At 62.6% G+C, this 56177-nt stretch carries 55 protein-coding genes and 1 tRNA gene (1 of these 56 running past the window's edge); 18 read left to right on the forward strand and 38 right to left on the reverse strand.

Annotation, left to right across the window (positions count from 1 at the left end; genetic code table 11):
• Positions 1 to 439: 439 nt before the first annotated feature.
• The gene (locus tag NCT03_RS02120) at positions 440 to 1453 is read left to right on the forward strand and encodes a DedA family protein/thiosulfate sulfurtransferase GlpE (protein ID WP_244827051.1); all 1014 of its coding nucleotides are present in this window, start codon (positions 440 to 442) and stop codon (positions 1451 to 1453) included.
• Between the two features lie 86 nt (positions 1454 to 1539).
• On the opposite strand, the gene NCT03_RS02125 is transcribed toward NCT03_RS02120, so the two are convergent.
• From NCT03_RS02125 to NCT03_RS02190, 14 genes are all read right to left on the reverse strand, one after another.
• Positions 1540 to 2469 (reverse strand): DMT family transporter, encoded by a 930-nt coding sequence (locus tag NCT03_RS02125; protein ID WP_250491808.1) that lies wholly within the window; start codon positions 2467 to 2469, stop codon positions 1540 to 1542.
• A 336-nt stretch (positions 2470 to 2805) separates the two neighbouring features.
• Complete coding sequence (gene gloA / locus NCT03_RS02130) at positions 2806 to 3192, reverse strand: lactoylglutathione lyase (protein ID WP_244827053.1); 387 nt, start codon at positions 3190 to 3192, stop codon at positions 2806 to 2808.
• Between the two features lie 124 nt (positions 3193 to 3316).
• Positions 3317 to 4198: a M48 family metallopeptidase gene (locus NCT03_RS02135; protein ID WP_244827054.1), complete on the reverse strand. Its 882-nt coding sequence runs from the start codon at positions 4196 to 4198 to the stop codon at positions 3317 to 3319.
• 91 nt (positions 4199 to 4289) lie between these two features.
• A complete protein-coding gene (locus NCT03_RS02140; RefSeq protein ID WP_250491809.1) occupies positions 4290 to 5063 on the reverse strand; it encodes a lysophospholipid acyltransferase family protein in 774 nt (257 codons plus the stop codon).
• Between the two features lie 25 nt (positions 5064 to 5088).
• Positions 5089 to 5649, reverse strand: a complete 561-nt coding sequence (gmhB, locus tag NCT03_RS02145) for a D-glycero-beta-D-manno-heptose 1,7-bisphosphate 7-phosphatase (RefSeq protein WP_250463113.1) — start codon at positions 5647 to 5649, stop codon at positions 5089 to 5091.
• Positions 5646 to 7745 (reverse strand): glycine--tRNA ligase subunit beta, encoded by a 2100-nt coding sequence (gene glyS / locus NCT03_RS02150; RefSeq protein WP_250491810.1) that lies wholly within the window; start codon positions 7743 to 7745, stop codon positions 5646 to 5648. The genes gmhB and glyS overlap by 4 nt, the downstream gene beginning before the upstream one ends.
• Before the next feature lie 17 nt (positions 7746 to 7762).
• Positions 7763 to 8779, reverse strand: a complete 1017-nt coding sequence (glyQ, locus tag NCT03_RS02155; RefSeq protein WP_244827058.1) for a glycine--tRNA ligase subunit alpha — start codon at positions 8777 to 8779, stop codon at positions 7763 to 7765.
• A 252-nt stretch (positions 8780 to 9031) separates the two neighbouring features.
• Positions 9032 to 10696, reverse strand: a complete 1665-nt coding sequence (lnt, locus tag NCT03_RS02160) for an apolipoprotein N-acyltransferase (RefSeq protein ID WP_250491811.1) — start codon at positions 10694 to 10696, stop codon at positions 9032 to 9034.
• 84 nt (positions 10697 to 10780) lie between these two features.
• Positions 10781 to 11686: a CorC family transporter gene (locus NCT03_RS02165; RefSeq protein ID WP_244827060.1), complete on the reverse strand. Its 906-nt coding sequence runs from the start codon at positions 11684 to 11686 to the stop codon at positions 10781 to 10783.
• Positions 11687 to 11881: 195 nt separating this feature from the next.
• Positions 11882 to 12559, reverse strand: a complete 678-nt coding sequence (locus NCT03_RS02170) for a gamma-glutamylcyclotransferase (RefSeq protein WP_244827959.1) — start codon at positions 12557 to 12559, stop codon at positions 11882 to 11884.
• A gap of 35 nt (positions 12560 to 12594) precedes the next feature.
• The gene (ybeY, locus tag NCT03_RS02175) at positions 12595 to 13056 is read right to left on the reverse strand and encodes an rRNA maturation RNase YbeY (protein ID WP_244827061.1); all 462 of its coding nucleotides are present in this window, start codon (positions 13054 to 13056) and stop codon (positions 12595 to 12597) included.
• Between the two features lie 4 nt (positions 13057 to 13060).
• On the reverse strand, positions 13061 to 14146 hold the full coding sequence (locus NCT03_RS02180; RefSeq protein ID WP_250463127.1) for a PhoH family protein: 1086 nt from the start codon (positions 14144 to 14146) through the stop codon (positions 13061 to 13063).
• A 21-nt stretch (positions 14147 to 14167) separates the two neighbouring features.
• Positions 14168 to 15547, reverse strand: coding sequence for a tRNA (N6-isopentenyl adenosine(37)-C2)-methylthiotransferase MiaB (miaB, locus tag NCT03_RS02185; protein WP_250491812.1), 1380 nt, complete (start codon positions 15545 to 15547; stop codon positions 14168 to 14170).
• Positions 15548 to 15667: 120 nt separating this feature from the next.
• Positions 15668 to 16639, reverse strand: a complete 972-nt coding sequence (locus NCT03_RS02190; protein WP_502800341.1) for a LysR family transcriptional regulator — start codon at positions 16637 to 16639, stop codon at positions 15668 to 15670.
• 103 nt (positions 16640 to 16742) lie between these two features.
• Here NCT03_RS02190 and NCT03_RS02195 point away from each other — a divergent pair, with 103 nt between their 5' ends.
• Together NCT03_RS02195 and NCT03_RS02200 are read left to right on the forward strand one after the other, a co-directional pair.
• Positions 16743 to 17120, forward strand: coding sequence for a VOC family protein (locus NCT03_RS02195; protein WP_250491814.1), 378 nt, complete (start codon positions 16743 to 16745; stop codon positions 17118 to 17120).
• 19 nt (positions 17121 to 17139) lie between these two features.
• Entirely contained in the window at positions 17140 to 18321 is a 1182-nt protein-coding gene (locus NCT03_RS02200) for an MFS transporter (RefSeq protein WP_250491815.1), read from the forward strand.
• Here the strand turns inward: NCT03_RS02200 and glpK are convergent.
• Positions 18318 to 19814: a glycerol kinase GlpK gene (glpK, locus tag NCT03_RS02205; RefSeq protein WP_250491816.1), complete on the reverse strand. Its 1497-nt coding sequence runs from the start codon at positions 19812 to 19814 to the stop codon at positions 18318 to 18320. The genes NCT03_RS02200 and glpK overlap by 4 nt on opposite strands.
• A 255-nt stretch (positions 19815 to 20069) precedes the next feature.
• On the opposite strand from glpK, the gene NCT03_RS02210 reads away from it, so the two are divergent.
• The gene (locus NCT03_RS02210) at positions 20070 to 20450 is read left to right on the forward strand and encodes a hypothetical protein (RefSeq protein ID WP_250491817.1); all 381 of its coding nucleotides are present in this window, start codon (positions 20070 to 20072) and stop codon (positions 20448 to 20450) included.
• A gap of 48 nt (positions 20451 to 20498) precedes the next feature.
• On the opposite strand, the gene NCT03_RS02215 is transcribed toward NCT03_RS02210, so the two are convergent.
• Positions 20499 to 20696 (reverse strand): hypothetical protein, encoded by a 198-nt coding sequence (locus tag NCT03_RS02215; RefSeq protein WP_244827069.1) that lies wholly within the window; start codon positions 20694 to 20696, stop codon positions 20499 to 20501.
• 443 nt (positions 20697 to 21139) lie between these two features.
• On the opposite strand from NCT03_RS02215, the gene ggt reads away from it, so the two are divergent.
• The 3 genes from ggt (at position 21140) to NCT03_RS02230 (ending at position 24512) form a co-directional block, all read left to right on the forward strand.
• Complete coding sequence (gene ggt, locus NCT03_RS02220) at positions 21140 to 22777, forward strand: gamma-glutamyltransferase (RefSeq protein ID WP_250491818.1); 1638 nt, start codon at positions 21140 to 21142, stop codon at positions 22775 to 22777.
• A 331-nt stretch (positions 22778 to 23108) separates the two neighbouring features.
• The gene (locus tag NCT03_RS02225) at positions 23109 to 23933 is read left to right on the forward strand and encodes a ferritin-like domain-containing protein (RefSeq protein ID WP_244827071.1); all 825 of its coding nucleotides are present in this window, start codon (positions 23109 to 23111) and stop codon (positions 23931 to 23933) included.
• 66 nt (positions 23934 to 23999) lie between these two features.
• The gene (locus NCT03_RS02230) at positions 24000 to 24512 is read left to right on the forward strand and encodes a hypothetical protein (RefSeq protein ID WP_244827072.1); all 513 of its coding nucleotides are present in this window, start codon (positions 24000 to 24002) and stop codon (positions 24510 to 24512) included.
• 17 nt (positions 24513 to 24529) lie between these two features.
• Here the strand turns inward: NCT03_RS02230 and NCT03_RS02235 are convergent, their stop codons facing one another.
• The 4 genes from NCT03_RS02235 to NCT03_RS02250 all read right to left on the reverse strand — a co-directional run bounded on the left by NCT03_RS02235 (position 24530) and on the right by NCT03_RS02250 (position 29168).
• Positions 24530 to 26122, reverse strand: coding sequence for a DEAD/DEAH box helicase (locus NCT03_RS02235; RefSeq protein ID WP_250491819.1), 1593 nt, complete (start codon positions 26120 to 26122; stop codon positions 24530 to 24532).
• 251 nt (positions 26123 to 26373) lie between these two features.
• Positions 26374 to 26994 (reverse strand): PAQR family membrane homeostasis protein TrhA, encoded by a 621-nt coding sequence (gene trhA, locus NCT03_RS02240; RefSeq protein ID WP_250463154.1) that lies wholly within the window; start codon positions 26992 to 26994, stop codon positions 26374 to 26376.
• Positions 26995 to 27104: 110 nt separating this feature from the next.
• Positions 27105 to 28403, reverse strand: a complete 1299-nt coding sequence (locus NCT03_RS02245; RefSeq protein WP_250463157.1) for a cytochrome c — start codon at positions 28401 to 28403, stop codon at positions 27105 to 27107.
• A gap of 21 nt (positions 28404 to 28424) precedes the next feature.
• On the reverse strand, positions 28425 to 29168 hold the full coding sequence (locus NCT03_RS02250) for a c-type cytochrome (protein ID WP_244827960.1): 744 nt from the start codon (positions 29166 to 29168) through the stop codon (positions 28425 to 28427).
• A 469-nt stretch (positions 29169 to 29637) separates the two neighbouring features.
• Here NCT03_RS02250 and NCT03_RS02255 point away from each other — a divergent pair, with 469 nt between their 5' ends.
• Positions 29638 to 30579: a CopD family protein gene (locus NCT03_RS02255; protein ID WP_250491820.1), complete on the forward strand. Its 942-nt coding sequence runs from the start codon at positions 29638 to 29640 to the stop codon at positions 30577 to 30579.
• A 15-nt stretch (positions 30580 to 30594) separates the two neighbouring features.
• Here NCT03_RS02255 and NCT03_RS02260 read toward each other — a convergent pair whose 3' ends face one another.
• From NCT03_RS02260 to hda, 7 genes are all read right to left on the reverse strand, one after another.
• Complete coding sequence (locus NCT03_RS02260) at positions 30595 to 30894, reverse strand: hypothetical protein (RefSeq protein ID WP_250491821.1); 300 nt, start codon at positions 30892 to 30894, stop codon at positions 30595 to 30597.
• A gap of 88 nt (positions 30895 to 30982) precedes the next feature.
• The gene (panB, locus tag NCT03_RS02265; RefSeq protein ID WP_244827078.1) at positions 30983 to 31798 is read right to left on the reverse strand and encodes a 3-methyl-2-oxobutanoate hydroxymethyltransferase; all 816 of its coding nucleotides are present in this window, start codon (positions 31796 to 31798) and stop codon (positions 30983 to 30985) included.
• 47 nt (positions 31799 to 31845) lie between these two features.
• The gene (locus NCT03_RS02270; RefSeq protein WP_244827079.1) at positions 31846 to 32526 is read right to left on the reverse strand and encodes a deoxynucleoside kinase; all 681 of its coding nucleotides are present in this window, start codon (positions 32524 to 32526) and stop codon (positions 31846 to 31848) included.
• A complete protein-coding gene (folK, locus tag NCT03_RS02275) occupies positions 32523 to 33083 on the reverse strand; it encodes a 2-amino-4-hydroxy-6-hydroxymethyldihydropteridine diphosphokinase (protein ID WP_250463170.1) in 561 nt (186 codons plus the stop codon). The genes NCT03_RS02270 and folK overlap by 4 nt, the downstream gene beginning before the upstream one ends.
• 98 nt (positions 33084 to 33181) lie before the next feature.
• Positions 33182 to 34744, reverse strand: coding sequence for a polynucleotide adenylyltransferase PcnB (gene pcnB / locus NCT03_RS02280; protein WP_250491822.1), 1563 nt, complete (start codon positions 34742 to 34744; stop codon positions 33182 to 33184).
• Positions 34737 to 35423: a histidinol-phosphatase gene (locus tag NCT03_RS02285; protein WP_250491823.1), complete on the reverse strand. Its 687-nt coding sequence runs from the start codon at positions 35421 to 35423 to the stop codon at positions 34737 to 34739. Before NCT03_RS02285 ends, pcnB begins: the two co-directional genes overlap by 8 nt.
• Before the next feature lie 11 nt (positions 35424 to 35434).
• On the reverse strand, positions 35435 to 36238 hold the full coding sequence (hda, locus tag NCT03_RS02290; protein ID WP_250491824.1) for a DnaA regulatory inactivator Hda: 804 nt from the start codon (positions 36236 to 36238) through the stop codon (positions 35435 to 35437).
• 267 nt (positions 36239 to 36505) lie between these two features.
• Between hda and purM the strand changes: the two genes are divergently transcribed.
• A complete protein-coding gene (gene purM, locus NCT03_RS02295) occupies positions 36506 to 37561 on the forward strand; it encodes a phosphoribosylformylglycinamidine cyclo-ligase (RefSeq protein ID WP_250491825.1) in 1056 nt (351 codons plus the stop codon).
• Between the two features lie 79 nt (positions 37562 to 37640).
• Here purM and NCT03_RS02300 read toward each other — a convergent pair whose 3' ends face one another.
• The 4 genes from NCT03_RS02300 to mutL all read right to left on the reverse strand — a co-directional run bounded on the left by NCT03_RS02300 (position 37641) and on the right by mutL (position 41264).
• On the reverse strand, positions 37641 to 37997 hold the full coding sequence (locus NCT03_RS02300; protein WP_250491826.1) for a HepT-like ribonuclease domain-containing protein: 357 nt from the start codon (positions 37995 to 37997) through the stop codon (positions 37641 to 37643).
• The gene (locus tag NCT03_RS02305) at positions 37994 to 38287 is read right to left on the reverse strand and encodes a nucleotidyltransferase family protein (RefSeq protein ID WP_250463250.1); all 294 of its coding nucleotides are present in this window, start codon (positions 38285 to 38287) and stop codon (positions 37994 to 37996) included. Before NCT03_RS02305 ends, NCT03_RS02300 begins: the two co-directional genes overlap by 4 nt.
• 101 nt (positions 38288 to 38388) lie before the next feature.
• The gene (gene miaA / locus NCT03_RS02310; RefSeq protein ID WP_250491827.1) at positions 38389 to 39333 is read right to left on the reverse strand and encodes a tRNA (adenosine(37)-N6)-dimethylallyltransferase MiaA; all 945 of its coding nucleotides are present in this window, start codon (positions 39331 to 39333) and stop codon (positions 38389 to 38391) included.
• On the reverse strand, positions 39330 to 41264 hold the full coding sequence (gene mutL, locus NCT03_RS02315; protein WP_250491828.1) for a DNA mismatch repair endonuclease MutL: 1935 nt from the start codon (positions 41262 to 41264) through the stop codon (positions 39330 to 39332). The genes miaA and mutL overlap by 4 nt, the downstream gene beginning before the upstream one ends.
• 193 nt (positions 41265 to 41457) lie before the next feature.
• Between mutL and NCT03_RS02320 the strand changes: the two genes are divergently transcribed.
• Positions 41458 to 42117 (forward strand): VTT domain-containing protein, encoded by a 660-nt coding sequence (locus NCT03_RS02320; RefSeq protein WP_244827087.1) that lies wholly within the window; start codon positions 41458 to 41460, stop codon positions 42115 to 42117.
• Positions 42118 to 42194: 77 nt separating this feature from the next.
• Here the strand turns inward: NCT03_RS02320 and NCT03_RS02325 are convergent, their stop codons facing one another.
• Positions 42195 to 42446 (reverse strand): GlsB/YeaQ/YmgE family stress response membrane protein, encoded by a 252-nt coding sequence (locus NCT03_RS02325; RefSeq protein WP_244827961.1) that lies wholly within the window; start codon positions 42444 to 42446, stop codon positions 42195 to 42197.
• Positions 42447 to 42828: 382 nt separating this feature from the next.
• Here NCT03_RS02325 and NCT03_RS02330 point away from each other — a divergent pair, with 382 nt between their 5' ends.
• The 3 genes from NCT03_RS02330 to NCT03_RS02340 are packed head-to-tail and all read left to right on the forward strand — an operon-like array spanning position 42829 to position 44713.
• A complete protein-coding gene (locus NCT03_RS02330; protein WP_250491829.1) occupies positions 42829 to 43719 on the forward strand; it encodes a peptidoglycan DD-metalloendopeptidase family protein in 891 nt (296 codons plus the stop codon).
• A gap of 37 nt (positions 43720 to 43756) precedes the next feature.
• A complete protein-coding gene (bamE, locus tag NCT03_RS02335) occupies positions 43757 to 44311 on the forward strand; it encodes an outer membrane protein assembly factor BamE domain-containing protein (protein WP_244827089.1) in 555 nt (184 codons plus the stop codon).
• 54 nt (positions 44312 to 44365) lie between these two features.
• Positions 44366 to 44713, forward strand: a complete 348-nt coding sequence (locus tag NCT03_RS02340; RefSeq protein ID WP_250491830.1) for a hypothetical protein — start codon at positions 44366 to 44368, stop codon at positions 44711 to 44713.
• 320 nt (positions 44714 to 45033) lie between these two features.
• Here NCT03_RS02340 and NCT03_RS02345 read toward each other — a convergent pair whose 3' ends face one another.
• From NCT03_RS02345 to NCT03_RS02370, 6 genes are all read right to left on the reverse strand, one after another.
• The gene (locus NCT03_RS02345) at positions 45034 to 45513 is read right to left on the reverse strand and encodes a hypothetical protein (protein WP_250491831.1); all 480 of its coding nucleotides are present in this window, start codon (positions 45511 to 45513) and stop codon (positions 45034 to 45036) included.
• A 141-nt stretch (positions 45514 to 45654) separates the two neighbouring features.
• Positions 45655 to 46323, reverse strand: coding sequence for a glycine zipper 2TM domain-containing protein (locus tag NCT03_RS02350; RefSeq protein ID WP_250491832.1), 669 nt, complete (start codon positions 46321 to 46323; stop codon positions 45655 to 45657).
• 321 nt (positions 46324 to 46644) lie between these two features.
• A tRNA-Met gene (locus NCT03_RS02355) sits at positions 46645 to 46721 on the reverse strand.
• 98 nt (positions 46722 to 46819) lie between these two features.
• A complete protein-coding gene (locus NCT03_RS02360) occupies positions 46820 to 48478 on the reverse strand; it encodes an MFS transporter (RefSeq protein ID WP_244827131.1) in 1659 nt (552 codons plus the stop codon).
• Positions 48479 to 48708: 230 nt separating this feature from the next.
• Complete coding sequence (locus NCT03_RS02365) at positions 48709 to 50298, reverse strand: sensor histidine kinase (protein WP_250463298.1); 1590 nt, start codon at positions 50296 to 50298, stop codon at positions 48709 to 48711.
• A 6-nt stretch (positions 50299 to 50304) separates the two neighbouring features.
• Positions 50305 to 51045 carry a response regulator transcription factor gene (locus NCT03_RS02370; protein ID WP_250491833.1) on the reverse strand — a complete coding sequence of 247 codons (741 nt, stop codon included), beginning with the start codon at positions 51043 to 51045 and terminating at the stop codon, positions 50305 to 50307.
• A 258-nt stretch (positions 51046 to 51303) separates the two neighbouring features.
• Here NCT03_RS02370 and recA point away from each other — a divergent pair, with 258 nt between their 5' ends.
• From recA to sucD, 5 genes are all read left to right on the forward strand, one after another.
• The gene (gene recA / locus NCT03_RS02375; RefSeq protein ID WP_284502972.1) at positions 51304 to 52371 is read left to right on the forward strand and encodes a recombinase RecA; all 1068 of its coding nucleotides are present in this window, start codon (positions 51304 to 51306) and stop codon (positions 52369 to 52371) included.
• A gap of 453 nt (positions 52372 to 52824) precedes the next feature.
• Complete coding sequence (gene recX, locus NCT03_RS02380) at positions 52825 to 53526, forward strand: recombination regulator RecX (RefSeq protein WP_250491834.1); 702 nt, start codon at positions 52825 to 52827, stop codon at positions 53524 to 53526.
• A 491-nt stretch (positions 53527 to 54017) separates the two neighbouring features.
• Positions 54018 to 54623, forward strand: coding sequence for a DUF2889 domain-containing protein (locus NCT03_RS02385; protein ID WP_250491835.1), 606 nt, complete (start codon positions 54018 to 54020; stop codon positions 54621 to 54623).
• Between the two features lie 96 nt (positions 54624 to 54719).
• Complete coding sequence (sucC, locus tag NCT03_RS02390; RefSeq protein WP_250491836.1) at positions 54720 to 55886, forward strand: ADP-forming succinate--CoA ligase subunit beta; 1167 nt, start codon at positions 54720 to 54722, stop codon at positions 55884 to 55886.
• A 107-nt stretch (positions 55887 to 55993) separates the two neighbouring features.
• A protein-coding gene (sucD, locus tag NCT03_RS02395) for a succinate--CoA ligase subunit alpha (RefSeq protein WP_159835338.1) crosses the window boundary here: on the forward strand, positions 55994 to 56177 show its beginning. The gene runs 698 nt beyond the window's last position; 184 of the gene's 882 nt are visible here — the first part of the coding sequence; it begins with the start codon at positions 55994 to 55996; the stop codon falls past the right edge of the window.

Genomic DNA, 56177 nt, shown 5'->3' on the forward strand with positions numbered 1-56177 from the left:
GCGCACGACGCACGGCGCACGGCGCACGGCGCACGGCGCACGAAGCACGACGCACGGCGCACGGCGCACGGCGCACGGCGCACGACGCACGACGCACGGCGCACGACGCGCGCCGGCCAATCGGCTTTGGCGTGACGCAATCGCAGATAGCAGACAGCAGATTGAGGCGTACATCGGAGGCATGAACCATCTGTCCTGCGACCTCGGCATGTGTCGTCACTGAACCGGCTGGCGTTCATCAGCAAGAAGGCAATGCGCGCCTTCTTCCCCGCACATCACACCGCAGTGACAGCGCCACGCACGCACGACCCAAACGCCCCGCTGACACCGCTACATTCAGGCAAACCATTCACGATCGCGATAAAGTGGAGCCCTTGCGCACCGCACTGAAAGCACGCCCGCATCGAAGAACCGTGCGCTAGCTCGTGAAGGAGTTTGAATGCCGCACGTCCCGACTTCGCTTGCGTCGTCGTGGGGCGCGTGGGCCGTGTTCGTCAGCGTCCTCGCGACGCAACTTGGCGTGCCGGTCCCCGCCGCGCCGATGCTGATTCTCGCCGGCTCGCTCGTCGCGTCCGGCGAGTCGTCCTTTTGGCCGATGCTCGGCGCGGCCGTGCTCGCGGTGCTCATCGCCGATTCGCTCTGGTTCGCGGCAGGCCGTCTCTACGGCCGACGCTTCCTCAACTCGCTGGTGCGCTTCTCCCTCTCGATCGACTCCACGCTGCGCACCGCGCGTCGCTGGTTCGAACGCTTCGGCGTGCCGCTGCTCGCGTTGTCCAAGTTCGTTCCCGGACTCGGGCTCGTGTCGGCGCCGCTGCTAGGCACCACGCAGATCGACGTGCGCGTGTTCGTGTTGTGGGACTTGATCGGCGCGACCGCCTGGGCCAGTTTCTGGATTCTGGGCGGCGCGGCGCTGCAGGAGCAGATCGCGCGCCTCGTCGTGCTGGTTCGCGCGAACGGCGCGACCGTGATCGATATTCTCGTGCTCGCGGGCGTCGGTTTCATTCTGTATCGATGGGTGCGGCGCGTGCAGTTTCACCAGTGGCTGGAGAAGTATCACATCACGCCCGACCAGCTCGACGCCATGATGCAAAGCGATACGCCGCCCGTCATCTACGATGCACGGCCAATCGACATACGTCGCAAGGAGCCGTATCGCATTCCGGGCGCGGTCGCGCTGGATCTCGATTCCCCCGGCCGCGTCGATCAGTTGCTGTCGGAGCACGAAGTCGTCGTGTATTGCGTCTGCCCGAACGAAGCGACGGCCAAGTCTATCTCGCGTCGGCTGCGCGCCAAGGGTTTCACCAACGTGCGTCCGCTCAAGGGCGGCCTGGACGCGTGGGAGAAGCACGGCTATCCGATCGAATCCATTCCGCCGGAAAAGCCGCACGTCGATACGCACGAAGACAGCGACATGGACGACATGGTCACGATCCGCGCGACGGCGCCCGAGTAATCGAAACTCGGGCGGTCCTGCCGCGCCGGCTTACTCGGGTGATAGCCGCAAGCGCCCATGCTCCAGGTCGGCGCTCGAATAAAAATTCAAGCGTTCCCGCCGCGCCGGTTGACGAGCGCGATGCCCGCAAGCACCATCGCCGCGGCGACCATGAAGCGCGCGGTGAAGTGCTCGCCGAGCAGCAACACGCCGAAGGTCACACCGAAGATCGGCGTCAGAAACGAAAATACGGAGAGCCGCGACGCCATATAGCGCGTGAGCAGCCAGAACCAGGTCAGATAGCTCACGAACGCCACCACCACGGCCTGATAAACGAGACTTGCGATAGCGAGCGGCGGCAGCGCGTCGACATGGGTTTGTCCAGTGACGGCCGCGAGCGCGAGCAGCATGACCGCCGATACCGCGAGCTGATAGAAGAGCGTCTTGCTCGCACTCGTTCGCGAGAGTGACGAGGCGCGCACGACCACCGTCGTCGCGGCCCAGAAGAGGCCCGCCATGACGCCGAGCGCATCGCCTGCGATGCCGCGCAAGGTCGATGCGCTTTGCGGCGCGCCGTGCAGAAAACCATCCGCAAAGGCAAGCGCCATGCCGCAAAACGCGAGCATGATGCCGCACCACTGCGTGCGCGCAAGCCGCTCGCCGGCGACGAACCAATGCAGGCCAAGTGCGGTGAAACAGGGCGCGGTATAGAGAAAGACGGCCATGCGCGAGGCTGTCGTGAGACTCAGGCCGAAGAAAATGCAGACGAATTCACCGCCGAACAATATGCCGGCAAGGATTCCGGCGGGCAGGGTATCGTCGCGCTGAAAGAGCGGCACGCCGCGCGTGCGCGTCCAGATCAACACCAGAAAAGTGGCGATGAGCGAGCGTACGCCCGCTTGCAGCATCGGCGGAATGAAGCTGTTCGCTTCCTTGATGGCGACTTGCTGAAAGCCCCACACGCCGCACAGCGCAATCATCACGGCGACGGCCGTGAGGTCGGGCGCGCGGCGCAGGGCGAAAGAGGATGTGCTCATGTTCACGCATCGACGTCGCACTGTTTTGGAGCGTCGATTGTGCCAGCGAAGTGGTGACGCTGCGCGTGAAAAACCAGAAGTAGCACGACGGTGATGCGAAAGCGTGACCGGCCTTACGTTCGAGCGCGATGATTACGGCCGGCTTAGCCGTGGTCGGTCGTGCGCCCACAGCCTGACGTTCGAACACGCCGAGTTCGGCTTGACGACAAGCGCCGTCGTGCGCAAGCGCACGTCGTTTGGAAGCGGTAAGCACGGTCTGCTTGAGCAAACGGCATCACTTCGCCGCTTCCGATTGCCGCAATTGCCCTAAATCGAACGTCCAACGTCGGACGTCGATCAAGAATGTTTTTCGATCAACTCGACCTTGTACCCGTCCGGGTCTTCGACGAACGCGATCACCGTCGTGCCGCCCTTCACCGGGCCGGCTTCGCGCGTGACCTTGCCGCCGGCTTCGCGGATACGGTTGCACGCGTCGGCGGCGCTGTCCACTTCCAGCGCGATATGACCATATGCCGTGCCCATCTCGTACTTCTCGACGCCCCAGTTGTAGGTCAGCTCGAGCACGCTGGTCTCGCTCTCATCGCCGTAACCGACGAACGCGAGCGTGTACTTGTACTCGGTGTTCTCGCTTTGACGCAGCACTTTCATGCCGAGAATGCGCGTATAGAAATCGATGGAACGTTGCAGATCGCCGACGCGCAGCATCGTGTGAAGGAGTCGCATGGTGGGGTTCCTGTTGTTTGATTGCGAAAAGACGACGCGCCCGGTTCGTTTTTATCGATTGGTCGGGCGGCGCGGTTCTCGTCTCGAATTGTACCGGGCACCCGCGGCGCGCGCTGACGGGCGCTCAAAGCGCGGGCAGCAGATCCGGCGGATGATGCTTGAGCGTATGCCGGGCTTCGCGGAACTCGGGAAAGATGGATTCGACGGTCTGCCAGAAACGCGGACTGTGGTTCATCTCGCGCAGATGCGCAAGCTCGTGCGCGACCACATAGTCGATGATCGACATCGGAAAATGAATGAGCCGCCAGTTCAGGCGAATCTTGCCATCGCTCGAACAACTGCCCCAGCGCGTCGCCGCCGACGAAAGCGCATACGCCCGGTATTCCACGCCGAGCTTTCGTGCATAGACCGCGAGCTGCTCGCCGAAGATGCGCTTCGCTTCGCTTTGCAGCCAGCCTTGCACGCGGTCCTTGATCTGCTGCGCATCCGCGAGTGCGGGAAGCGGCACACGCAGCACGCCGGTCTCGTCATCGAACGAAAGCGATCCCGCGCCCGCGTTCAGCGCCACGCGTATGGTCTTGCCGAGATACGGAAACTGCGCGCCGTCTTTCCAGTCGATGCGCGGCAACGCGCGCTCTTCCACACGCGTCTGCCATTCGGTCAGCTTCTTGAAGATCCAGCTTTGCTTGCCGCCGATCGCGCTTTCGATATCGGCGATCGTCACCCAGCGCGGCGCGGTAATGGTGAGTCCGGTGCCATCGATGCAAAAGCCGATGGTGCGCCGCGCCGACCGCTTCAGCCTATAGTCGAGCGCGCGCGCACCCAGGACGATGCGGCGCTGACGCACGCCTTCCGGCAGTGGTGCGCTTGAAGGAGGAACTTCGCCGCGCAGAGGCGCGGGCGCCGTGGATGGCGCACAGAACTCGGGCGCATGCTCGAACGGTAGATCGAGTTGCAGGGTATCGAGCGCGACGGCGGGGCGCTGTCGCGAAGGTTGCTTCTGCATCGGCTCGGCTTTGCGCTCCCGGCGCAGGAATGACGAGAAGAACGAGAAAGGCACGCCGCGGCTCGATCGGATGCGAATGCGAACGACCGCGTCAGCGGCCAGCGCCCGCCGCGCCAGGTTCACCCGGTCGCACGTCGGGCGTCGCATACGCGAGCGGATCGATGCGGCGCATCTCCATTTCGATCCAGCTCTCGACTCGCGTGTTCACTTCCTCGGGCGTGAGTCCGGCAGTGTCGATCGGCTGGCCAATCGACACCGTGACTATACCCGGATATTTGATGAACGAATTACGCGGCCAGAGCCGCCCCGCGTTATGCGCGATAGGCACGACCGGCGCGCCCGTCGCCACCGCGAAGCGCGCGCCGCCCGTCTTGTACTTGCCCTGCGTGCCGGTGCGTGTGCGCGTGCCTTCCGGAAACATGATGACCCACGCGCCTTCGTCCATGCGCGCACGGCCTTGCCGCGCGACGGAAACGAACGCATCGCGGCCTTGCTTGCGGTCGATATGCACCATCTTCAGGAGTCCGAGCGCCCAGCCGAAGAATGGCACATAGAGCAGCTCGCGCTTGAACACATAGCAGAGCGGACGCGGCATGAGCGCCGGAAACGCGAGCGTCTCCCAAGCCGATTGATGCTTCGACAACAGCACCGCCGGACCATGCGGCAGATTCTCCATGCCGACGATCTCGTAGCGAATGCCGACCAGATAGCGCAACACGACGATGGTCGACTTGCACCAGCCGGCCGCCATCCAGTAACGCTTGTCGGCCCGCATGAAGGGGAACGCGATGAAGCACGCGGTCGCGTACGGCACGGTGTACGCGACGAAGTAGAGCGTCAACAGCAACGAACGGATGAAGCGCATGGAAGGTCAGTGATGCGGCGGCCGGTCAGTCACGATGCCGCGCGAGATAGTCGAGCGCAAAGGCGCGCAGATCCTTGTGAACGCTTAAGCCTTCGGGCAGATTGCCTTCCGCGAGCGTAATCGGTCCCTTGCCGGTCAGAACGAGATGCACGGGAAAGCCGAGCGCCGCGCCGGCTTGCAGGTCGCGCAGCGAGTCGCCGACGACCGGCGTGTCTTCCGGGTCGATCTCGAAGCGCTCGATGATCTGCTGCAACATGCCAGGCTTCGGCTTCCTGCAATCGCACTGGTCTTCGGCCGTATGCGGACAAAAGAAGATGGCGTCGATACGCCCGCCGACTGCCGCCGCCGCGCGATTCATCTTCTGATGCATGGCGTTGAGCGCGGCCATGTCGAACAGGCCGCGCCCGATCCCCGACTGATTCGATGCGATCGCCACGCGAAAACCGGCCTGATTCAGCCGCGCGATGGCTTCGAGACTGCCGGGAATGGCGACCCATTCGTCCGGCGACTTGATGAAGGCATCGGAGTCGACGTTGATGACGCCGTCGCGATCGAGAATGACCAGTTTGCGATTCATCGTCGTCATGCGGCCAGTTTGGAGATGTCCGCGACGCAGTTCATCTGCTGATGCAATGCGTTGAGGAGCGCGAGGCGGTTGTTACGCAACGCCGCGTCTTCCGCGTTCACCATCACGTCGTTGAAGAATGTGTCGACGGGAGCGCGAAGGGCGGCGAGCGCGGTCAGCGCTTCGGTGTAGTTGCGTGCGGCGAGCTGGCTCTGCACGCGCGGCGTGACACTTTCGATTTGCGCGTAAAGGTCTTTCTCCGCAGCCTCGACGAGCAGTTCCGGATTGACCGCCGTCGGCACGCCTTGCTCGGACTTCCTGAGAATGTTCGAGATGCGCTTGTTGGCCGCCGCGAGCGATGCCGCCTCCGGCAACGAGGCGAATTCGCGCACGGCATCCAGGCGCGCGACGATGTCGTCGAGACGCGTAGGATTCAGGCTCAGCACGGCGTCGATTTCGCTCGCGTTGAAGCCGCGTTCGCGCAGAAGACCACGCAGACGATCGAGGAAGAACGCGTAGATTGCTTCGGTCGAATCCGCGACTTGCGGCATGCCGGCGAATTGGCGCTGGGCCGCGTTGACGAGCTCGCGCAGGTCGATCGGCATCTTCTTTTCGAGCAGGATGCGCAGCACGCCGAGCGCATGACGGCGCAGCGCGAACGGATCTTTCTCGCCCGTCGGCGCAAGGCCGATGCCCCAGATGCCGACGATGGTTTCCAGCTTGTCCGCGAGCGCCACCGCGCAACCGACGCCGGTGGACGGCGTGTCGTCGCCCGAGAAACGCGGCTGATAGTGCTCCGAGCATGCGAGCGCCACTTCCTCCGGTTCGCCGTCGTGGCGTGCGTAGTACGTGCCCATCGTGCCCTGCAATTCGGGAAATTCGCCGACCATGTCGGTGAGCAAGTCCGCCTTCGCAAGACGCGCGGCGCGGCGCGTGAGCGCGGCATCGACACCGACGAGCGGCGCGATCTCGCCCGCGAGCGCTTCGAGACGCTCCACGCGCTGCAAGGCCGAGCCGAGCTTGTTGTGATAGACGACGTTCGCAAGTTGCGGCACGCGGTCTTCGAGGCGCTTCTTCTTGTCCTGCGTGAAGAAGAACTTGGCATCGGCGAGACGCGGACGCACCACGCGCTCGTTGCCTTCGATGATCTCGCCGGGCGTCTTCGTATCGATATTGGAGACGATCAGAAAGCGCGAGCGCAGCTTGCCGTCCTGGTTCGTGAGCGCGAAATATTTCTGGTTGGTCTGCATCGTGAGGATGAGACATTCCTGCGGCACTTGCAGGAACTCATCGTCGAAACGGCACTGATACACGACCGGCCATTCGACCAGCGCGTTCACTTCGTCGAGCAGCGCTTCGGGCATCACGACGCGATCTTCACCCGCGAACGCCTGCAATTGCGTGCGAATGGATTCGCGGCGGTCGTCGAAATTGGCGACGACATGGCCCTTGGTGCGCAGCGTTTCGGCATAGTCGTCCGCGCGAGCGATCGCAACGAAGCCTTCCGACATGAAGCGATGACCGATGGTCGTGTCGCCCGCATCGACGCCGAGCGCGCTGACCGGCACGATATCGCGGCCATGCAACGCGACCAGACGCTGCACCGGACGCACGAACTGCACGCTCGCGCCGTCCGGACGCTGATACGTCATGACCTTTGGAATCGGCAACTTGGCCAAGGTTTCGTCGAGCGCGGCTTGCAAGCCTTCGGTGAGCGTTGCGCCCGGCGCCGCGTAGCGCAGGAAGAACGCTTCGGCCTTGCCGTCCTGCGCGCGTTCGAGTTCGCCAATGGGGAAGTCGGGAAAGCCGAGCGCCGCGAGCTTCTTGGCGAGCGGCGGCGTGGGATTGCCGCTCGCGTCGAGCGCGACGGTCACGGGCAGCACCTTCTCGCGCACCTGCTTTTCCGGGGCGACGTTGCGCACGTTTTCGATCAGCACGGCGAGCCGGCGCGGCGTGGCGTATTTTTCGAACGAAGCCGCGCCTTCGATCAGATCGCGCGCGGCCAGACGCTCGACGATGCCTTCGGCGAAAGCGGTGCCGAGACGCGCGAGCGCCTTCGGTGGCAGTTCTTCGGTCAACAGCTCGACGAGCAGAGAAGCGGAAGTGGATTGCGTCATTGTTCTGTCGTCTCTCGTCAAGCTTGTTCGGTGTTGCCGGGATTGCTTTCGACTTTCAACGCGGGCGCCCAGGCGGGACGTGCCGCTTCCTCGCTGTCGGTGATGAGCCCGGCTGCGGCGTGCACCGGATTGCCGAGCATCGGGAAGCCGAGCGCTTCGCGCGAATCGTAATACGCCTGCGCGACGAGTCGTGACAACGCGCGGATGCGGCCGATATACGCCGCGCGCTCCGTCACGGAAATGGCGCCGCGCGCATCGAGCAGATTGAATGTGTGGCCGGCCTTGAGCACGAGTTCGTAGGCGGGCAGCGCGAGCTTCGCTTCGATCATCTTTTTCGCTTCGGCTTCGTAGCTATTGAAGAAGGTGAAAAGCAGATCGACGTTCGCGTGTTCGAAGTTATACGTGGACTGTTCGACTTCGTTCTGGTGATAGACATCGCCATACGTAAGGCGCCGCAGTTCGCGGCCATTCGGGCCGTCTTCCTGCCATTCGGTCCAGATGAGGTCATAGACGTTATCGACCTTTTGCAGATACATCGCGAGACGTTCCAGACCGTAGGTGATTTCGCCGAGCACCGGCTTGCAGTCGAGACCGCCTGCTTGCTGGAAGTACGTGAACTGCGTGACTTCCATGCCGTTCAGCCAGACTTCCCAGCCGAGACCCCAAGCGCCGAGCGTGGGATTTTCCCAGTCGTCTTCGACGAAGCGCACGTCGTTCTGCTTCAGATCGAAGCCGAGCGCTTCGAGCGAGCCGAGGTAGAGATCGAGGATATTTTCCGGCGCGGGCTTGAGCACCACTTGATACTGATAGTAGTGCTGCAGGCGGTTCGGGTTCTCGCCATAGCGGCCGTCCTTGGGGCGGCGCGACGGCTGCACGTAGGCGGCACGCCACGGTTCCGGGCCGATGGCGCGCAAAAACGTATGAACGTGCGAGGTGCCGGCGCCGACTTCCATGTCGATCGGCTGAAGAAGCGCGCAGCCCTTGTCGTTCCAGTAGGACTGCAGCGTCAGGATGATTTGCTGAAAGGTGAGCATGATTGCCTTTGATGCGGACCGGACGCGGCCGTGGACGCAGACGTCATGGTGCTCGTGACGGCACGGACCCGAGGCTCGGCGGAATACCGAAACTCTCGATTCTAGCGTATGGCGGGGTGGGGGAGCTCGCGTATGGGTTCCGAGCGCGGATAGGGTGTTGGACCGATCCCATGCGCGGTGAGCCTTCGCATTACGCGGCAGCTTGGATCGATGCGGCGCGCGCACCGGCATGAGCGCACGCCGCAGTCGCATTTACGAGCGTTTTCTCCCCGGCGCAAACGCAAATGCCAACGCCAGCAACAACAGCGAAACGGCAATCACGGTGACGTTCCCGCTCGTCACATAAGGCGTGCGCCCCGACATTCCCTGCACCGTCGCCTCCAGCACGCCTGTCGTGAACGTCGGCAGACGCGAGACGATATCGCCGTTCGCCGCGATCACCGCGGTCATTCCCGTGTTGGTCGCGCGCAGCATTGGCCGGCCGGTTTCGATCGAACGCATGCGTGCGATCTGCAAGTGCTGGTCGAGCGCGATCGTATTGCCGAACCACGCGAGATTGGTCGAGTTCACCAGCACGCCCGCAGGCGCTTCCTGCTCGCGGATCGTATGCGCGATCTCTTCGCCGAAAATGTCCTCGTAGCAGATATCGACGGCTACGGGCTGGTTATGCACGAAAAACGCCTTCTGCGCGATCGGCCCGCGCGCGAGATCGCCGAGCGGAATGCCCATCAGTTGCACGAACCAATGAAACCCGAGCGGCACGAATTCGCCGAACGGCACGAGATGATGCTTGTCGTAGCGATAGACATCGAGCGTTCCCGGCGTGATGCCGAAAAGACTGTTCGTGAAGTCGGTCACGCGGCCATCGGGCAGAACCGTTACGCCAATTGCACCGAACAGGATCGATGACTTCGTATTGTCGGCGAAGCTGCGAATCTTGGCGGCGAAATCATGCGGCACCTGAACAGCCAGCACCGGCAGCGCGGTTTCGGGTGTCACGATGAGATCGGCGGATTTCTCCGTGATGAGCCGCTCATAAAGCGCGAGCGATGCATCCACGCCCGCCTGTTCGAACTTCATCTCCTGTTTGACATTGCCTTGCAGGAGCCGCACGGTGAGCGGCGCGTTGGCGGGCGTCGTCCATTGCACGAGCGAGAGCAGCATGCCGGCGACGATCAGAGCGAGCGCAACCGCGCCCGGTACAAAACGCGCAGCGCGCGCTCGGCTGACTTGATAGACCGTTTGAACGATCAGCGCGGCGACGAGCGCCAGCACCCATGCGACGCCATATACACCGACGACCGAACCGAAGCCCGCGAGCGGTCCATCGACTTGCGCATAGCCGCTTGCGAGCCACGGAAAGCCCGTGAACACGAGCCCGCGCAACCACTCGCCGATAGCCCACGCGCTCGCGAAGGCGAACGCGCCGTGCCAGGTGGGCACATAGCGCGACGCGGTTTCGATATCTTGCACGGTGGCCGCGTCTTCATCGCCGAAACGCGCGCGCCCTGCGACGAGCGCCCAGAGCGCGCTCGATAACGCCGGATACATCGCGAGATACAGGCAAAAGAGCGCGACTGCGGCCGCCGCGAGCGGCGCGGCCATGCCGCCGTACACATGCATGCTGACATAGAGCCACCACACGCCCGTGACGAAATTGCCGAAACCGAACGCCCAGCCGGTTGCCGCCGCGCTCTTCCAACTGGTCGTGCGTGAGAGCCACGCGAAGAACAGCGTGAAGAGCAGGAGCTCGATCCAGCCGCCATGCGGCGTCGGCGCGAACGAAAGCGTGTTGGCCGCGCCGAGCACGGCGGCCACGAGGTAATGCCAGAAGGGAAGAGCGCGGGGCGTATTGCCGGTTGCGGATTCAGATGCCGCGCGTCGGCGCGAGAGAAGACGGAACGATGAGTCGGTCATGGAATACGTGATTGACGGCGGAGCCGTGCGGGAGCGGAGGCGTGGTTGTGGTTTGCGATCGAGACTTTATCAATCGCGCACCCCTCAATCCCGCAGCTCATCCTCGTCATCGGCATCATGCCGGCGATGCTGCGCCACGCTCGGCACGCGCCTCACGAGCAGCACGTGAATCTGCCGCGCATCGCCACGCAGTATCTCGAACACGAAGTCGTCGATGCGCACCTTCTCGCCGCGATGCGGCACGCGCCCGAAACGATGCGTGACGAGCCCGCCGATGGTGTCCACTTCCTCGTCGGAAAAGTCGCTGCCGAATTGCTCGTTGAATTGTTCGATGCCCGTCAGCGCGCGCACCCGATACTTTCCGTCCGGCGACGCGATGATATTGCCCGCTTCCTCGTCGAAATCGTATTCGTCCTCGATATCGCCGACGATCTGCTCCAGCACGTCTTCGATGGTGATGAGGCCCGCGACGCCGCCGTATTCATCGACGACGATGGCAATGTGATTGCGGTTCACACGAAAGTCGTGCAGCAGCACGTTCAGACGTTTCGATTCCGGAATGAATACGGCGGGGCGCAGCATGCCGCGCACATCGAACTCTTCTTCCGCGTAATAACGCAGCAAATCCTTCGCGAGCAGGACGCCGATGATGTTGTCGCGATTGCCCTCGAACACCGGATAGCGCGAGTGTGCTTTTTCCAGCACGAACGGGATGAATTCCGCGGGCGTTTCGGCGATGTTGATGGCGTCCATCTGGGCGCGCGGCACCATGATGTCGCGCGCGCAGAGATCGGACACCTGAAAGACGCCTTCGATCATCGAAAGCGAATCGGCGTCGAGCAGGTTGCGTTCGTGCGCGTCCTGCAGCACTTCGAGAAGCTCGTCGCGCGACTCGGGTTCGTGCGAGATGAAGTCGGTCAGGCGTTCGAGCAACGAGCGCTTTTCCGGCGGTTTTTCGGAGTGTCGTCGACTGGGATAGGGTTCGTTCATAGCGGAGCGCCCGGGAATGCCCGGGCGCGTTTTAGCGGAAAGTTAAGCATACACCAAGGAAAATAGCGGCCGGGGTGAAGCGGCGCGCGCGCTTCTCCTGCGAAGGAGATGCTAGCCGAGAATTATGCGAGATGTGTGTCTCGTGCGCGGATTGGCCATCCGGACGATCTTCGTACGATGCCCGAGCGCGCGCCTTCACTCCGCGTTTTGCCCCTTGCAGCGCCGCAACAGCGCTTCCAGCGCGCGGTCCGGCATGCCGCTTTCGCGCAGCGCCACGACCGTGCGGCTCACGTAATCGAGCGTCGTGCCATAACGGCCGCTCGCGCAGCCGAGCACGGTCCGAACGATCGGGTCCGCGAGCTTGCCCGTGTACGACACCACGTCGCGACGCATCACGAAGGCAAGCGCATCGACGCGCCGGCCGTCGATCAGCGTGCACGGCAGCCACGCGGGACGGTATGAGCCCATTGCCATTTCGCGTCGCCAGAGCACTTCGAGATGTTCGTGCGCCTCGGTTCCGGACAGGCGAAACGCCATGCCGGTGCACGAGCCGCCGCGATCGAGCGCGAGCACGAGGCCCGGCTGTTCCGGCGTGCCGCGATTCACACGCGACCACAAATAGAGCCCGCGATGATACCCATGCACCTTGCCGCGCACGGCTTCGAGCGTCGGCAAGCCGGGGTTCCAGATGAGCGATCCATAGCCGAAAAGCCAGATGTCGGATTTGCCGTCCCAATCGGCGAAAGTCACCGCGCGCGAGGCGGCGAGCTCCTCGTCGGTGAGAAGCGCGGAGTTGCCCAGCACCGGCGGATAGTCGGGGCACGGCGTGGCGGGTTCGTAAAAGGGCGTGGGTTCAGGCGTCTTGTCGTTCACGGCGCGTGGCAAGGCATCTCGATGAAGACCGGGGATCAGACGAGCGGCACGTAGGGATCGGTGAAACCCAGAGACTGCATGATATCCGTCTCGATCGATTCCATCTCTTCCGCCTCGCTTTCGACCTCGTGGTCATAGCCTTGCGCATGCAGCGTGCCATGCACGATGAGATGCGCGTAATGCGCGGCGAGCGGCTTGCCTTGCTCGGCGGCCTCGCGCTCGACGACCGGGCAGCAAAGAATGAGATCGCCGGCGACCGGATCTTCTTCCGACTCGGCATAGGCAAAGGTCAGCACATTGGTCGCGTAATCCTTTTGCCGATACGTCCGGTTCAGCATGCGGCCTTCTGCTTCATCGACGAAACGCACGGTCAATTCGGCGTCAGCGAAGAGCGAAGCCTTGATCCAGCGCGCAACCGTCGCACGCGGCAACAGCGCCTTGTGCGACGGATACGCTTTCGCGGCAGGAAACTGCAGCGTCAAAGTGAGGCGAGGCATGACTTCACTCGGACCTTTGCCGCGCTTCCGCGATTGCCGCATCTTTTTGCGATTGCGCGTCGTAAGCCTCGACGATACGCGCGACCAGCGGATGGCGCACCACGTCCGCCGACGTGAAGTGCGTGATCGCGATGCCGCGCACTTCCGCCAGCACATGCTGCGCTTCGATCAGGCCGCTCTTGTGTCCGCGCGGCAAATCGACCTGCGTGGTGTCGCCGGTTACGACCGCCTTCGAGCCGAAGCCGATACGCGTGAGGAACATCTTCATCTGTTCGGGCGTGGTGTTTTGCGCCTCGTCGAGAATGATGAACGCGTGGTTCAGCGTGCGCCCGCGCATGTAGGCGAGCGGCGCGATTTCGATCATCTGGCGCTCGAACATCTTGGCGGTCTTGTCGAAGCCGAGCAGGTCGTAGAGCGCGTCATAGAGCGGGCGCAGATACGGATCGACCTTTTGCGCGAGGTCGCCCGGCAGGAAGCCGAGCCGCTCGCCCGCTTCCACGGCGGGTCGCGTAAGCACGATGCGCTTGACCTGATCGCGTTCGAGCGCGTCCACCGCGCAGGCAACCGCGAGATAAGTCTTGCCCGTGCCCGCCGGCCCGATGCCGAAGGTCACGTCGTGCGCGATGATCTGCTTCAGATAATCGCGTTGCGCGGGCGTGCGGCCGCGCAAATCGGCGCGGCGCGTGTAGAGCTTGGGACCGTGGTCTTCTTCGTCGCCCAGGTCGATGGTGGCGCTGGGTTCGTCGAAGGGGTGGTCCGGATCGCCGCGAAAACGCGGATCGATCGGCGCTTCTTCTTCCTTCGCCTTCGCGCGGCGCGTTGCGTGGCGCGCTTCGACCAGCGCGAGCTGGATGTCGTCCACCGAGAGCGGATCGCGCGCGCGGTTGTAGAAGTTTTCGAGCGCGGTAAGCGCGACCTTTGCGCCACGGCCGCGAATGGCGATCTTGTGGCCGCGCCGCGAAAGCGTCACGTCGAGCGCCTGCTCGATTTGCCGCAGGTTCTCGTCGAGCGGACCGCAGAGGTTGGCGAGCCGCGCGTTGTCATCGCGCGGAGCGGTGAATTCCAGATGCTGCTGAGGAGCGTTCTTCAAGGCGAAGGGGGTGTCCTTAACTTAGTTGGCCAACTCGGGCGTCGCCGCCGTATCCGGCGCGAGCACCAGTGCGCCGCGCAACGAGTGCGGGTACGCGTGATTGATCTCGACGTCGATCATTTGGCCGATCAGGCGCTTGTGAGCCGAAAGCGGCGCCGGGAAATTGACCACGCGATTGTTCTGCGTGCGCCCGGCGAGCTCGCTCGGGTCCTTGCGCGACGGGCCTTCCACGAGAATACGCTGCACCGAGCCGAGCATGGAATTGCTGATCTTGACGACGTTTTCCTCGATAGTCGCCTGCAAATGTTGCAAGCGCTTGAGTTTGACTTCGCGCGGCGTGTCGTCGTGCAGATTCGCGGCGGGCGTGCCGGGACGCGGGCTGTAGATGAACGAGAAACTCGTGTCGTAGCTCATCTCGTGAATGAGCGCCATCATCTTGTTGAAATCGTCTTCGGTTTCGCCGGGGAAGCCGACGATGAAATCCGTCGACAGCGAAAGGTCCGGGCGAATGGCGCGCAGCTTGCGGATCACCGATTTGTACTCGAGCACGGTATAGCCGCGCTTCATCGCCATGAGAATGCGGTCGGAACCATGCTGCACCGGCAAATGCAAATGGCTCACGAGCTTCGGCACCTTGGCGTAGGTATCGATGAGGCGCTGCGTGAATTCCTTCGGATGCGACGTCGTATAGCGAATGCGCTCGATGCCCGGCACTTCCGCGACATACTCGATGAGCGTGGCGAAGTCGGCGATTTCCTGCGAACCGAGCGTCAGCGCGCCGCGATAAGCGTTCACGTTCTGGCCGAGCAGCGTGACTTCGCGCACGCCCTGGTCTGCCAGGCCGGCGATTTCGGTGAGCACGTCGTCGAGCGGGCGCGAGACTTCCTCGCCGCGCGTGTAGGGCACGACGCAATAGCTGCAATACTTGCTGCAGCCTTCCATGATCGATACGAACGCGCTCGGGCCTTCGACGCGCGCGGGCGGCAAGTGATCGAACTTTTCGATTTCCGGAAACGAGATGTCCACCTGCGCGCGGCCGGTCGTGCGGCGCTTGTCGATCATGGCGGGCAGGCGATGCAGCGTTTGCGGACCGAACACGAGATCCACGTAAGGTGCGCGCGAAACGATGGACGCACCTTCCTGGCTCGCGACACAACCGCCTACGCCGATCAGCAGATTCGGGTTTGCTTCCTTCAATTCGCGCACGCGGCCGAGGTCGGAGAACACTTTTTCCTGGGCCTTCTCGCGCACCGAGCACGTGTTGAACAGGATGACGTCCGCATCTTCAGGCGTGTCGGTCTTGACGAGCCCTTCCGCCGCGCCGAGCACGTCGACCATCTTGTCGGAGTCGTACTCGTTCATCTGGCAGCCGAAGGTCTTTACATATACTTTCTTGGTCATGAATGGTCGCCGGTCGCAGTGGTTAACCTGGGGGCGCTAAAAGAGATTGAGAGGGTTTTGCGCGTGAGTGCCGCGCTTTTGCAGCAATCTGCACGGCTTCTACTTGTAATTAGGCCGATATTATAGCTCTGGCGACAAATCCTGACGAAGCCTGACGCGCTCGGGCGGATACGCCAGATCGCCAAGCAGTGCGCCCGTGGTCGTCTCGAAGCGTTCGATTAGAAAATCCAGCAGCACGCGCACGCGCGGCGCCATATATCGATTGGCGTGGAAGAGCGCGTGTACGGGCGCTTCGTGCGTGCACCAGTCGGGCAGAATCAACTGCAGCGCGCCCGAGCGCACGTCGGCGGCGATGTCCCAGATCGACTGATGCGCGATGCCATGTCCCGCCAGCGCCCACGCGCGCGCGATGGCGCCGTCGTTGGTTTCCCAGGCATCGGCGACGGGCAAGGTGTAGGAATAGCGCTCCTCGCCGCGCACGAAAGCCAGTTCGTTCAGGGTTCCCGCAGCGGTGAAAATCACGACGAAGTGGTGCCCGGTTAGTTCGGCGGGCGTTTGCGGCACGCCTTTGCGCGCGAGATAGTTCGGCGACGCGCACAGCACGCGCCGATTCGGCGCCAGCGAGCGTGCCGCGAGCCCGCTGTCCGGCGGCGCGCCGAAGCGAATCGCCAGATCGATTTCCTCCTGCAGCAGATTCGACACCGAGTCCGACAGCGTGAGCGCGAAGCTCACGTCCGGATGCAGGCGGCTGAAGTCGTCGAGCCAGCCGCGCAGCATGTGCCGGCCGAAATCCGACGTCGCGGAAATGCGGACTTTGCCGCGCACGCGATTTTGCCCGGCTTGCAGCGCCGCTTCGGCGTCGTCGATAGCCTGCAGCGCGATACGGCAATGCTGCAAGTACAGCCGCCCTTCGTCCGTCAGGCGCAATTGGCGCGTGGTGCGCTCGAAGAGGCGCGCGAGCAGCGCTTTTTCCAGCTTGATGAGCCGCGCGCTCGCCGCCGCTGGCGACAAGCCGAGTTTGCGTCCCGCCGCCGACAGGCTGCCGAGCGTGGCGGCTTCGGTGAAAAGGCGCATGTCGCCTAGCCGATCCATTGTCATCTTCAAATCCGGTTTGACAATGATTCAAAGGCTAGCCCAATTATCAACGGCGCGCCATGCGGTCACAATCCGTCCAACTCGTTTCAGGTTCAACGCAATGCAACTCGATCACGTGACTATCGTCGCGCCGGACTGCGATTCGATGATGCGTTTCTTCGTCGATGTCGCCGGGATGTCGGTGGGTCCGCGACCGCCATTCGGTGTGAGCGGCTACTGGCTGTATCTCGGCGCGCGGCCGGCCGTGCATCTGATCGCGACGGGCGATGCGTCTGTCGCCGCGCACCCCGATGCGACGCGCATCGACCATCTCGCGCTGCGTATCGACGACGAAGCCGAGTGGCGCACGCTCATCGACCGTCTCGAATGTCGCGGCTACGCCTATCGGATCGCGGAAGTGCCGCTTGCGCGCGAACGTCAGCTTTTCGTGCGGCTTGCGCCGGGCGTGGTTGTCGAGTTCGTGACCGCGCGCCATTGATCTATTTCGGAGCATGACCATGCCTTTACCTCTTCTCGCGCTGGCGATCAGCGCGTTCGCCATCGGCACGACCGAGTTCGTCATCATGGGCTTGCTGCCCAACGTCGCACGCGATCTTTCCGTGTCGATTCCATCGGCAGGGCTGCTCGTCACGGGCTATGCGCTCGGCGTGGCGGTCGGCGCGCCGCTGCTCGCCGTGCTTACGAGCAAAATACCGCGCAAGCTCGCGCTGCAATTGCTGATGCTCGTGTTTATCGTCGGCAACGTGTTTTGCGCGCTCGCACCGGACTACGGTTTGCTGATGATCGCGCGCGTCGTGACCTCGTTCGCGCACGGTTCGTTCTTCGGCATCGGCGCGGTGGTCGCGGCGTCGCTCGTGCCCGCCGACAAACGCGCGAGCGCCATTGCGCTCATGTTCACCGGCCTCACGCTCGCGAACGTGCTGGGCGTGCCGTTCGGGACGTTCGTCGGTCAGGAACTGGGCTGGCGCGCGACGTTCTGGATCGTCGCCGGTCTTGGCTTGCTGTCCGCGCTCGGCGTGACCGCGCTCGTGCCGAATCGTCACGATGCGGCACCAAGCGGACTCGGCCGCGAAGTACGCGTGTTGCGCGACCCGCAGGTCTGGCTCGCGCTGACGATGACCGTGCTCGGCTTCGGCGGCGTGTTCGTCGTGTTCACGTATATCGCGCCGATTCTCGAACAGGTCGGCGGCTTCTCGCCGCGCGGCGTGACGCTCGTGCTCGTGCTGTTCGGCATCGGGCTTACGGTCGGCAATACGATTGGCGGCAAACTCGCGGACCGCGCGTTGATGCCTTCGCTGATGGGCATTTTGCTGGCGCTTGCCATCGTGATGGCCGTGTTCGCGAAGACGAGCCACAGTCAGGTCGGCGCGATCGTGACGATCTTCGTCTGGGGCATCGCGGCGTTCGCGACGGTGCCGCCGTTGCAGACACGCGTGGTCGAGAAGGCGAAGGACGCGCCCAATCTTGCTTCGACGTTGAACATCGGCGCGTTCAATATCGGCAATGCGGGTGGCGCCTGGCTCGGCGGCGCGGTACTGACGCATGGTTATGGGCTCGATGTGTTGCCTTGGGCGGCGGCGATGGTCGCAGTGGCCGCTCTTGGGGTGACGTGGTTCGCGGCGCGCTTCGATGCGCCGCAGGTCAGGTCGGGGGTGAAGGCGGCGGATTCGAATGCTTAACCATCCGCCCACGCCTTCGCCGCCTTCACCGCCCGCTGCCATCCCGCGAGAGACGCCTCGACATCGGCGGCGGGCATCGTCGGTGTGAACTGCCGCTCGAGTTGCCACTGTGATTTCAGCTCGTCGATGTCCTTCCAATATCCGACCGCGAGCCCCGCGAGATAAGCCGCGCCAAGCGCGGTCGTCTCGGCGATGCGCGGTCGCACCGCATCCACACCCAGGATGTCCGCCTGAAACTGCATCAACAGATCGTTGGCGCAAGCACCGCCGTCCACCCGCAATTGGGCGATGCGTATGCCCGAATCCGCTTCCATCGCGCGTAAGACATCGACCGATTGATAAGCGATCGAATCCAGCGCCGCCCGCGCGATATGGGCGGAAGTCGTCCCGCGCGTCACGCCGAACAGTGTGCCGCGAGCCCGCGCGTTCCAGTGCGGCGCGCCCAAGCCAGCGAAAGCGGGCACGAGATACACGCCATCGCTATGCAGCACGCCGCGCGCAAGGGCTTCGACGTCACTCGCGCGGCGAATTAGTCCCAACCCGTCGCGCAGCCATTGCACGACCGCGCCCGCAATAAAAATACTGCCTTCGAGCGCATAGTTCACCGTATCGCCGATTTGCCAGGCAATCGTCGTCACGAGATTGTTGCTCGACTCGATCGGCGTTTCGCCCGTGTTCATCACGAGGAAGCAGCCGGTGCCGTAAGTGTTCTTCACCATGCCGGTATCGATACACATCTGGCCGAACAACGCGGCATGCTGGTCGCCGGCAATGGACGCGAGTGGAAGATCGGCCGCGAACACGGTGCCCTGCGTCGTGCCATACACCTCGGATGAACTGCGTACTTCCGGCAGCATGCTGCGCGGTATCTCGAATGCGTCGAGCAGTTCGTCGTCCCAGCGGCGCGCGTGGATGTCGAACAGCATGGTGCGCGACGCATTGGTGATGTCGGTGACATGCAAACCGCGCCGCGTGAAATTCCACACAAGCCAGCTATCCACCGTGCCGAACGCGAGCCGTCCCTGCTTCGCCTTGTCGCGCGCGCCTTCGACGTTATCGAGAATCCAGCGGATCTTGCTCGCCGAGAAATACGCGTCGATGGGCAACCCCGTCTTCGCGCGCACCATGGTTTCGAGTCCGCGCGCCTTGAATTCGTCGCACAGCGAGGCCGTGCGCCGGTCTTGCCAGACGATCGCGTTATAGATCGGCTTTCCCGTTTCCCGATCCCACACGATGGTCGTTTCGCGCTGATTCGTGATGCCCACCGCCGCAATCGACGACACGCTCAAACCCGCCCGCGTCACGGCTTCGGCGGCGACGCCCGCCTGAGTCGACCAGATTTCCTGCGGATCGTGCTCGACCCAGCCCGCTTTCGGATAAATCTGCTGAAACTCCTTCTGCGCCACCGAAACGACATTGCCATTCCTGTCGAACAGCATGGCCCGCGAACTGGTCGTGCCCTGGTCGAGCGCGAGGACGTACTGATCCTGCATGTTCATCTCCGGAAAGTGCACGGATCGGCGTGCTTGTGAAATCGAGCGATGCCGTGCGAGGTCTGCATGCGCAATCTATCGGACGCGCGGCATGCGTACAACCTGGCCGGATGGCATAGGCCATTAGCACATAGCGCCGTAAGGAGCCGTTCGCGCCAAGGAAACCGTAAGAATGCCTATGCCATTTGGCCGAGTGGCGCGAACTCGCGGTTCGTCCGATACTGGCAACTCGAAATCGGGCAACGGGTGAATGCAATGCGAATGCAGGTTGTGTCAGGCGTGCTGGGCGTGGCCGTGCTGGCCGGCTGTGTAGCGACGCCGAATATCGACGGATCGAGCGGTGCGCCGTCGTTCAGCGCGTTGCAGGAGATGTGCGGGACCACGCAGGTGGACTACGGCGGAGACGCGCCGTCCGTCTACACGGCGTTCTTCGACGCTTACGTGGCGCAACGGCGCGGCGGGTTATCGAAGGATCGCTATTGCGCGTTTCAGGGGACGATCGCCGCGCGCTACGGCGTAAATCGCGCGAATCCGGGGCCGGAGGCGCAAAGTGCGTGGGCCAGCTTCTTTCTGGATCAGCGTGCGCAGGCTTTGAGCTGGCGTGCGGCAGTCGACCCGACGCTGCGGGCAGGATAGGACGCGGCGCAGATAAGTCCGCGTCCGACATCGCTTGGGAAGCGAAGGCTAGGAGAACCGCTTGAATGCCTTGATGGTGGAGTCGCCAGTTGCGGTAAGGCGCCATTGTTGTCGGCCCGAAGCCAGGTTCTCGAGTTGAACGAGTTGACGTTCGAGCAATGCATCGAGTTCATCGCGTTCCATGTCGACCTGATTGGGCTCTTCCTGAACCAGCAGCAGCGTGGCGAATTCGTGCGGACTCAGCATTCGTGTTCTCCATTAAGACCGAACGGCAAGGCGACCGGCTTTGTGAGCCGGGTCTCTTTGCTTCTAAGCGTTTATTTGGAAGACTTCAATCTGCCGGGCAGTCGCGTTGTCGTGTGCTGCGTTTGCCGGGAATTCGGATTGTAGGCAAGCGTCTGAAGAGTGCCAAACTCCCGGTGAAAATTTTGGCTTTGACATTTCCTCGCCGCGCAAGCGGGTCCCAAGTCAGCCGAACTTGAAGAAATTACTTGAAGGTTTTGCCGCACTGCAAACACGCCAAAACAGGTTTATTCAGCGCCATGCCATTGACTCATCAATTGCGGCGACAAATGAATCTGCTTTGAATTAAGCAGACAATGCACCATTCGTTCTTTTGAACTGTCGGCTGATCGACGCGGCAAGCCGTCAGACCAGATCGGCTCGCTGTTAATCCGGACATCAATCACATGACTCGTTTCAACTGGCAGAACCCTTATCCGACTCCGCGCTTGCCGGTTTTTGCGCGCAATATCGTTTCGACGTCGCATCCGCTGGCCGCTCAAGCTGGCTTGCGCATGCTCTGGAAGGGCGGTAACGCCGTGGATGCGGCCATCGCCGCAGCGGCCGCCATCACGGTCGTCGAGCCGGTTTCATGCGGGCTCGGCGGCGACGCGTTCGCGCTGGTCTGGGATGGCAACAAATTGCATGGACTGAATGCTTCGGGCGTGGCGCCAGCGGCCTGGAACGTGGACTACTTCCGCAACAAATACGGCGAAGAGAACGGTCTTGCCCGTCAGCCCAAACGCGGCTGGGACGCGGTGACGGTGCCCGGCGTCATCGCCGGATGGGAAGCGCTTCACGCGAAGTTCGGTTCGCTGCCATTCGCCGATTTGATGGAACCGGCCATCGAAATCGCGGAGCGCGGACACGCGGTGGCCAGCATCGTCGCCTATAAATGGGCGGCCGCCGTGCCTGAACTGAAAGACCAGCCAGGTTTCGCGGATGTCTTCATGCCGCGTGGACGCGCGCCCGAAGTCAGCGAACTCGTGCGTTTTCCCGGCCATGCGAACACGTTGCGACGGCTCGCGGAGCACGGCCCGCGCGCGTTTTACGAAGGCGAAAGCGCCGAGCGCATCGCTGCGTTCTCGCGGCAGGGCGGCGGCGCCATGACCATGGACGATCTCCGAAACTACCGCGCCGAGTGGGTCGAGCCGATTCAGAAGGATTATCGCGGCTACACCGTGCACGAGATTCCGCCGAACGGACAGGGAATCGCGGCGCTCATCGCGCTTGGCATCCTCGACAAGTTCGATGTCCGCGCGCTGACCGTCGACCGCATCGAGTCGCAGCATCTGCAGATCGAGGCGATGAAACTCGCGTTCGCGGATGTATATCGCTATGTCGCCGATCCGCGCTCGATGGAAGTCACGCCCGAGCAAATGCTCGACGACGCCTACCTCACGGAACGCGCCAAGCTGATCGATCCGAACAAGGCAAGGCATTTCGACTTCGGCATGCCGAAAGCGGGCGGCACCATCTACATGTCGGTCGCCGACGAGCGCGGCATGATGGTGAGCTTCATTCAATCGAACTACATGGGTTTTGGCTCGGGCGTGGTCGTGCCGGATACGGGCATCTCGCTGCAAAACCGCGGTTGCGGGTTCTCGATGGACCCGAAGTCAGCGAACGTGGTCGAGGGCGGCAAGCGGCCGTTCCACACGATCATTCCTGCGTTCCTCACGCAAGAAGTGGATGGCCGGCGCGAGGCCGTCATGAGCTTCGGCGTGATGGGCGGCGACATGCAGCCGCAAGGACATCTGCAGTCGATTGTGCGCATGCTCGACTACGGGCAACAGCCTCAGGCCGCCTGTGACGCGCCGCGCTGGAAGGTGAATCACGATTTCACGATCGATATCGAAGCGACACTCGACCTCGAAACGGCCCGCGCGCTCGAAGGGCTCGGCCACACCATCAAGTCGGTCGACGATCCGTACATGGATTTCGGCTCGGGACAATACATCTGGAAGCTGGATCGCCACGATCCAGAGCGTGGTTACGTTGCCGCAAGCGACAGTCGACGCGACGGGCTCGCGGCCGGCTTCTGAGCATGCACGCGCCGGCAACTAATCACGGCGGCAGGCGCGTCGTCGACGCCAGATCGCGCAACCTCCCTTGGCGGCACATTTCGTGCTCCATCGTGCGCCAGCCGTTCTTGCGCATCGACGCGTAAGAATTTGACATAGACGGAACTGCGCTGATGCGGCGCAAGTCTGTCCCCATGTCTGCAAATTCATTGCAGGACGGCTAAGATGGAAAAACAAGCCGTTAAGACGCGAAGTTGAAGTCGCCCGAGCCGAATGGTTCGCGGCGTCGCCTGAACCTCGGCCCGCTCTTGTTGGCCGATGGCGCGTTCAGTCCATCCAGGGAGCGCGATACATGCACACCGATAGTACCCATGTGATGCCGTGGCGCATCGAAGACATCGATCTCAACCGGATCGATCGTCAGAAGGCGGCATCCAACGAACATCTTCTTTTGCTGTTGTGCGCATGCTCATTCATCGAGAGCGGCACGGATCTCTACACGAGCAATCTCAGCAAGTATTTTCACGACGACCCCGAGATTTCGGCGTGGCTGAACGACGAATGGGAGCCCGAAGAAATGCAGCACGGCCGGGCGCTCAAGACTTACATCAACCACATCTGGCCGGAATTCGACTGGGACCGGGCTTTCAAGAGCTTCTTCGACGAGTACTCGCTAACGTGTTCCTACGAAGCGTTCGAGAAAAAGCGTGCGCTCGAAATGGTGGCGAGGTGTGTTGTCGAAACGGGCACGGCCACGCTGTATCGCGCGATCAACGACTGCTCGGACGAGCCGGTGCTGAAGGAGATCACCGACAACATCCGCACCGACGAAGTGCGCCACTACAAGCACTTTTTCCGCTTCTTCAAGAAGTGGAACAAGATCGAAGGCAACGGGCGTCTCGCCGTGCTTGGCGCGTTGATCCGTCGCGTGATGGAACTGAAGAGTGAAGACTCGGAGATCGCGCTACGGCACGTGTTTGCGGTGCGTTATCCCGAGCGCGTCAAGGACTCGAGCTATAACCGCGAACTGTTCGCGCAGGTGAACGCGCTCGTGCGGCGCAATCTTTCGGCGGATCAGTGCATCAAGATGCTGTTGAAGCCGCTCGATCTGCCCGCGCGTATTCAGCCGGGCGTTCACTATCCGCTTGCCAAGATCACGCAGTTGTTTTTCCGCTAATCAGGACGATGCCCGCTCAGGTTCATGCGGGCATTCGGTGGATCTGCCTTTCAAGTCATTTCCCCCATGACCGATGCCACGCCGCGTCAGGCCGAACTCTCGTCGCAAACGCCTTTCGATGAATGGCCGCCTGAACTCAGGACGCTCTTCGATGGCACGCTGACCGGCGCGCCCGTCGGCTTCACCGCGTCGCTATGTGCCGTCGACAGCGGCGGGCGCGTCCGCACCGCGCTCCTAAGTGCGGGCGAGCTGCTCGCGCCCGACGCGCGCACGCTCGTGTTCGCGTTGTGGCCCGGCTCGCGTACCGCGCAAGCGATCGCCGCGAGCGGGCGCGCGACCATCGCCTTCGTATTCGACGAAGCGTTCTTTCAGGTTCAACTGGATACGCGCCGCGTGGTGCTCGACGATGTCCCGCTCGCATGCTTTGTCGCCACGATCGAAAGCGGCGAAGCGCAACGTGTCGCCTATGCGCGTTTGAAGAGCGGGATTACGTTCGAACTGACGGAGACCGAGAGCGTGCTCACGCGCTGGCGTGAGCAGCTTGACTGGCTGAAGCGGGCAGCGAGCGCTGCCGCCTGAAACACACCTACGAATACTTAACGTCCGCGGCCGCCCGAGCGCATGCCGTCGCGCCGCGCGCCGCCGCTGTCGCTGCGCGCCTTGCCGCCGAGCAGCGCGCCGGGATTACCGGCCTTTGCGTTCGGATTCGCCGCGCGTGCCGCATCCGGACGGCGCGTTGCCGCGCCTGCATTGGCGTTGGGAGCGGCGGGCTTCGCGCCGGCAGGCTTGGGACCGCGTGCATCGCGGCCATCGCGTGAATTCGCCGCTTGCGATCCGCCGTTGCGATTACCATTCGCCGGCTTGCCATTTCCGCGCGCTTCGCCAGATGCCGCGCCGCTTGCACGGCCGCCATCGCGTCGCGCTTCGCCGCCACCGCGCTTCGCTTCGCCTTCGCGTCGCGGGGCGCTGCTGCGCTTCGCTTCGCCGCCTTCACGCGGACCGCCGCGCCCTTGGCTGCGGCGCTGAATCGGTTCGGGACGCGCATCCGGGTCCGGCTCGAAGCCGGGAATCACTTCCTGCGGAATCGGGCGCTTGATCAGACGCTCGATGTCCTTAAGCAACTGAAGCTCGTCCACACAGACGAGCGATACCGCTTCGCCATCCGCGCCCGCGCGACCCGTGCGGCCGATACGGTGCACGTAATCTTCCGGCACGTTCGGCAGATCGAAGTTGACCACGTGCGGCAACTGATCGATATCGATACCGCGCGCCGCGATGTCGGTGGCGACGAGCACCTGCAAGGTCTGATCCTTGAACTCGGCCAGCGCACGCGTACGCGCAGACTGACTCTTGTTGCCGTGAATCGCAAGCGCGCTGATGCCGTCCTTGCCCAATTGCTCGGCAAGCCGGTTCGCGCCGTGCTTCGTGCGCGTGAACACGAGCACCTGGAACCAGTTGTTCGTGCGGATCAGATGCGTGAGCATCTCGCGCTTTCGGTCGCGATCCACCGGATAAATCTTTTGTTCGATACGCTCGGCCGTCGTATTGCGGCGCGCGACTTCGATCAGCGCGGGCGAATCGAGCAGGCTGTCGGCCAGCGCCTTGATTTCATCCGAGAAAGTAGCCGAGAAAAGCAGGTTCTGACGCTTCGCGGGCAGGCGCGCGAGCACGCGCTTGATGTCGTGAATGAAGCCCATGTCGAGCATGCGATCGGCTTCGTCGAGCACGAGAATCTCGAGCTGCGACACGTCGATGGTCTTCTGCTGCATGTGATCGAGCAAACGTCCCGGCGTTGCCACGACGATATCGACGCCGCGCTTCAACGCGTCGATCTGCGGGTTGATGCCCACGCCGCCGAACATCACGGTCGACTTGAGCTTCAGATATTTGCCGTAGGCGCGCACGCTTTCCTCGACCTGCGCGGCGAGTTCGCGCGTCGGCGTGAGGATGAGCGCGCGGATCGGACGCTTCGTTCCGGCGGCAGCGGGCGCCAGTTGCGAAAGACGTTGCAGGATGGGCAGCGTGAAGCCGGCGGTCTTGCCCGTGCCGGTCTGCGCGCCCGCCAGGAGATCGCCGCCCTTCAGAACGGCGGGGATGGCCTGGAGCTGGATCGGGGTCGGAACGGTGTAGCCCAGTTCGTTGACAGCGCGTAGCAGAGGTTCGGACAGGCCGAGTGAATCAAAGGACATAAGGGATTTTCGAATTCGTTGTGTCGAACGGCGTGCATGCGAATGACGTTGCGGCGAACCGTGGTTCTGCCGGTTGCGCGCATGTGCGACGCTCGGAAAAAAATCGGGCGGCTTGCCATCGAGCGTTCATCGATTCATCGACGAGCGCGAAGCGTTGCCGCGGGGATTCGACGCGTTATCAAGACACGCCGGCTGGCCGTAAGTTGCATCGATGAAGCCGCGATGCCCGGGCTCACTCGCTGTTCGTCGTTTCACGCGACATAGCGCGCGACGCTCACGAACTGACAGAGACTGCCCGCCAGCACGAACAGATGCCAGATACCGTGGCCGTGCCGGATACGCTCGTCGTTGATGAAAAAGTAGATACCGGCGCTATAGATCACGCCGCCCGCCACCAGCCACGCGGTGCCCGCGGGCGGCAGCGCCGTCACGAGTGGACGGACGGCTACGAGCGCGAGCCAGCCCATCAACACGTACAGCACCATCGAAACGCTGCGGGTTCGGCGCCCGAGCGTGAGTTCCTGCGTAATGCCGAGAACCGCGAGGCCCCAGCTTACGCCGAATAGCGACCAGCCCCAGGGACCGCGCAATGTCACTAGTGTAAACGGTGTGTAGCTGCCTGCTATCAGCAAATAAATTGCCGAATGGTCGCACTTTTGCAGAATCGACTTCAGGCGAGGCGAGCGCACGCAGTGGTACAGCGTCGAAATCAGGTAGAGCGCGCAGAGCATGGCGCCATAGATGGCGAAGCTCACGACCTTATAGGCATCGCCGTCCAACGCACCCATTACGACGAGCGCCACCAGACCGGCGATCGACAAGACCGTGCCGATCAAATGGCTGATGCTGTTGAAACGCTCGCCTACGTACATGCCCGATCCATACCGAAAGACGCGCCGGTGACGCGCCACAAAAGACAAGGGGCGCGGCCTAAGTTGAAGGCTGCGCCCCAGTGCGTATTGTACGCTGTCTTTCCCGAATGTCAGTCGAGCGGCGCCGAACGCAGATTACTCACCTGCTGCGGCGACACCGGCGTGCCGTGATTGCCCCACGACATACGGATGTACGTCACGACCGCGGCCACTTCCGTATCCGACAACGACTGCGCGAACGGCGGCATGCCATGCGGCATCGGGTTGCCACCCGTGCTCGGCGGATAACCACCGTTGAGCGTCATGCGGATCGGGTTGACGGCCGACGGCATCTGGATGGACTGGTTATTCGCGAGCGGCGGATATGCCGGCGGCTTGCCAAGACCATTCTCCTGGTGACACTTCGCGCAGTTCTCGGTGTAGACCTTCTTGCCCATGGTCAGCAATTCGCCGCCGAACTTCTCGGAGGTTTCGAGCTGCAACGACTCCGGCGCTTCCTTCTTTTGCGGAATCGACTTGAGATACGTCGAGATCGCGTTGATGTCGCCGTCGGTCATGTACTGCAAGCTGTTGTGGACGACTTCGGCCATCGGGCCGAACACCGCGCCACGCTGCGACACGCCGGACTTCAGCAAGTCGTTGATGTCCTTGATGTCCCAGTCGCCGAGACCGGCTTCCTTGTTCGACGTCAACGACGGCGCATACCAGTTTTGCAGCGGAATCAGACCGCCGGCAAATGCCGCCGAGCTGACCGGACCGCCCATGGCGTTGATCGACGTATGGCACATGGCGCAATGGCCGAGGCCTTCGACCAGATACGCGCCGCGGTTCCATTCGACCGATTTGGTCGGGTCCGGCTTGTACTCGCCTTCGCTGAAGAACAGGGTGCGCCAGCCGATCAGCAGATTGCGGTTGTTGAACGGGAAGCGCAGTTCATGCGGACGGCTCGCTTCGTTGACCGGCGGGACGGAGCGCAGATACGCGTAGATCGCGTCTGAATCGGCGCGCGTGACCTTCGTGTAGCTCGTGAACGGGAAGCCTGGATAGAGCAGACTGCCGTCCTTCGAGCGGCCAGTGTGCATCGCGCGATAAAAGTCGTCCGACGTCCACTTGCCGATGCCGAATTGATCGTCCGGCGTGATGTTCGGCGTGAACATGGTGCCGAACGGCGTCGCCATGGGCAGGCCGCCCGCGAATTCCTTGCCGCCGCGCACCGTGTGGCACGCGATACAGTCGCCGGCGCGCGCAAGGTATTCGCCTTGTTTGATCAGCGCGGCTTTGTCGGTAGGCGTCGCCGCGACGGCGCCGCCCGAATGCAGGTTGTCGCCGCCCGACCAGAGGACGGCGGCGGCTGCGACGGCTGCCACCACGACAGCCGAAGAGAGTGCGAACAGGGACTTGCGTTTCATTATGTTGTCGCTCCAGACGCCTTATTGCGGTTCGCTGCCGCAGGTCAGCGGCATCTTCAACGAGCCAGCGGGCGCGGGCACCGGGTTGGCGGGTGCGGTTTGCGTAGAGAGCCAGGCGGCGACGGCGGTCACGTCGTCGTCGGTCAGGCGCGAGGCGATTTGCTGCATGCAGTCAGGCGCTTTCGCGTGGCGCGTGCCCGATTTCCATGCGCCGACTTGCGCGCTGATGTAATCCGAGTGCAACCCGACGAGGCCCGGAATGGCCGGCTGCATGCCGGTCAGACCCTTGCCGTGACAGGCCGCGCAGGCGGGAATGTTCTTCGATGCATCGCCGTTCAGCACGATTTGCTGGCCGCGTGCAAGCGTGGAAGCCGAAACATTCGTCTTGGCGGGCGGCGGATACGGCGGGCGCTGGCTCGAGAAGTATCCGGCGATCTGATGAAGGTAGTCGTCCGAGAGATACGTGACGAGGTAGTTCATAGGCGGATACTTGCGCCGGCCTTCGCGGAAATTCTGGAGCTGGTTGTACAGATAATCGGCAGGCTTGCCGGCAAGACGCGGGAAATAGTCATTGTCCGTGCCTTCGCCATGAACACCGTGACATGCCGTGCAGCCTTGCACGCGCGCTGCCATGGTGTCCGGGGCGATCGGCTGGTTCTGCGCCTGGGCTTGTGCCTGACCCGCGCCGAATACGCCGGCGCTGCTGACGACGGCCAAAGCGAGCAGCGGACGAAAAATGCGTCTTGAAAACACGCGACACTCCATGAAATTCGGGGACCTGCCGAGCTTCGTGCGGCTCGGTGCGAAGGTGGCGAACCACGGCCACGCGTTGGGTGGCGGAGGGTGGCGGGCCACGGCCATAGTGGCTCGACGAGCCTCTGATGCGACGCGGAATTCTATCATCGATGCATGATGATGACTATTTGACACAACTTTCCGCCCTCACTGAGGCGCAATCGCGACAATCTGCCGCGTCGCAACCAAGAACTTTGACATAGCGCAACACAAATGCATGTCGACAAAGCATCGACTTTCTTTGTGCGAAAAACGGGGTCGCTGCACTCTATTCTCACGGCAAGCTTAGGAAGCTCGATGCGCAGGTTCAAGACCTTTCAATGGTGCCGCGCAAGGTGCGTTCGTTTAGACTGCGCGGGCCGAGACTCGCAGGTTCTTCCATGATCTTCCCAGCCTTACATCCAACAATTGGCGTTCCCGAAGCGTCCACGGCGGCGCCATGAACGGCGATTTCGACTTCCTCTGGCTCGCACAAGTCGTATTCGGAGCATGGAGCGATACCGCGTTTGCCTGTGCGCTTGGCGCGGCGCTCTTCGACGCGTGGCTCTGCGGCGAAAGAGCGCACGCGGTCGTTTCGCCTGCGCATCGGGGTTGGCGGCATGCAGCGCGTGCCGGAACCGTGGCCGCAATTACCTTCGTGGCTTGCAACTTCGTGTGCTTGTGGCTTCAGGCCGCGGCGATGAGCGGTTCGCCTGTCAGCGATGCGGGCGCGTCGCTATGGCTCGTCGCGACTAGCACGCAAGCGGGCATCGGCTGGCTGGTGGCGTTGGCGGGCGGCCTGGTGATCGTACTGGCCTGCGCGACGGGCAGACCGCAAGGCGCATCGAAGACAGGGTTCGCGATCTTCGGCGCGCTCGTGGCCGCTGCAGGGAAAGCGGCTATCGGCCATGCCGCCGATGCCGGCGCGTTCTCTCTCGCCGAAGCCGTGCAGACGCTGCATCTGCTTGCCACGGGCGTGTGGGGCGGGATCGTCATCGTGGGCGCGCTGGCGGTGTTGCCGGCGCTCGGAACATCGGTGGCGCGTGCGTCGTTGATTTGCATCGTCGCGCGCATGTCGCGGGCGGCGACGCTCGCGGTGATCGTCATCATCGCGACGGGCGTGTTCAACGCGTGGCGCGGCACGGACGGAGCGGCGGCGGTGCTCGTCGACAGCAACTGGGGGCACGCGCTGATCGTGAAAACGGGACTGGTTCTGGCGGCGCTCGCCTTGGGCGCGCTCAACCGCTGGTCGGTGTTGCCGCGCCTGCAGCGCACGGCATCGACGATGGATGCGCACACGGTCATCAACGTGATGCGCCTTGAAGCGGTGCTGATGCTTTGCGTGTTCGCCACGGCGTCGGTGTTGTCTCACGGCGTGCCGGGCGCGGCGCTCGCCGGCTGAACGCGTTTCGAACGGTTACTCGTATCCCAGCCGATGGCTGACGATCGGCGCGCAGAACAGCGCCACCGCGCAGCCGATCACTTTCCCCTGCAATTCGACATAAGCCGGGTGCGAGCTTGCAACGAGCAGCACTTCGAGCATTTGCGGCGCGCAGAAAATGCCCGCCACGCCAATGAACCAGTTGGTAACGACAGGAATGCGCCAGCCACGCTGCGCGCCAATTGCCGCCGCAACGACGCGCGCGACGCCGAAAACGACGAGCGCGCCGACGGCCATCTGCGCGCGGATATATTCATCGGGAAGGACTTGCCACATGGCTGTTCTCGTTCTTGGTGACTGTTCGCAGCTTACTTTGCAAGAATCTCGCCATATGTACGACAAAACGCAATCGGCGTCAAAAAAATCAGAAGGTGTGTTCCGGGCCGGGGAATGTGCCTTCACGGACTGCGCGCACGTACGCGTCGACCGCCGCGAAAATGGTCGGCTGTCCCTGCATGAAATCCTTGACGAAACGCGGACGCTTGCCGTGGAAGATGCCGAGCATGTCGTGCAGCACCAACACCTGTCCCGAGCAGTCGATGCCCGCGCCAATGCCGATTGTCGGAATCGCCAGACTTTCGGTCACTTCGCGCGCGAGCAGCGTCGGCACGGCTTCGATCACGAGTAAGCGGGCGCCCGCCTGCTGGAGCGCCAGCGCGTCGCGGCGCATTTGCTCGGCGGCCGCTTCGGACTTGCCCTGCACCTTGAACCCGCCGAACGCGTGCACCGATTGCGGCGTGAGACCGACGTGTCCGCATACGGGAATCGAACGCTCGACGAGAAAGCGCACCGTGTCCGCAAGCCATTCGCCGCCTTCGAGCTTCACCATCTGCGCGCCGGCGCGCATCAGTTGCACGGCGTTGGCGTAGGTTTCCTCGCGCGATCCGATGGTGCCAAACGGCATATCCGCGACGATCAGCGCGCCCTTGCTGCCGCGCGCCACGCAAGCCGTGTGATACGCGATGTCCGCGAGCGTGACCGGCAGCGTCGTCGCATGGCCCTGAAGCACGTTGCCGAGCGAATCGCCGATCAGCATGACGTCGACGCCCGCGCGATCGAGCAGCGCGGCGAAGCTCGCGTCGTAGCACGTGAGCATCGCGATTTTTTCGCCGGCTTCACGCATGGCCTGGAGTTTCGGGACGGTGATCGCCGAACGGCTCGTTTCCTGCAAGTACGTCATGGTCGTTTCAAAACTCGATTAGGGGAAAACAGCAGCAAGCCTGGCGCTCAGACCGACACGCCTTTCACGAAAGATTCCTTGCGTCCGCGCATGGTCTCGATGCGCTCGACGAGCAACGCGAGATCTTCTTCCGATGTCAGCGGGTTCAGATGCTCCGCGTTCACCGTGAGCAGCGGCGTTGCATCGTAGTGATAGAAGAACTCGTTATACGCATCGCACAGTGCGCGCAGATACGAATCCGAAATCTGCAGTTCCATGGGGAGCGCGCGTTTTTGAATGCGCGAAAACAGCACTTCGGGACTCGCCTGCAGATACACGACGAAATCCGGCGCGGGCCCGGTCGTACCGATGCGTGAGGCCAGGTCCTTGTACAGCTGGAACTCGTCGTCGGGCAGCGTGAGGCGTGCGAAAAGCTCGCTCTTCTGCGTGAGGAAGTCCGCGATCAACGGCGTATGGCCGGTGAGCATTTCCGCGGCTTCGCGCGTCTGCGTCACGCGCTGCAACGCGAAACTCAGTTGCGTCGCGAGCGCATGGCGCGTGGTGTCGCGATAAAAGCGTTCGAGAAACGGGTTGTCCTGCGGGCGCTCGAACAGCGTGCGCATGGACCAGCGTTCGGCGAGCAAGGTTGCAAGCGTGGTCTTGCCCACGCCGATCGGACCTTCGATTGCGATATAGCGGTGCGGCGGGCGCAGTTGCGGCGCGGTGACAGTGAGAGGCGGAGCGCTCATCGGCAATTGGGTTTGGTGGCGGCAGCGGGTGCCTCTGCTGCACTGGATGGAGCGGCGCGCGTGAGCACCTGACATTGGCAGGTCGCGACCTGCTCGATACGCTGATCGGCGACGCCCGCGAGAAATGCATTGGCGCGGCCGCGTTGCGGAATGACGAGTTCGGGTTCGAGTTCAAGCAGCGGCACGAGCACGAACGCGCGCTCCGTCATGCGCGGATGTGGCACGATCAGGTCCGCTTCGTCGATGCCCGACTGGCCATACAGCAGGATGTCGAGGTCGAGCGTGCGCGGCGCATTGCGATACGGCCGCTCGCGCCCGAATTGTTCCTCGATGTGGTGACACAAGCGCAAAAGCGCGCGCGCCGGCAACGATGTTTCGAGCTTCACGACGCAATTGAAATAGTCGTCGCCCGAAGAGTCGATCGGCGCGGTGCGGTAAAGGCTCGATTTGGCGAGCACGGTGATCGTGTGCTGCTGGGCGAGACACACGACTGCGTCTTTCAGGGTCTGGCGCGCATCGCCGAGATTCGCTCCCAGGCCCAGATAAGCAATCGTCATGGCAGAAGTCCTACGCCGTCGTTCGGCGAAAAGCGGGTAGATCCCGGCGATACGGCCCGGGGGCAAACCTGTATTCGCTACTGTAACGAAAAGCGGCGTTATTCGTTGTCGGCGCCTTCGACTGGGCCCGAGTCGCTCGCCGCGCCTGCTTCGTGTGCTTCGTGCTCCACGGTCTCGCCGTTCTTGCGCTTCGCGTTGCTGCGCCGCCGGCGTTTCTTCGGACCGCGATCTTTCGTGCCGCCTTGCGAAAGCAATGCTTCGCGATCGGCGTGATCGGCTTCGATGAAATCGGTCCACCATTGACCGATTTCGGCATCCAGTTCGCCCGACTCGCAACGCAGCAGCAAGAAATCATAACCCGCTCTGAAGCGCGGATGTTCCAGCAGCTTCAAGGCGGTGCGGCCGCGCTTTTCGAGCCGATGCTGAAGCCCCCAGATCTCGCGCATATCCGACGAAAAACGCTTGTGAATGGCGAGCTTTTCGGTCTGCATGTCGAGCACGTCGTCCATTGCGCGATGCAGCGCCGGCACCGGATAGTCGCCGGCTGCGGTGAACTGTTGCCAGCGCGTCTGCACGTCGTGCCAAAGCAGCGTGGCGAAGAGAAAGCCCGGCGACACCGGCTTGCCCGCGCGCACGCGTTGGTCGGTGCTCGTCAACGCGAGCGTGACGAACTTCTCGCCATGCGGTTGCTCCAGCACGACGTCGAGCAAAGGCAGGACGCCATGATGCAGCCCTTCCTTGCGCAGACGCGTGAGACACGCCAATGCGTGACCGGAAAGCAAGAGCTTAAGCATCTCGTCGAACAGACGCGCGGCGGGCACGTTGTCCATGAGATCGGCGAGTTCTTGAATGGGCGCGCGCGTGGCGTCGTCGATCTCGAAGCCGAGCTTGGCCGCGAAGCGCACGACGCGCAGCATCCGCACCGGGTCTTCGCGATAACGCGTGGCCGGGTCGCCGATCATGCGCAACAGGCGCGCGCGGATGTCGGCCATGCCGTCGTGATAATCCAGCACGGTTTGCGTGGCCGGATCGTAGTACATCGCGTTGATGGTGAAGTCGCGGCGCGTGGCGTCTTCGTGCTGCTCGCCCCACACGTTGTCGCGCAAGACGCGGCCGCTCGCGTCGACCGCGTGCGTGCGCGTGTCGAGCTCGCTCCGCTTGTAGCGGCGCGGCGCTTCGGCGGCGGGCGCGGTTTGCGCGGGCGGTGCATCCACGAGCGCGCGGAACGTGGAAGTCTCGATGATCTCCTGCCCGAACTGCACGTGCACGATCTGAAAGCGCCGCCCGATGATGCGCGCGCGCCTGAAAAGCCGTTGCACTTCGTCGGGCGTGGCGTCGGTCGCGACATCGAAGTCTTTGGGCGCGACGCCGAGCAGGAGATCGCGCACCGCGCCGCCGACGATGAACGCGCGATGCCCCGCCTGTTGCAGCCCGTCGGTCACGCGCACCGCGTTCTTCGAGATGAGCGAAGGATCGATGCCATGAACATCCGACGACAGGATGACCGGCACGCTCGGATCGCGCTTGGGCGGCGCGACGGTTTTCTTGCGCGTGCTCTTGCGAGCCGGTTTCGTTTCTGACGAAGCGCTGGCTTGAACGTCGCCATCGGTGGTATCGGCGCTTTCTTGTCCGAACAGCTTGCGGATGAGTTTTTTAATCACGTGTATCGAAGAGGTTCAGAATGCGCCAGCCTTTGGCTTGCGCATGCGCGCGCAGGGTGTCGTCGGGATTGGTTGCGACCGGGTCGGTCACGCGTTCGAGCAACGGGATGTCGTTGTGCGAATCGCTATAAAAATAGCTGTGTTTGAAGTCGGCGAGCGACTTGCCGAGCGTGCCGAGCCATTCCTCGACCCGCACGATCTTGCCTTCGCGATAACTCGGCGTGCCGGTCGGCCGGCCCGTGAGCGCCCCTTGCGGGTCGTTGTCGACGGTTTCGAATTCGCAAGCGATCAGCGTTTCGATGCCGAACGCTTCCGCGATAGGCGCGGTGATGAACGCGTTGGTCGCGGTGACGAGGCAGCAGAGATCGCCATTATCCTGATGCTCGCGCACGAGCGTGACGGCAGCCGGGACGATGCGCGGATTGATCACCTCGCGCATGTACTGCGCGTGCCAGTCGTTTAGTTGCTCGCGCGAATGCTTGGCAAGCGGCCCCAGCATGGCGTGCAAATACGCGTTGATATCGAGCACGCCCGCCTGGTATTGAGCGTAGAAGGCATCGTTTTGCCGCGCGAAGCTGTCTGCATCGACGATACCGAGCTTGACCATGAAGCGGCCCCATTCGTGGTCGCTGTCGGTGGGAATGAGCGTGTGGTCGAGATCAAAGAGGGCTAGGTTCATGGGAGCGCATTTTACTTGAAGCGGGTCGGAGCGTTGTCTGTAGCGGCGTGCGCGTGAGGCTCGCCGAACAGGTCGATGGAATCGGGCGATGCGCTTTCCGTCTCGGACCCGGACAGGTCCCACGAAGGCTGGCCGAAGCGCGCGAGCACGGTGCGCAAGAGCGGCATGGTCACGGCGCGCTTTTTTTCGAGCGAGAAGCGGTCGAGTTCGTCGAGCAGCGCCATGAGACTCGGCATGTCGCGCCGGAAATGCGTGAGCAGATAAGCGGGCACGCCTTCGGCCAGCACGATGCCGCGCTCGCGCGCCGCGTGCCGCAGCACCGACGCCTTGGCGTCATCCGCGAGCGGCAGCAGATGGAACACGAGGCCCCAGCCGAGCCGCGTGCGCAGGTCCTCGCGCACGGCGAGCTGCATTGGCGCGACGTTGCCGGTCGCGACGAGCGCGCTGGCGGGGTAAGCGCGCACTTCGTTGAAGAGATTGAACAGCGCGATTTGTTGCGCGGGCGAGAGGCCGTCGCAATCGTCGACGGCGTAGAGCGTCACGCGCGGATCGAAACCGAACGCGTTCAGCGCGCTTTGCGGGCTCAGAAAGCGCGCGCGGCCGTTCGCCTCGTACACGAGCGCGTGCAGCAGATGGCTGCGGCCGCTGCCGGCTTCGCCCCAGATATAGAACGTGCGATCCGCGACGGGTCCGGCCGCGAGCGCGCCTTCGAGCTCGCGCAGGCGCGTCACCAGTTCGTGGTTGCTCGCGGCGAAGAAGTTGTCGAAGGTGGCGGGCGGTGGTGTGCCCAGGTCGAGCGTCAGTTGGCGTTGCACGTGAGAAAGGAGTCGGTTCGGGCTGTTTGGGCGGATCGGTTGTGTCTTCGTCTTGTCTTCGTCGTGTCTTGAAAACAGGCGGTTCGGGTGCGCCGATGTTCGAAACGCCGCCGCTGGCCACCGTTCGCGCGCGGCGCCGCTGCTTTCGCCGGACCGTATTCGATCTCGAAAAGAGCGCCGGCAGGCTTCGATGCACGCGCGGGAAAACCAGCCGGACGGCTGTCATCGGGTAAAATCGCATTTTACCGACCTTCTTGCGCTCCCCCCATGAATCAACCGAAATCCGCCCCTGATGCTCCCGGTTTGTCGTATCGCGATGCGGGCGTCGACATCGACGCAGGCGACGCGCTCGTCGACCGGATCAAGCCGTTCGCCAAGAAAACCTTGCGCGAAGGCGTGCTGGGCGGCATCGGCGGATTCGGCGCGCTGTTCGAAGTGCCCAAGAAGTACAAGGAACCGGTGCTCGTGTCGGGCACGGACGGCGTCGGCACCAAGCTGCGTCTCGCGTTCGAACTGAACCGGCACGACACGGTGGGCCAGGATCTCGTCGCCATGAGCGTGAACGACATCCTCGTGCAGGGCGCGGAACCGCTCTTTTTCCTCGATTATTTCGCCTGCGGCAAGCTGGACGTGGATACGGCGTCGGACGTGGTGAAGGGCATCGCGCAGGGTTGCGAATATGCGGGCTGCGCGCTGATCGGCGGCGAGACGGCGGAAATGCCGGGCATGTACCCGGACGGCGAGTACGACCTCGCGGGCTTCGCGGTCGGCGCGGTGGAGAAGAGCAAGATTATCGACGGCAGCACGATCAAGCCGGGCGATGTCGTGCTGGGTCTGGCGTCGAGCGGTATCCATTCGAATGGGTATTCGCTGGTGCGCAAGATCATCGAGCGGGCAAATCCCGACTTGAACGCCGATTTCGACGGCCGTTCGCTCGCCGACGCGCTGATGGCGCCCACGCGCATCTACGTGAAGTCGCTGCTGTCGGCCATGCAGACCGTGACCGTGAAGGGCATGGCGCATATCACGGGCGGCGGTCTCGTCGAAAACATTCCGCGTGTGCTGCGCGAAGGGTTGACGGCTGAGCTGGATCATCGCGCTTGGCCTTTGCCGCCGCTGTTCGCATGGCTGCAGAAGCACGGCGGCGTCGCGGATGCGGAGATGCATCGCGTGTTCAACTGCGGCATCGGCATGGCGGTGATCGTCGCGGCGGATGACGCGCAGGCAGCCACGGGCTCGCTGTCGGCAGCGGGTGAACAGGTTTGGCAGATTGGTGTGGTGCGGGAAAGCGCGGAAGGGGAGGCGCAGACGGTGGTGGTTTGAATGCTTGCCGCGTTGTGATGGTGGTGTTGAAAACCCTCGCTGGTGGCGGGGGTTTTTGTTTTTCACTACAGCAACGACATTACTCAGACGGCTGCGCGAGGACGCGTTCGAGTTCGGGCAGCGCGCTTTGCACCGTTTCCCAAACAATGTCCAGATTCGTATCGAAATAGCCGTGTGTCATGCGATTGCGCATGCCGCGTAGCTTTTTCCACGGTACGGTAGCGTTGCTTTTCGCGAAGTCGGGAAACTCGGTCTCAATTTGAACCGCGGCTTCCCCTATTACGATGAGGTTCAGAATAACTGCCTGCTGAACCATCCGATTCGCGACGAAGTCTGCCTTGCTCAGCTTCTGAACGTAGCCGCGTGCAGTTCGCGAAGCGTCCAGCAAGTGGTCGATATAGTCGGTCAGGCGCAAATGGCGCTGTTTTGCATTCATACCGCGCGCGCCTCACTCAGAACAACGGATCGAAACTTCATTGGCAAGTCTTGCGGTGTCACGACGTCCACCGGCACGCCGAGCAGTTCTTCCAGTTCGACCTGAATTGCTCCAAGGTCGAAAAGCGTCGCTCCCTGTAGAGCATCAACCAAAATGTCGAGATCGCTGCCGTCGTCGTCTTCGCCGTGAAGAACCGAGCCGAAAACCCGCGGATTTGCCGCATGGTTGGCCGCGATGATGCGACGAACGTCGTTGCGATGCACTTCGAGCGCTGATGAAGGTTTGGTCATGGGACGGAACGATAAGAAGCCACGCATGAATGATAACGCGGCTTTGCCTTGAGGCATGAAGCGCAAGCGAGAACCGGTTTCGCCGCTTTTCTTGACGCCACTCACCCCGCGACCGCCAACACCGTCGCCACCGCCCGCTCCGTTGCATCCCCCGCGCAACAATCCACCACCGCCCGCTCCGGTATCGAACGCAGCCATGTCAACTGCCGCTTGCACAACTGCCTTGTCGCGAAGACGCCCTTATCGCGCATTTCGTCGTAGCGTGTCGCGCCGTCGAGATACTCCCATGCTTGCCGATAACCCACGCATCGCATCGACGGCATCGACAGATCGAGGTCGCCACGGGCGCGCAGCCGCTTCACTTCGTCGATGAAACCGTGCGCCAGCATCGCATCGAAGCGTGCCGCGATACGCGCATGCAGCACCGCGCGATCCGAAGGTTCGAGTGCAATCGGCACGAAGCGATACGGCGCATCGCCCGAAGACTCACGCGGCGCGGCAAGCAGCGCCGACATCGGCTGCCCGGTGAGCATGAACACTTCGAGCGCGCGTTGAATGCGCTGCGAGTCATTCGGCGCGAGACGCGCGGCGGTTTGCGGATCGATTAACGCAAGTCGCGCATGCAACGCCGGCCAGCTGTCGCGCGCGGCATCGGCATCCAAAAGAGCGCGCGTATCGGCATCGGCGGGAGGCAAGTCGTTCAAGCCCTGCGTGAGCGCCTTGAAGTACAGCATCGTGCCGCCGACCAGCAGCGGCACATGCCCGCGCGCGACGATTTCGCCGACGAGCCGCAGCGCATCGTCGCGAAACTGCGCGGCGGAATAGCTCTGTGAGGGATCGATGATATCGATCAGATGATGCGCGGCCAGCGCGCGTTCTTCCGCGCTCGGCTTGGCCGTGCCGATATCCATCTCGCGATAAACCAGCGCCGAATCCACGCTGATAATCTCGACCGGCCGCGCCGAGCGCGCGGCAAACGCAAGCGCCGCCGCTGTCTTTCCCGATGCCGTCGGCCCCAATAAACACGCGATGGAACGAGCCGTCATTGTCCGCGCATGAAGAGGCGGTCGAGGTCCGCGAGCGTGAGTTGAAACCACGTCGGCCGGCCGTGATTGCATTGATCGGCGCGTTCGGTTGCTTCCATCTGGCGCAAAAGGCCATTCATTTCATCGAGCGTAAGGCGCCGGTTGGCGCGTACGGCGTGATGGCACGCGAGCGTTCCAAGCAACTCGTGCTGACGCTCGGTGAGCACGCGCGACCCGCCATACGCCTGCAAATCCGCCAGCACGGCGCGCGCAAGCGCTTGCAGATCGGCATCCTTGAGCAGCGCAGGAACTGCGCGAATGGCAATCGATGTCGGCGAGAGCACGGCCAGATCGAAGCCGAGCGCATCGAGCGTGGCGCGCTCCTCCTCGACGATGCCGATCTCGACCGCATCCGCCGTCATCGATACCGGAATGAGAAGCGGCTGCACGGCGATCGCACGATCCGCAAGCGCATTCTTGAACTGCTCGTAGAGAATGCGTTCGTGCGCGGCGTGCATGTCGACGATCACGAGTCCGCGCGCGTTTTGCGCAAGCACGTAGATGCCGTGAATCTGCCCGACGGCGAAGCCGAGCGGCTGGTCATCGGCGTGATCGAGCGGAGCGGGTCGCGGCGCATAAGCCGGCGCGCTTTCGCCGGCCCACGCCACCGAAGGCGACGCCTCGGGCGCGGCGTTGTCCTTGCGGCCGAAGAGCGCGTCGTACAGCGCAAGCGGCTGCGCGACAGGCAAGGTGCCCTGCGTCATGCGCGACTGGCGCATCCATGACGTGCCGTTTTCGCCGCGCATCGGCGCCGTATCGCCGCTGCCCGTGGCGTAAGGCTTTGCGCTGAACGAAGCCGGTCCGGTCGGCGACAACTGCGCCGCATGCCCGCCCGACGTGGTTTCCGGCGACGCGCCCGCTTGCCGCGCGAGCGCGCGCTGCACGGCATGAAACACGTATTGGTGAATCGAGCGCGAATCGCGAAAGCGCACTTCGATCTTCGACGGATGCACGTTCACATCCACCGATTCGGGCGGCAAGTCGAGAAACAGCACATAGGCCGGATAGCGATTGCCATGCAGCACGTCTTCATAGGCCGCGCGCACCGCGTGCGTAAGCAGCTTGTCGCGCACGAAGCGGCCGTTGACGAAGAAATACTGTTGATCGGCGCGTCCGCGACTGGCGGTCGGCAGGCCCGCGCAACCGTAGACGGCGAGCGGCCCGGCGCGTTCATCGAGCGGCAGATGCGCGGTTTCGAACACCTCGCCGAGAATCTTCGCGACGCGCGTCCGCGGATCGCTCGCGTTCCAATGCTCGACGGCCTTGCCGTTGTGCATCACCGAAATGGCGACGTCCGGGCGCGCGAGCGCCATGCGCCGGATCACATCGAGGCAATGCCCGAGTTCGGTCTGTTCGCTCTTGAGGAACTTGCGCCGCGCGGGCGTGTTGAAGTACAGCTCGCGCACTTCCATGGTGGTGCCGACCGTGCCGGCTGCCGGGGAAATGGCGCCCGTTTGCGCGTCGATGCGCGTCGCGTGCGGACAACTCTCGGTGCGGCTCGTGATGAACAACTCCGCGACGGAAGCGATCGAGGCAATTGCCTCGCCGCGAAAGCCGAGCGTGGCGACGGCTTCCAGGTCCGCGAGCGAGCGGATTTTGCTGGTCGCGTGGCGTAAAAGCGCGAGCGGAAGTTCGTTGGGCGGAATGCCGCTGCCGTCATCGGCAATGACGATTCGCTTCACGCCGCCTTCATCGAGCGTGATGCGCAGGGTGCGCGCGCCTGCATCGAGCGCGTTTTCCAGCAGTTCCTTCACGACCGATGCCGGCCGTTCCACCACCTCGCCCGCCGCGATCTGGCTGATGAGCTGGTCGGAAAGCGGCGCGATGGCGCGCGAACCGCGCGCGGCGTCTGCGGTCAATGTGTAGGCGGAGGGATCGTTGAGTTCGGCCATCCCGAATTATAGCGATTCGCATCCGAGCGTCCCGATGCGCGATTTTGGCGGCAAAAGGGCGTCGAGACGGCGTCTGGATGAGCGCTTCCTAATTGAAGGCGCGTTTGCGTTCGGTATCATGGCGCGACCTTTCACGGTTCTTGACGGCGGGCAGATTCCTGTCGCGCCGGGCCATTTTTTTCGAGGAAAGCTTTTGGACACGCTGCTGCAATTTCTAGGGATGATCCTTCACATCGACAAGTCGCTCGGTGTCTTTATCCAGCACTACGGCGCTTGGGTCTATGCGGTGTTGTTCCTCATCGTGTTCTGCGAAACCGGGCTCGTCGTATTCCCGTTCCTGCCGGGCGATTCGCTGTTGTTCATCGGCGGCGCGTTTGCCGCGTCCCACGCGATGGACTTGAGCGCGCTCATCGTGCTGCTGCTCGTGGCGGCTGTTTTGGGGAACACGGTGAATTACTGGATTGGGCGCGCTATCGGCCCGAAGGTGTTCGACACCAACATTCCCGTGCTGGAGCGCTTTCTCGACCGCGCGGCGCTGCAAAAGACCCACAACTTTTATGAGCATCACGGTGGCAAGACTATCGTGATCGCGCGCTTCGTGCCGGTGGTGCGGACCTTCGCGCCGTTCGTGGCGGGCGCTTCGTCGATGAATCACACGCGCTTTCAGTTCTTCAATATTCTGGGCGCGCTGGTTTGGGTCCTGTTGCTCGTGCTACTCGGCTACTTCTTCGGCAACATTCCGTTCATTCGGCAGTATTTGAACGTGATCGTGCTGGTGGGAATCGGCGCGGCAGTGGTGCCGATCGCGCTGGGTGCGCTTTGGAAGCTGACGCGGCGGCGCTCGAAGGCGTAAGCCGTAACGGCAATTGCTGCTTTGGGGCACTGAAATCGAGCGAGACGCGTGTCACTGCGCGCCTCGCTCGATGCGTTTTATCCGCGGCGAATCAGGCGGATAAGGAACAGCAGCACGACTGCGCCGATCACGGCCGTCACGAGCGAGCCGAAGATGCCGCCGCCGAACGAGATACCGAGCGTGCCGAACAGCCAGCCGCCGATCAGACCGCCGACCACGCCGACGATAATGTCGACGATCACGCCGAAGCCGCTGCCGTTCATGATGAGACCGGCGAGCCAGCCCGCGACGCCGCCGATGATCAGCCAGAGGATGATTCCGTGTTGCAAGAAATTCATGAGAAAAAACTCCGAGAGATTGGATGATTGCAGGACTGCAGGAAGCTCCTGCTTTCGAGCGCGGTGAATTTAGCCCAAAGAACGGCCACGCGGACCGGCCTGAGTGTCAAGTTTTGTCGATGCCACGGCTCGCGCCAGACACGGCAAGCGCGTCGAAGATAGTGTGTAATTTGATCAAAATTTAGAATGCCGAAACGCCCGGTGCACCGAATGGCCACGTGTGTCGTTTATGTCACGACGGCGGAATTGTTTCGGTAATGTTTTATGCTGGCGGATGTTGATCGTTTCACGTATTGCAACAGGAGCGGCGCGACGCATTGCTGTAATCGGCGCTGTGGGCTTTGAACACGCTGCAAGAGACTAGAACAAGAGAATGAGAACGTTGGTGTCGATGCAAATGGAAGGTTTCAAGCTATTCAGCCGCGCGGGTATCGCGGGGGCAGCGGTCGCGGCAGTGCTCGCCGGATGTTCCTCCACACCGCGCACGCCCGCGCCTATCGTCGAGAGTTCGGCGTCGAGCGCGCCGCCTGTCGTTCAGACGACGTCGCCCGCCGTCATTCCCGCGCCGGTCGTGCCGCTCAACACGCCGCCAGCGGAGCCGGGCTTCTATCGCGTGAAGCCGGGCGACACGCTTTATGGCATCGCGCGAAACTACAAGCAGAAGCCCGACGACCTCGCCAAATGGAACACGCTGCCCGAAAGCAAGCAGGTGAATATCGGACAGTTGTTGCGCGTGGCGCCGCCGGGCGCAGCCGTGGCATCCGCGAGCACGGCGCAAAAGAAAGACATGCCGCCGCTCATTCCCACACCGCAGAAGTCATCGAGCGACAAGACCGAAAAGTCCGTCGCGCAAAAGCCCGCGCCCGAAGCCAGCGAAGAACATGTGAGCGCGGCCAGGGGCACGTTCGTGTGGCCCGCGAAGGGCGAGGTCGTGCGCAAGTTCGGCGCAAGCGGCAACAAGGGAATCGATATCTCCGGCAAGGTCGGGCAGCCCGTGAAGGCGGCGGCCGGCGGCAAGGTCGTGTATGCGGGCAGCGGCTTGCGCTCGTATGGGCGCATGATCATCGTGCGGCATGGCAACGATTTTCTGACCGCCTACGCCTATAACGACAAGCTGCTCGTGCACGAAGGCGATACGGTCAAGCAGGGTGCGACCATCGCCGACATGGGCACGGGACCGAGCGGCTCTCCGGAGCTGCATTTCGAAGTACGCAAGTCGGGCGCGGCGGTTGACCCGTTGCCCCTGCTTGGCGCAGGTGGTTGAAGAATGAAGGTTGAAAAATGAAGGTCGAAGGAGAGTGATGGTGAAGAAAGTCATGGGCGCGGCATGTGTCGCGCTGTCATTGCTTGCTGGCTGCGATCAGCAGCAAAGCGAGGATGGGTTGAACAAGCTCAAGGCAATTTTCAATGCCGTGAAGCCCGACAATCTGCTGCTGAAGGATTTGCAGCCTGGCGTCACGACCGAGGCGCAGATTCGCAGTCAGATGGGCGACCCGGAAATCGAACGGACTTTCACCGACGGGTCCAAGCGGCTCGAATATCCGCGCGGCCCGGCGGGAACGAACACCTATTTCGTCGATCTCGACGCCGACGGACTCTTCGTGTCCGTGACGCAGGTCCTGACCGCGGCGAATATCGCGAAGGTAAGGCCCGGCATGACGCAGGATGAAGTGCGCCGGTTGCTTGGCAAGCCGACCACCGTCGCGGAGTATCGACTGAAGCAGGAACGCGTGTGGAGTTGGCACTGGCTCGAAGATGGCGTGAATCGCGACGCCATGTTCAACGCGCATTTCGATCCGAACGGCATCGTGGTGACGACTTCGCGCTCGGAGGCGGAGGGCGGCGGACGTCATTGAGAGGTTGCAGAGGCAATGAACAATCAGAATAACGACAAGAGACGAAACGCCTTGATGAATGACGCCGCGCGCTATCGCGACCGTTATCTGCAAGACGCGAACGATGCGACGCTCACGCTCTGGGCTTGCGACCGTGGTCATCACTGGGACGACGCGGTAGATGCGGCTCAGAACATTCGTTGCATGAACTGCGCGTCGCAGCGGCGCGAGGTCGAGATGCAGCGCTTGCATGGCATCGCGCAGATGCGCGGCGGTGCGCTGTTATCGCCGGGCCGTGCCGACATCAAGGCGCCGCCTTCCTGGCGATGCGCGTGGGGACACGTCTGGGATGCGGATATCGAATCCGCGCAGCGTTCATGGTGTGCGGAGTGCGGCCGGACGGTGTTCTCGAAGTACCGCTGAGTCGCGCAAAAAAGAAAAGCCGGCGAGTGCCGGCTTTTGAGCTTCTTTGTCGGAGCGATGGCGTGGTTCGCCTGCTACTCGCCGGGCTGTTGGCAAAACCGCGCGCTCTTTATTCGTTACCTGCCTGGCGCGCCTGTGCCTTTACCCACAACTCGGTCGAATGCCGCCCATCTTTTTTGTGGTCCGTTTGCGCTTGAATCGACTTCCCCCGTGCGCAGACACAGTATCGAGGCAACGGTTTTGTATGAGTGTTCGTTCTCGAACACACGCAAGCAAGATACGTGGCGGATAAACCCTTAACCGTCCAATCGGCTTTTCGACTAAGCCAGTTCTTCGTGTTTGGCCTCGTGACGCAAGTTCGCCGCGACGAGCGATTGCGTGACCATGCGTGCTTCGGCTTGCGCGATGTGTTCGAGCGTCGCGTCTTCGAGCTGGTCGGCATAGATGGCGAGTGCATCGCACAGGTTGGCGTGCGCCGCGTCGTCGAGCGTCCACTCGCCCGTGCCGGTGTGCCGCTCGTCCAGTTCGACGAGCGCTTCGTAGGCTGCGGTGATGTCGTCGGCGTGATCGGTCACGTGACCGAGCTGGCCGAGTTCTTCCGCGATCAGCAGATGCCGGCACAGCGCCATGAAGAGCGGCTTCGAGCCGTGTCCGCGCCGGAGGGCGTCGAGTGCGGCATAGGCTTGAAGCAGCATGGCGTTGGTCATCGGTTCGCGGGCGGCGCGGCTATAGGTCAGCGCGCGCAACAGCGGCGACATGGCAGGACGGCCGGACTTCGTATTCGTCGATTTTTTCTTCACGGAAATCTCCGGAACAGGTTCTTGCTCGCGCACCCGAACCGGCGGGCCGGGACGCTTCGTGCAATGAGCATGGAAACATCATCGCACTCGATAATTAGTGTTGTCTTAAGACGCGTCAGGCTTTGCAAAGGCGCGCCGTTCTCAAGCCGGGCTCAGCGATTCACCCGCCACGCGCACTCGCTCGCCGACCGCGACGCCGGGCGCGCTGTCGTAATTGAAGCTGCGCACGCTGCCATCGTTCATGCGGACTTGCACCTGATACGTCGTCGTCTTGTGGACGACATGTTCGATCTGATTGCCCGCGAGCCCGCCGCCAAGTGCGCCGATGATCGTCGCCGCCGTGCGTCCGCGACCGTTACCGATCTGCGTCCCCGCCAAACCGCCGACGACCGCGCCGCCTATTGCACCGAGACCCGTGGTGGGTTGCGCGGTCTGCACCGCGTTCACCGCCATGACCTGGCCGGCATACGGATCGTACGCCGGTTGGGCTTCGACCGCTGCGGGCGCCGCGGCCGCCACGCTATGTGCCGTCGTCGACGCCGGTTTCAAGTGATGCCCGCGAACCGCACGCGGCAATCGATCCGCGTCGCTCCCAGTCAGAGCCGGCGCGCTTGCGGGCGACGCCTTGGCGACTTGCCCATCTACCAGCGGCGAAGCCGTCACGGCCGTCGCGGTGGCTTTCGATGACGGCAGAAGGCCGGTCATCGCGGCCACGCCCGTGCCGCAAGCGAGGATCACCGAGACGGCGGCGGCCGCCATGAGCGGATGAATACGCGAGGGCTTTTGATCGAACTGGGGTACGGCGTTCATGGCAGCGTCTCCGTTGAGTGCTTGCAAGGCATTGATGCCTGCCTGCTATAACGCCGCGTTTGCTGCCCGGTGGACGCGTTCGGTGTGACATTTGTAAGCAAACATCTCCGCTTGATTCGAACGAGGAGGCGTTTGAGAAGCGTCGCGTCACTTCGCGGCGGGCAAGTCACGCGTGTTGAGTGTCATGGCGACGAGCGCGTAACCAAGGAGATGCGGAAAGGCGCCGGTCATGCATGAAGACAAAAAAACGCTGGCATGCCGGGAAGCGCGCCGAAAGCAAAAAGCCGCTGATCCTTGCGGAACAGCGGCTTCTTTTGATGCTGGTGGCGAATCAGGGATTCGAACCCCGGACCTGCGGATTATGATTCCGTCGCTCTAACCGACTGAGCTAATTCGCCGAAAGAAGCGAGATTATGGCGATAGGTGAAACCGCTGTCAACCCCTGCCGCTCGTTTTATTCAAGCGGCAGGAAAGCGCCAGGAAAGCACCATCGTCATCAATCTTCGTCATAGACATTCGTCTTGCGCGTGTCCTTGACGAACAACATGCCGATCACGAACGTCGCCAGCGCAATCACAATCGGATACCACAAGCCCGAATAGATATCGCCTCTCGCGGCGACGATAGCGAAAGCCGTCGCAGGAAGAAATCCACCGAACCAGCCATTGCCGATGTGATACGGCAACGACATCGACGTGTAGCGAATCCGCGCCGGGAACATCTCAACCAGCATTGCCGCGATCGGGCCGTAGACCATCGTCACGAAGATCACGAGGATGGTCAGAACGACGATCGCCATCGGCCAGTTGATGAGCGCCGGATCGGCCTTCGCCGGGTAGCCCGCGCTCTTCAACGTGCCGGCAAGCGTCTTGTCGAAGGCCGCGCCTTGCGCCTTCGCGTCGGCCGCCTTGCCGTCGTAGGTGTTCACCACCGTTTCGCCCACCTTGATCTGCGCGAGCGTGCCCGCCGGTGCCGCGACGTTCTCATAGTTGAGACCGGCCTTGGACAGCGCGCTCTTCGCGATATCGCACGACGACGTGAACTTCGACGTGCCCACCGGATTGAACTGGAACGAGCACTCGTCCGGGTTGGAGATCACGACAATCGGCGACTTCTGCGTGGCGGCTTCGAGCGTCGGGTTGGTGTAGTGCGCGAGCGCCTTGAAGAGCGGGAAGAAGCTCAACGCGGCGATCAGGCAGCCCGCCATGATGATCGGCTTGCGGCCGATCCGGTCCGACAGCGACCCGAAGAACACGAAGAACGGCGTGCCGATCAAAAGCGCCACCGCGACCATGATATTCGCGCTGGTGCCATCGACCTTGAGGGTTTGCGTGAGGAAGAAGAGCGAGTAGAACTGCCCCGTGTACCACACGACCGCCTGACCCGCCGTCAAACCGAACAGCGCCAGCAACACGATCTTCAGGTTCTTCCATTCGCCGAACGCTTCGGTCAGCGGCGCCTTCGAAGTCTTGCCTTCGGACTTGATGCGCTCGAACACCGGCGATTCATGCAGCTTCATGCGAATCCACACCGACACCGCGAGCAGCAGGATCGACACGAGAAACGGAATACGCCATCCCCAGGCACCGAACTGTTCTTCGCCAACCATCGTGCGTACCGCCAGAATCACGATCAGCGAGATGAAAAGGCCAAGCGTCGCCGTGGTCTGGATCCACGCGGTCCATGCGCCGCGCTTATTGGCCGGTGCGTGCTCCGCGACGTAGGTCGCCGCGCCGCCGTACTCGCCGCCGAGCGCGAGGCCCTGCAGCAAGCGCATCGCGATGAAGATGACCGGCGCCGCAATGCCTATGGTCGCGTAGCCGGGCAGGAAGCCGATCAGGAACGTCGACAGACCCATGATGACGATGGTTACGAGGAACGTGTATTTGCGCCCGACCATATCGCCGAGCCGCCCGAACACGATCGCGCCGAACGGACGCACCGCGAAACCCGCCGCGAAGCCGAGCAGCGTGAAGATGAAGCCAGCGGTCGGATTGACGCCCGAGAAGAACGTCTTGCTGATGTAGATGGCAAGCGAGCCCGCCAGATAAAAGTCGTACCACTCGAACACCGTGCCGAGCGACGAAGCGAAGATGACCTTCCTTTCCTCGCTCGTCATCGGTGCGTGGGAAATGCGCCCCTCAACCGTAGCCATGAATCGTCTCCTGATTTGAATTCGCGTACGTGTCGGAAACGCCCGAGGCGCTCCGGTGCAACGATTATTGGAACGAAAACTTACGGCGTTCTGACTCGCTCGGATGCGTGTCGAATCGGCGCATAAAGTACATCTTCGGCTAACCATTTTCTATTTTCTTTTTATCTCGCTCATTCTTGCGTCAATGCGCGTTTAATGTTGTTTGTCGAGATGTTAGGCGCTGAGCCGGCTCAGGGTTTGTCCCGCATAGGAAAAACCCGCTGTAAGCTCACGCGAACCAGCGTTCCGGCCAGTCGCGGCGCTTCCTGATAGACATGATCTTCGATGACGAGCGTGCCGCCGTGCATCGCCGTGATCTCCTTGACAATGGCGAGACCGAGGCCGCTGCCGTCGCCCTCGCGTCCGAGAATGCGATAGAAACGCTCGAGCACGCGCTCGCGTTCGGCGCTCGGAATGCCAAGTCCGGTGTCTTCCACTTCGAGATGAACGTGATCGAGATCGTGCTCGCCGGTCCGCACGCGCACGGTCACGCGTCCGTTCGGAGGCGTGTAGCGGATGGCGTTATCGATCAGATTCGACAGCAATTCACGCAGCATCACCGCGTTGCCCTCGACCTCGACGGGATACGCGGGCTCCTCGTAACCAATATCGATACCCTTCGCGAGCGCCGCCTGCACCCAGTCGCGCACGGCGAGCCGCGCGAGATCGGTCAGTTCGACGTGCGAGAAAATCTGCCCCGTCGCGCGATTTTCCGCGCGCGCCAACGCGAGCAATTGCGTGACGAGCCGCGCCGCGTGCTCGGAACTCGTGGCGATCTGTTCGAGCGAGCGCTGCACTTCCGTCGATACCTCTTGGCGCAACGCAAACTCCGCCTGCATGCGCAGGCCGGCGAGCGGCGTTTTCATCTGATGCGCGGCATCGGCGATAAAGCGCTTCTGAAACTCCATGTTCTGTTCGAGCCGCACGAGCAAATCGTTGAACGACGCCACGAGCGGCGCGATCTCGGGCGGCGCGCGGGCCGCTTCGAGCGGCGAGAGGTCGTCCGGACGCCGCGCGCGAATGTTCGACTGCAGCGCGTGCAGCGGCGCGAGCCCGCGCGAGAGGCCGAACCACACGAGCACGATGGCGAGCGGCAGGATCACGAACTGCGGCAGGATCACGCCTTTGATGATGTCGTTGGCGAGCTGGCTGCGTTTGTCCAGCGTCTCGGCGACCTGCACGAGCACCGGCTGCGTCTCGGCGGGATCGCGTCCCGGCGCGAGACCGGGCACATCGACCGTCGTATAGGCGACGCGAATGTCGTTGCCGCGCAGGGCGTCGTCGCGAAACTCGACGATGCCCGGCTGCGGACGATCGTCGTCATGCGGCAAGGGCATGTCACGGTCGCCGCCGACCAGTTCGCCGCGCGTGCCGAGCACTTGAAAGAACACGCTGTCGACGTTGTCGGCGCGCAGGAAATCCCGCGTGACATCGGGTAGACGCAGTTCGGCGACGCCGTTCACCGGCTGGATCTGGCGCGCGAGCATGTAGACGTCGGCTTCGAGCGCGCGGTCGAACGGACCGTTGGCAATCGACTTCGCGACCAGATACGTCACCGCGATGCTCATCGGCCAGAGCAGCAGAAGCGGCGCAAGCATCCAGTCGAGAATCTCGCCGAAGAGCGAGCGCGGATGCGTTTCGTTGTCGGGTTCGAGTTCGTCGGGAGGCGCGAACGGGTTGGCGTAGCGCGCGTCGCGCTTGGCGTCGGTGTCGCTTTCGGTGGCGGCGTGGTCGTGTCCGTGCCGGGCTTCGCTTGGTTCGGTGGAAACGGGCGACGCCATGCGCGGCTACTTGTATTGAGGGCTGGCGGGCAGGGAATCGCTCGCCGCGGGTTGGGCAACGGCGCCGTTGTCGACAATGGCGACGGCTTTTTCCAGCGTGTAGCCGAGCCCGCGCACCGTGATGATGCGCGCGCCGCTCGCTTCGATTTTTTTGCGCAAGCGGTGCACGTACACCTCGATTGCGTTGTTGCTTACTTCTTCACCCCACTCGCACAGATGATTCACGAGCTGTTCCTTCGACACGAGCCGCCCGATGCGCTGGAGCAGCACTTCGAGCACGCCGAGTTCGCGCGCGGACAGGTCTACGACTTGCTCGCCGATATGCGCGACGCGTCCGACCTGGTCGAACGCCAGCGAACCATGCTTCACGACAGTCGGACCGCCCCCCGCGCCGCGTCGCGTCAACGCTCGAACGCGCGCTTCGAGCTCGTTGAGCGCGAAGGGTTTGGCCATATAGTCATCGGCGCCGAGGTCGAGTCCCTTCACGCGTTCGTCGACACTGTCGGCCGCCGTCAGGATCAAAACCGGCATCTGCGAATTGCGTGCGCGCAGGCGGCGCAGCACCTCCAGACCGGGCATGAGCGGCAGGCCGAGATCGAGAATCAGGAGGTCGAAAGTTTGCAGCGAAAGGGCGGTATCTGCCTCGACGCCATGCTTCACATGGTCGACGGCGTATCCCGATTGGCGGAGTGATCGAATGAGACCGTCCGCGAGTATGCTGTCGTCTTCGGCAATGAGGATTCGCATCGTGTTGTGCGCCTTCGTGCGCGGCAAAGCGCAGTCATTGCCGACACCGCATTTCGCCCGGCGCGGCGGTCTCCAGGTGTTTTGCGGTTTTTGCGCGGTGCGCGCGGCGTGGAAAAAAGACTGCGTCGCGCGATCGGGCTTGCAAAAACTACTGTTTTTTTATACAGTGTCTGCGGGAGTGCTACAGACGGGCTCGAGTTCGTTTCGAGCTTGCCGGCACCCGCCTCAGACGCCGTTCATCATAGCAAAGGACGATTCATGGAAGAAAGCAAGAAAGGCCCGGCTGGCATGACTGCGGAGAAGGGCAAGGCATTGGCCGCCGCGCTCGCGCAGATCGAAAAGCAATTCGGCAAAGGGTCGATCATGCGGCTCGGCGCAGGCGAGGTGGTGGAAGACATTCAGGTGGTCTCGACAGGGTCGCTCGGTCTAGATATCGCGCTTGGCGTCGGCGGCTTGCCGCGCGGCCGTGTCGTGGAAATCTACGGGCCCGAGTCGTCGGGCAAGACCACGCTCACGCTGCAGGTGATCGCCGAGATGCAAAAGGTCGGCGGCACGGCGGCGTTTATCGACGCGGAACACGCGCTCGACGTGCAATACGCGCAGAAGCTCGGCGTGAATGCGCAGGAACTGCTGATCTCGCAGCCGGACACGGGCGAGCAGGCACTGGAAATCGCGGATGCGCTGGTGCGCTCCGGCTCCATCGACATGATCGTCATCGACTCCGTCGCGGCGCTCGTGCCGAAGGCGGAAATCGAAGGCGAAATGGGCGACTCGCTGCCTGGTTTGCAAGCGCGCCTGATGTCGCAAGCGCTGCGCAAGCTGACCGGCACCATCAAGCGTACGAACTGCCTCGTCATCTTCATCAACCAGATCCGCATGAAGATCGGCGTGATGTTCGGCAACCCGGAAACCACCACGGGCGGCAACGCGCTGAAGTTCTATTCGTCGGTGCGCCTGGACATTCGCCGTATTGGTTCCATCAAGAAGAACGACGAAGTCATCGGCAACGAAACGCGCGTGAAGGTCGTGAAGAACAAGGTCTCGCCGCCGTTCCGCGAAGCCATTTTCGACATCCTTTATGGCGAAGGCATTTCGCGTCAGGGCGAGATCATCGACCTGGGCGTGCAGGCCAAGTTGGTCGACAAGGCAGGTGCCTGGTACAGCTATAACGGCGAGCGTATTGGTCAGGGCAAGGACAACGCGCGTGAATTCCTGCGCGAGAACCCGGACATCGCCCGCGAGATCGAGAACAAGATCCGCGAGTCGCTCGGCGTGGCGGCAATGGCTGACGCCGTGGCGCCGGGCGCCACGGTGGCAGACGAGTGAGTTGTCGCTTAATCGTCACGTGGTCGTCACGTAGTCGTCGCGCAGTCGTCACGTAGTCGTCGTCTCGTTGTTTAGATACTCACTTGGTCACTGACGATGTTGAAGCGCCGGTTCGGATCGAAGGCTGGCAGAACGGACGGAAGGTTCGGGCGGTCTGCTGGTTCTGATGATCCGAACGGCGCGAGTGATCCTCAGTCGCGTGACACTCAGTCGCGCGATTCGACGAAGGCGTTGCGTGGTGGCTGGCGGCGAGAGTTGCCGGTGAATGCGCGTGATGCTGCTGAGTTGGACGCAAGGGCGGCCGATGTTGATGCTGCTGCTGTCCGGGAAAGTCAGACATCGTCGTCCGAAGATCGCCGGGCGCGTCTGGAGCAAGCCCGCGCGTTGCTGATGCAGGCAGCGTCCATTCGTGAGGGCAACGCACCGTCGAGGAACGCAACCTCCAAGCCGGCAGTGGAAACGCCGACTCTGGCGACCAACCGTGCGCAGAACGCGTCACCCTTGGCAAGCCGGATTGCCAATCCAAACCAATCATCTGCAATCGACGCCTTCGAAGACGCCGATCCTTTCGAGCCCTTCGAGCAGTGCACGCCGGATGCAGGCGTCAACACGGCATCCGAATCGGTCTACAGCCGTTCAAGTCAACGCGCTCGCAAAACTTCCGCTGCCGAAGTCAAAGATTCCAAGCGTCCGCAACGTTCGCTCAAAGGACGCGCGCTCGCTTACCTGTCTCGTCGGGAATATAGCCGCGCGGAGTTATCGCGCAAGTTGCGTCCCTACGTCGAAGAAGCCGATTCGCTCGAAACACTGCTCGATAGCCTCGAACGCGACGGCTGGCTCTCGAACGAGCGCTTTGTCGAAAGCGTCGTGCATCGAAGAGCGGCGCGCATGGGCGGCAGCCGGATCATCCACGAATTGAAGCGTCATGCAGTGGGAGAGACACTCATCGGCGAAACCGCCGACAAACTCGCGCAGACCGAAACCGCGCGAGCGCAGTCCGTATGGGCGAGGAAGTACGGCGTCGTACCGGAAACGCCCGCGGAGCGTGCGAAGCAAGCGCGCTTTCTCGCGGCGCGCGGCTTCTCCATGAGCACGATCAGCAAGGTGTTGAAGGGAAGCGACGAAGACTGGACCGACGAAGTCATCGACGATTGATGGCGAACGCCGTCTAGTTCAGTGCGGGCGCATTCGAGCACCATGTGATTGCCCGAGCGCCGCGTGCATACATTTCATGCTTTCACGTGCTGGACTCATGGCGAAGCCGCTTTCCATCACGACTCGGTTCAAAACCATTCACACGCGAAGCGTTAGGTTAATTATTCCATGCTCCACGCGCTTGCCTCATCGTGCTGGCGGATTTCGACCGCTGAGTAATTTCAGGTTTCGCGCGCATGCAAAGAGTTCGGGCTCATGTTTCCACATCCGCGTGTTGAGCTTCTAGTCCACCAAAGTAAGAAGTGATTTCAAACGACCGCGTGCATGCAAGCTCCGAGGCGGGAAGAAAATCCCGCACCGCGCCGAAGCGTTAATAAGCACAGGCTTCTCAAGCTTTCCCCGCGCACGTTTCTGGTGCCTGAGTCATCCCCGGCTTGAAATACCCAATATGCTAAAATTCCACGGTTTTCCCGTTCCGGCTTTGGTCCAGCATGCCTCTTTCCCCGCCCGTTTCCCGACAATTGCGCCATCGTCGCGCGATCCGGATTGAAGCGTTCGAGCGAGATGACGGCCTATGGGACATCGAAGCCGTTCTAACCGACGAGAAGACGCGCGACTTTCAACTCGTGACGGGCGTGCGGCCCTACGGTCAGCCAATCCATGAACTCTGGCTACGCATCACCATCGACCGCGAACTCACTATCGTCGGCGCAGAAGCGTCCTCGGAGTGGGCGCCTTATGCTGGTCTCTGCGCCGAGTCCAATCCCGCCTATCGCTCGCTCATCGGGCTCAATCTCCTCAAGAACTTTCGCCGCGAAGTCAATCATCGTATTGGCGGCGCGGCTGCTTGCACGCATCTCACCGAGTTGTGCGCCGTCCTGCCGACTGTCGCCATCCAGGGATTCGCGGGTCAGGTCTGGAACACCGAATCGGGCAATCCGTTCGATTCGAAGGACGCAAAGGCAGCATCGGACACACCGCCGTTTCAACTCGGGCGCTGTCACGCATTGCGCTTCGACGGCCCCGCGGTCGAGGAGTACTATCCGCGCTGGTTCGAGCGCGCAGGCACAAACGACACCAAGCCGCGCGACACCTAGCGCGCACGCGGCGATCAGCATTCAAACAAGAATCGATGAAATCAGCGGTTCAGCAAATCGAAGTTCACTCCAACTCTCAGACTGAAGGAATCACGCATGAAGATTCACGAGTACCAGGGTAAGGAAATCCTGCGGAAATTCGGCGTCGCGGTCCCGCGCGGCAAACCCGTGTTCTCGGTGGATGATGCGGTCAAGGCCGCGGAAGAGCTGGGCGGCCCGGTATGGGTCGTCAAGGCGCAGATTCACGCTGGCGGCCGTGGTAAGGGCGGCGGCGTGAAGGTCGCGAAGTCGATCGATCAGGTCCGCGAATACGCGAACCAGATCCTCGGCATGCAGCTCGTCACGCACCAGACCGGTTCCGAGGGCCAGAAGGTGAACCGTCTTCTGATCGAAGAAGGCGCGGACATCAAGAATGAACTTTACGTCGGCCTCGTGCTCGACCGCGTATCGCAGAAGGTCGTCGTGATGGCGTCGAGCGAAGGCGGCATGGACATCGAGGAAGTCGCGGAAAAGACGCCCGAGTTGCTGCACAAGCTGCCGGTCGATCCCGCCACGGGCTTGAAGGACGCCGAAGCGGACGATCTCGCGCGCAAGATCGGCATTCCCGATGCATCGTTGCCGCAAGCACGCACCATTCTGCAAGGTCTCTACAAGGCGTTCTACGAGACGGATGCATCGCTCGCGGAAATCAACCCGCTGATCCTGACCGGCGACGGCAAGGTCATCGCGCTCGACGCCAAATTCAACTTCGACGCGAACGCGCTCTTCCGTCACCCGGAAATCGTCGCGTATCGCGATCTCGACGAAGAAGATCCGGCTGAAGTCGAAGCGTCGAAGTTCGACCTCGCGTACATCTCGCTCGACGGCAACATCGGCTGTCTCGTGAACGGCGCGGGTCTGGCCATGGCCACGATGGACACCATCAAGCTGTTCGGCGGCGAGCCGGCCAACTTCCTGGACGTCGGCGGCGGCGCCACGACCGAGAAGGTAACCGAAGCCTTCAAGCTGATGCTCAAGAATCCGAACCTGAAGGCGATCCTCGTCAACATCTTCGGCGGCATCATGCGCTGCGACGTGATCGCGGAAGGCGTGATGGTCGCGTCGAAGGCCGTGGACCTGAAGGTGCCGCTCGTCGTGCGCATGAAGGGCACGAACGAAGACCTCGGCAAGAAGATGCTCGCGGACTCCGGTCTGCCGATCATCTCCGCCGACAGCATGGAAGAAGCCGCGCAGAAGGTCGTCGCGGCGGCCGAAGGCAAGTAAGCGCGCCCGCTTCCTAGTCTGACAAGAGCGTTCCACCAGATACGAATGGCGGCGCGGGCTTTCCATATGAGAAAGCGTCGCGACGCCAAACGAACAGAGGTCACTACATGTCGATTCTGATCAACAAAGACACGAAGGTCATCACGCAGGGCATCACCGGCAAGACCGGTCAGTTCCATACGCGCGCCTGCCGCGAATACGCGAACGGCCGCGAAGCGTACGTCGCGGGCGTGAACCCGAAGAAGGCCGGCGAAGATTTCGAAGGCATCCCCATCTACGCGAGCGTGAAGG

The organism is Caballeronia sp. GAWG1-1 (genome assembly GCF_023631465.1).
Classification (GTDB): Bacteria; Pseudomonadota; Gammaproteobacteria; order Burkholderiales; family Burkholderiaceae; genus Caballeronia.

Excerpts from the sequence above, each read along its gene's own strand:
- gmhB (WP_250463113.1), bottom strand. The coding sequence starts at position 5,649 with ATGACGACGATGAATCGCAAACTGGTCATTCTCGATCGCGACGGCGTC.
- NCT03_RS02120 (WP_244827051.1), top strand. The coding sequence starts at position 440 with ATGCCGCACGTCCCGACTTCGCTTGCGTCGTCGTGGGGCGCGTGGGCC.
- NCT03_RS02360 (WP_244827131.1), bottom strand. The coding sequence starts at position 48,478 with ATGGCTACGGTTGAGGGGCGCATTTCCCACGCACCGATGACGAGCGAG.
- miaA (WP_250491827.1), bottom strand. The coding sequence starts at position 39,333 with ATGACGGCTCGTTCCATCGCGTGTTTATTGGGGCCGACGGCATCGGGA.
- NCT03_RS02385 (WP_250491835.1), top strand. The coding sequence starts at position 54,018 with ATGCCTCTTTCCCCGCCCGTTTCCCGACAATTGCGCCATCGTCGCGCG.
- NCT03_RS02195 (WP_250491814.1), top strand. The coding sequence starts at position 16,743 with ATGCAACTCGATCACGTGACTATCGTCGCGCCGGACTGCGATTCGATG.
- NCT03_RS02250 (WP_244827960.1), bottom strand. The coding sequence starts at position 29,168 with ATGGAGTGTCGCGTGTTTTCAAGACGCATTTTTCGTCCGCTGCTCGCT.
- trhA (WP_250463154.1), bottom strand. The coding sequence starts at position 26,994 with ATGTACGTAGGCGAGCGTTTCAACAGCATCAGCCATTTGATCGGCACG.
- NCT03_RS02365 (WP_250463298.1), bottom strand. The coding sequence starts at position 50,298 with ATGGCGTCGCCCGTTTCCACCGAACCAAGCGAAGCCCGGCACGGACAC.
- bamE (WP_244827089.1), top strand. The coding sequence starts at position 43,757 with ATGGTGAAGAAAGTCATGGGCGCGGCATGTGTCGCGCTGTCATTGCTT.
- mutL (WP_250491828.1), bottom strand. The coding sequence starts at position 41,264 with ATGGCCGAACTCAACGATCCCTCCGCCTACACATTGACCGCAGACGCC.
- NCT03_RS02270 (WP_244827079.1), bottom strand. The coding sequence starts at position 32,526 with ATGAGCGCTCCGCCTCTCACTGTCACCGCGCCGCAACTGCGCCCGCCG.
- gloA (WP_244827053.1), bottom strand. The coding sequence starts at position 3,192 with ATGCGACTCCTTCACACGATGCTGCGCGTCGGCGATCTGCAACGTTCC.
- NCT03_RS02370 (WP_250491833.1), bottom strand. The coding sequence starts at position 51,045 with ATGCGAATCCTCATTGCCGAAGACGACAGCATACTCGCGGACGGTCTC.
- NCT03_RS02230 (WP_244827072.1), top strand. The coding sequence starts at position 24,000 with ATGACCGATGCCACGCCGCGTCAGGCCGAACTCTCGTCGCAAACGCCT.
- NCT03_RS02210 (WP_250491817.1), top strand. The coding sequence starts at position 20,070 with ATGCGAATGCAGGTTGTGTCAGGCGTGCTGGGCGTGGCCGTGCTGGCC.
- ggt (WP_250491818.1), top strand. The coding sequence starts at position 21,140 with ATGACTCGTTTCAACTGGCAGAACCCTTATCCGACTCCGCGCTTGCCG.
- ybeY (WP_244827061.1), bottom strand. The coding sequence starts at position 13,056 with ATGCCTCGCCTCACTTTGACGCTGCAGTTTCCTGCCGCGAAAGCGTAT.
- NCT03_RS02165 (WP_244827060.1), bottom strand. The coding sequence starts at position 11,686 with ATGAACGAACCCTATCCCAGTCGACGACACTCCGAAAAACCGCCGGAA.
- miaB (WP_250491812.1), bottom strand. The coding sequence starts at position 15,547 with ATGACCAAGAAAGTATATGTAAAGACCTTCGGCTGCCAGATGAACGAG.
- NCT03_RS02135 (WP_244827054.1), bottom strand. The coding sequence starts at position 4,198 with ATGCAGAAGCAACCTTCGCGACAGCGCCCCGCCGTCGCGCTCGATACC.
- NCT03_RS02340 (WP_250491830.1), top strand. The coding sequence starts at position 44,366 with ATGAATGACGCCGCGCGCTATCGCGACCGTTATCTGCAAGACGCGAAC.
- panB (WP_244827078.1), bottom strand. The coding sequence starts at position 31,798 with ATGACGTACTTGCAGGAAACGAGCCGTTCGGCGATCACCGTCCCGAAA.
- NCT03_RS02190 (WP_502800341.1), bottom strand. The coding sequence starts at position 16,639 with ATGGATCGGCTAGGCGACATGCGCCTTTTCACCGAAGCCGCCACGCTC.
- folK (WP_250463170.1), bottom strand. The coding sequence starts at position 33,083 with ATGACGATTGCTTATCTGGGCCTGGGAGCGAATCTCGGCGATGCGCGC.
- NCT03_RS02225 (WP_244827071.1), top strand. The coding sequence starts at position 23,109 with ATGCACACCGATAGTACCCATGTGATGCCGTGGCGCATCGAAGACATC.
- NCT03_RS02245 (WP_250463157.1), bottom strand. The coding sequence starts at position 28,403 with ATGAAACGCAAGTCCCTGTTCGCACTCTCTTCGGCTGTCGTGGTGGCA.
- lnt (WP_250491811.1), bottom strand. The coding sequence starts at position 10,696 with ATGACCGACTCATCGTTCCGTCTTCTCTCGCGCCGACGCGCGGCATCT.
- NCT03_RS02125 (WP_250491808.1), bottom strand. The coding sequence starts at position 2,469 with ATGAGCACATCCTCTTTCGCCCTGCGCCGCGCGCCCGACCTCACGGCC.
- NCT03_RS02235 (WP_250491819.1), bottom strand. The coding sequence starts at position 26,122 with ATGTCCTTTGATTCACTCGGCCTGTCCGAACCTCTGCTACGCGCTGTC.
- glpK (WP_250491816.1), bottom strand. The coding sequence starts at position 19,814 with ATGCAGGATCAGTACGTCCTCGCGCTCGACCAGGGCACGACCAGTTCG.
- NCT03_RS02350 (WP_250491832.1), bottom strand. The coding sequence starts at position 46,323 with ATGAACGCCGTACCCCAGTTCGATCAAAAGCCCTCGCGTATTCATCCG.
- glyQ (WP_244827058.1), bottom strand. The coding sequence starts at position 8,779 with ATGCTCACCTTTCAGCAAATCATCCTGACGCTGCAGTCCTACTGGAAC.
- sucC (WP_250491836.1), top strand. The coding sequence starts at position 54,720 with ATGAAGATTCACGAGTACCAGGGTAAGGAAATCCTGCGGAAATTCGGC.
- NCT03_RS02215 (WP_244827069.1), bottom strand. The coding sequence starts at position 20,696 with ATGCTGAGTCCGCACGAATTCGCCACGCTGCTGCTGGTTCAGGAAGAG.
- purM (WP_250491825.1), top strand. The coding sequence starts at position 36,506 with ATGAATCAACCGAAATCCGCCCCTGATGCTCCCGGTTTGTCGTATCGC.
- NCT03_RS02200 (WP_250491815.1), top strand. The coding sequence starts at position 17,140 with ATGCCTTTACCTCTTCTCGCGCTGGCGATCAGCGCGTTCGCCATCGGC.
- glyS (WP_250491810.1), bottom strand. The coding sequence starts at position 7,745 with ATGACGCAATCCACTTCCGCTTCTCTGCTCGTCGAGCTGTTGACCGAA.
- NCT03_RS02285 (WP_250491823.1), bottom strand. The coding sequence starts at position 35,423 with ATGAACCTAGCCCTCTTTGATCTCGACCACACGCTCATTCCCACCGAC.
- recA (WP_284502972.1), top strand. The coding sequence starts at position 51,304 with ATGGAAGAAAGCAAGAAAGGCCCGGCTGGCATGACTGCGGAGAAGGGC.
- NCT03_RS02330 (WP_250491829.1), top strand. The coding sequence starts at position 42,829 with ATGAGAACGTTGGTGTCGATGCAAATGGAAGGTTTCAAGCTATTCAGC.
- NCT03_RS02300 (WP_250491826.1), bottom strand. The coding sequence starts at position 37,997 with ATGAATGCAAAACAGCGCCATTTGCGCCTGACCGACTATATCGACCAC.
- NCT03_RS02255 (WP_250491820.1), top strand. The coding sequence starts at position 29,638 with ATGAACGGCGATTTCGACTTCCTCTGGCTCGCACAAGTCGTATTCGGA.
- NCT03_RS02140 (WP_250491809.1), bottom strand. The coding sequence starts at position 5,063 with ATGCGCTTCATCCGTTCGTTGCTGTTGACGCTCTACTTCGTCGCGTAC.
- NCT03_RS02260 (WP_250491821.1), bottom strand. The coding sequence starts at position 30,894 with ATGTGGCAAGTCCTTCCCGATGAATATATCCGCGCGCAGATGGCCGTC.
- NCT03_RS02305 (WP_250463250.1), bottom strand. The coding sequence starts at position 38,287 with ATGACCAAACCTTCATCAGCGCTCGAAGTGCATCGCAACGACGTTCGT.